This window comes from Pseudomonas sp. NPDC089392 (genome assembly GCF_044749595.1).
Taxonomy (GTDB): Bacteria; Pseudomonadota; Gammaproteobacteria; order Pseudomonadales; family Pseudomonadaceae; genus Aquipseudomonas.
On record NZ_JBIVIF010000003.1, the window covers coordinates 114353 to 172023 of the forward strand.

At 59.0% G+C, this 57671-nt stretch carries 46 protein-coding genes and 1 pseudogene (2 of these 47 running past the window's edge); 28 read left to right on the top strand and 19 right to left on the bottom strand.

Annotated features, from left to right (window positions below):
• The 3 genes from ACIP1G_RS04175 to ACIP1G_RS04185 form a co-directional block, all read right to left on the bottom strand.
• Nucleotides 1-1930: the 5' portion of a DUF262 domain-containing protein gene (locus tag ACIP1G_RS04175; RefSeq protein WP_400734077.1), read on the bottom strand. Its footprint begins 35 nt before the window's first position; the window shows 1930 of its 1965 coding nt (coding positions 1-1930); it begins with the start codon at nucleotides 1928-1930; the stop codon falls past the left edge of the window.
• The gene (locus tag ACIP1G_RS04180) at nucleotides 1930-3402 is read right to left on the bottom strand and encodes a DUF262 domain-containing protein (RefSeq protein ID WP_400734079.1); all 1473 of its coding nucleotides are present in this window, start codon (nucleotides 3400-3402) and stop codon (nucleotides 1930-1932) included. The genes ACIP1G_RS04175 and ACIP1G_RS04180 overlap by 1 nt, the downstream gene beginning before the upstream one ends.
• 70 nt (nucleotides 3403-3472) lie before the next feature.
• Complete coding sequence (locus tag ACIP1G_RS04185) at nucleotides 3473-4291, bottom strand: hypothetical protein (protein ID WP_400734080.1); 819 nt, start codon at nucleotides 4289-4291, stop codon at nucleotides 3473-3475.
• Nucleotides 4292-4422: 131 nt separating this feature from the next.
• Here ACIP1G_RS04185 and ACIP1G_RS04190 point away from each other — a divergent pair, with 131 nt between their 5' ends.
• Nucleotides 4423-5319 (top strand): hypothetical protein, encoded by an 897-nt coding sequence (locus ACIP1G_RS04190; protein WP_400734082.1) that lies wholly within the window; start codon nucleotides 4423-4425, stop codon nucleotides 5317-5319.
• 172 nt (nucleotides 5320-5491) lie between these two features.
• Nucleotides 5492-6208: a hypothetical protein gene (locus tag ACIP1G_RS04195; RefSeq protein ID WP_400734084.1), complete on the top strand. Its 717-nt coding sequence runs from the start codon at nucleotides 5492-5494 to the stop codon at nucleotides 6206-6208.
• Here the strand turns inward: ACIP1G_RS04195 and ACIP1G_RS04200 are convergent.
• Entirely contained in the window at nucleotides 6151-6600 is a 450-nt protein-coding gene (locus tag ACIP1G_RS04200) for a hypothetical protein (protein ID WP_400734087.1), read from the bottom strand. The two genes, ACIP1G_RS04195 and ACIP1G_RS04200, sit on opposite strands and share 58 nt — an antisense overlap.
• Before the next feature lie 242 nt (nucleotides 6601-6842).
• On the opposite strand from ACIP1G_RS04200, the gene ACIP1G_RS04205 reads away from it, so the two are divergent.
• Together ACIP1G_RS04205 and ACIP1G_RS04210 are read left to right on the top strand one after the other, a co-directional pair.
• Nucleotides 6843-8120 carry a bifunctional O-acetylhomoserine aminocarboxypropyltransferase/cysteine synthase gene (locus ACIP1G_RS04205; RefSeq protein ID WP_400734089.1) on the top strand — a complete coding sequence of 426 codons (1278 nt, stop codon included), beginning with the start codon at nucleotides 6843-6845 and terminating at the stop codon, nucleotides 8118-8120.
• 64 nt (nucleotides 8121-8184) lie between these two features.
• Nucleotides 8185-8949, top strand: coding sequence for a hypothetical protein (locus tag ACIP1G_RS04210; RefSeq protein ID WP_400734090.1), 765 nt, complete (start codon nucleotides 8185-8187; stop codon nucleotides 8947-8949).
• Nucleotides 8950-9105: 156 nt separating this feature from the next.
• Here the strand turns inward: ACIP1G_RS04210 and ACIP1G_RS04215 are convergent, their stop codons facing one another.
• The 3 genes from ACIP1G_RS04215 to ACIP1G_RS04225 are packed head-to-tail and all read right to left on the bottom strand — an operon-like array spanning nucleotide 9106 to nucleotide 13504.
• Nucleotides 9106-10185 (bottom strand): patatin-like phospholipase family protein, encoded by a 1080-nt coding sequence (locus tag ACIP1G_RS04215; protein ID WP_400734092.1) that lies wholly within the window; start codon nucleotides 10183-10185, stop codon nucleotides 9106-9108.
• Entirely contained in the window at nucleotides 10182-11090 is a 909-nt protein-coding gene (locus ACIP1G_RS04220) for a diguanylate cyclase regulator RdcB family protein (RefSeq protein WP_400734094.1), read from the bottom strand. Before ACIP1G_RS04220 ends, ACIP1G_RS04215 begins: the two co-directional genes overlap by 4 nt.
• Nucleotides 11087-13504 carry a dynamin family protein gene (locus tag ACIP1G_RS04225; protein WP_400734096.1) on the bottom strand — a complete coding sequence of 806 codons (2418 nt, stop codon included), beginning with the start codon at nucleotides 13502-13504 and terminating at the stop codon, nucleotides 11087-11089. Before ACIP1G_RS04225 ends, ACIP1G_RS04220 begins: the two co-directional genes overlap by 4 nt.
• Before the next feature lie 432 nt (nucleotides 13505-13936).
• On the opposite strand from ACIP1G_RS04225, the gene ACIP1G_RS04230 reads away from it, so the two are divergent.
• The 5 genes from ACIP1G_RS04230 to ACIP1G_RS04250 all read left to right on the top strand — a co-directional run bounded on the left by ACIP1G_RS04230 (nucleotide 13937) and on the right by ACIP1G_RS04250 (nucleotide 22026).
• Nucleotides 13937-15637, top strand: coding sequence for an FAD-dependent monooxygenase (locus tag ACIP1G_RS04230; RefSeq protein WP_400734099.1), 1701 nt, complete (start codon nucleotides 13937-13939; stop codon nucleotides 15635-15637).
• An 11-nt stretch (nucleotides 15638-15648) separates the two neighbouring features.
• Nucleotides 15649-15831 (top strand): DUF2783 domain-containing protein, encoded by a 183-nt coding sequence (locus tag ACIP1G_RS04235; protein WP_400734102.1) that lies wholly within the window; start codon nucleotides 15649-15651, stop codon nucleotides 15829-15831.
• Nucleotides 15832-15894: 63 nt separating this feature from the next.
• Entirely contained in the window at nucleotides 15895-17244 is a 1350-nt protein-coding gene (locus tag ACIP1G_RS04240; RefSeq protein WP_400734105.1) for an MFS transporter, read from the top strand.
• A gap of 715 nt (nucleotides 17245-17959) precedes the next feature.
• Nucleotides 17960-21211: a T6SS effector BTH_I2691 family protein gene (locus ACIP1G_RS04245; RefSeq protein WP_400734108.1), complete on the top strand. Its 3252-nt coding sequence runs from the start codon at nucleotides 17960-17962 to the stop codon at nucleotides 21209-21211.
• Complete coding sequence (locus tag ACIP1G_RS04250) at nucleotides 21208-22026, top strand: DUF6708 domain-containing protein (protein WP_400734111.1); 819 nt, start codon at nucleotides 21208-21210, stop codon at nucleotides 22024-22026. Before ACIP1G_RS04245 ends, ACIP1G_RS04250 begins: the two co-directional genes overlap by 4 nt.
• Before the next feature lie 399 nt (nucleotides 22027-22425).
• Here the strand turns inward: ACIP1G_RS04250 and ACIP1G_RS04255 are convergent, their stop codons facing one another.
• Both ACIP1G_RS04255 and ACIP1G_RS04260 read right to left on the bottom strand, forming a co-directional pair.
• Complete coding sequence (locus tag ACIP1G_RS04255; RefSeq protein WP_400734114.1) at nucleotides 22426-23817, bottom strand: amino acid permease; 1392 nt, start codon at nucleotides 23815-23817, stop codon at nucleotides 22426-22428.
• An 80-nt stretch (nucleotides 23818-23897) separates the two neighbouring features.
• Entirely contained in the window at nucleotides 23898-24722 is an 825-nt protein-coding gene (locus ACIP1G_RS04260) for a phytanoyl-CoA dioxygenase family protein (protein WP_400734117.1), read from the bottom strand.
• A 256-nt stretch (nucleotides 24723-24978) separates the two neighbouring features.
• On the opposite strand from ACIP1G_RS04260, the gene ACIP1G_RS04265 reads away from it, so the two are divergent.
• Both ACIP1G_RS04265 and ACIP1G_RS04270 read left to right on the top strand, forming a co-directional pair.
• Nucleotides 24979-25902 carry a LysR substrate-binding domain-containing protein gene (locus ACIP1G_RS04265; RefSeq protein ID WP_400734119.1) on the top strand — a complete coding sequence of 308 codons (924 nt, stop codon included), beginning with the start codon at nucleotides 24979-24981 and terminating at the stop codon, nucleotides 25900-25902.
• Between the two features lie 636 nt (nucleotides 25903-26538).
• Entirely contained in the window at nucleotides 26539-27366 is an 828-nt protein-coding gene (locus tag ACIP1G_RS04270; protein ID WP_400734122.1) for a helix-turn-helix transcriptional regulator, read from the top strand.
• Between the two features lie 185 nt (nucleotides 27367-27551).
• Here ACIP1G_RS04270 and ACIP1G_RS04275 read toward each other — a convergent pair whose 3' ends face one another.
• The 3 genes from ACIP1G_RS04275 to ACIP1G_RS04285 all read right to left on the bottom strand — a co-directional run bounded on the left by ACIP1G_RS04275 (nucleotide 27552) and on the right by ACIP1G_RS04285 (nucleotide 31637).
• A complete protein-coding gene (locus ACIP1G_RS04275; protein ID WP_400734125.1) occupies nucleotides 27552-29126 on the bottom strand; it encodes an aldehyde dehydrogenase (NADP(+)) in 1575 nt (524 codons plus the stop codon).
• Nucleotides 29127-29311: 185 nt separating this feature from the next.
• Nucleotides 29312-30301 carry an AraD1 family protein gene (gene araD1 / locus ACIP1G_RS04280; protein ID WP_400734128.1) on the bottom strand — a complete coding sequence of 330 codons (990 nt, stop codon included), beginning with the start codon at nucleotides 30299-30301 and terminating at the stop codon, nucleotides 29312-29314.
• 28 nt (nucleotides 30302-30329) lie between these two features.
• Complete coding sequence (locus ACIP1G_RS04285; protein ID WP_400734130.1) at nucleotides 30330-31637, bottom strand: MFS transporter; 1308 nt, start codon at nucleotides 31635-31637, stop codon at nucleotides 30330-30332.
• 186 nt (nucleotides 31638-31823) lie between these two features.
• On the opposite strand from ACIP1G_RS04285, the gene ACIP1G_RS04290 reads away from it, so the two are divergent.
• Together ACIP1G_RS04290 and ACIP1G_RS04295 are read left to right on the top strand one after the other, a co-directional pair.
• The gene (locus tag ACIP1G_RS04290; RefSeq protein ID WP_400734132.1) at nucleotides 31824-33557 is read left to right on the top strand and encodes an IlvD/Edd family dehydratase; all 1734 of its coding nucleotides are present in this window, start codon (nucleotides 31824-31826) and stop codon (nucleotides 33555-33557) included.
• A 538-nt stretch (nucleotides 33558-34095) separates the two neighbouring features.
• Nucleotides 34096-34818: a FadR/GntR family transcriptional regulator gene (locus ACIP1G_RS04295; RefSeq protein ID WP_400734135.1), complete on the top strand. Its 723-nt coding sequence runs from the start codon at nucleotides 34096-34098 to the stop codon at nucleotides 34816-34818.
• Nucleotides 34819-34821: 3 nt separating this feature from the next.
• On the opposite strand, the gene ACIP1G_RS04300 is transcribed toward ACIP1G_RS04295, so the two are convergent.
• Nucleotides 34822-35163, bottom strand: coding sequence for a hypothetical protein (locus ACIP1G_RS04300; RefSeq protein ID WP_400734138.1), 342 nt, complete (start codon nucleotides 35161-35163; stop codon nucleotides 34822-34824).
• A gap of 208 nt (nucleotides 35164-35371) precedes the next feature.
• Nucleotides 35372-35869: a hypothetical protein gene (locus ACIP1G_RS04305; protein WP_400734141.1), complete on the bottom strand. Its 498-nt coding sequence runs from the start codon at nucleotides 35867-35869 to the stop codon at nucleotides 35372-35374.
• A 205-nt stretch (nucleotides 35870-36074) separates the two neighbouring features.
• Here ACIP1G_RS04305 and ACIP1G_RS04310 point away from each other — a divergent pair, with 205 nt between their 5' ends.
• From ACIP1G_RS04310 to ACIP1G_RS04325, 4 genes and pseudogenes are all read left to right on the top strand, one after another.
• Entirely contained in the window at nucleotides 36075-36239 is a 165-nt protein-coding gene (locus ACIP1G_RS04310; protein ID WP_201204593.1) for a hypothetical protein, read from the top strand.
• A 504-nt stretch (nucleotides 36240-36743) separates the two neighbouring features.
• A complete protein-coding gene (locus tag ACIP1G_RS04315; RefSeq protein ID WP_400734144.1) occupies nucleotides 36744-37490 on the top strand; it encodes a hypothetical protein in 747 nt (248 codons plus the stop codon).
• A gap of 214 nt (nucleotides 37491-37704) precedes the next feature.
• Entirely contained in the window at nucleotides 37705-39753 is a 2049-nt protein-coding gene (locus ACIP1G_RS04320; RefSeq protein WP_400734146.1) for a TonB-dependent receptor domain-containing protein, read from the top strand.
• Between the two features lie 351 nt (nucleotides 39754-40104).
• Nucleotides 40105-40882, top strand: a pseudogene (locus ACIP1G_RS04325) (Fic family protein); the annotation flags it as partial.
• A gap of 87 nt (nucleotides 40883-40969) precedes the next feature.
• On the opposite strand, the gene ACIP1G_RS04330 reads toward ACIP1G_RS04325, so the two are convergent.
• Nucleotides 40970-41686, bottom strand: coding sequence for a hypothetical protein (locus tag ACIP1G_RS04330; RefSeq protein WP_400734149.1), 717 nt, complete (start codon nucleotides 41684-41686; stop codon nucleotides 40970-40972).
• Between the two features lie 482 nt (nucleotides 41687-42168).
• On the opposite strand from ACIP1G_RS04330, the gene ACIP1G_RS04335 reads away from it, so the two are divergent.
• Nucleotides 42169-42411 (top strand): hypothetical protein, encoded by a 243-nt coding sequence (locus ACIP1G_RS04335; RefSeq protein ID WP_110741885.1) that lies wholly within the window; start codon nucleotides 42169-42171, stop codon nucleotides 42409-42411.
• Nucleotides 42412-42574: 163 nt separating this feature from the next.
• A complete protein-coding gene (locus tag ACIP1G_RS04340) occupies nucleotides 42575-42838 on the top strand; it encodes a DUF3077 domain-containing protein (RefSeq protein WP_400622814.1) in 264 nt (87 codons plus the stop codon).
• Between the two features lie 70 nt (nucleotides 42839-42908).
• On the opposite strand, the gene ACIP1G_RS04345 is transcribed toward ACIP1G_RS04340, so the two are convergent.
• The gene (locus tag ACIP1G_RS04345) at nucleotides 42909-43715 is read right to left on the bottom strand and encodes an HNH endonuclease (protein WP_400734152.1); all 807 of its coding nucleotides are present in this window, start codon (nucleotides 43713-43715) and stop codon (nucleotides 42909-42911) included.
• A gap of 545 nt (nucleotides 43716-44260) precedes the next feature.
• Here ACIP1G_RS04345 and ACIP1G_RS04350 point away from each other — a divergent pair.
• On the top strand, nucleotides 44261-45658 hold the full coding sequence (locus ACIP1G_RS04350; protein WP_400734155.1) for a tyrosine-type recombinase/integrase: 1398 nt from the start codon (nucleotides 44261-44263) through the stop codon (nucleotides 45656-45658).
• Nucleotides 45659-46026: 368 nt separating this feature from the next.
• Nucleotides 46027-46449 (top strand): winged helix-turn-helix domain-containing protein, encoded by a 423-nt coding sequence (locus tag ACIP1G_RS04355; RefSeq protein ID WP_400734158.1) that lies wholly within the window; start codon nucleotides 46027-46029, stop codon nucleotides 46447-46449.
• Here ACIP1G_RS04355 and ACIP1G_RS04360 read toward each other — a convergent pair.
• Nucleotides 46446-46676 (bottom strand): hypothetical protein, encoded by a 231-nt coding sequence (locus tag ACIP1G_RS04360; protein ID WP_400734161.1) that lies wholly within the window; start codon nucleotides 46674-46676, stop codon nucleotides 46446-46448. The genes ACIP1G_RS04355 and ACIP1G_RS04360 overlap by 4 nt on opposite strands.
• Before the next feature lie 40 nt (nucleotides 46677-46716).
• Complete coding sequence (locus ACIP1G_RS04365) at nucleotides 46717-47550, bottom strand: transporter substrate-binding domain-containing protein (RefSeq protein WP_400734164.1); 834 nt, start codon at nucleotides 47548-47550, stop codon at nucleotides 46717-46719.
• A gap of 322 nt (nucleotides 47551-47872) precedes the next feature.
• On the opposite strand from ACIP1G_RS04365, the gene ACIP1G_RS04370 reads away from it, so the two are divergent.
• The 3 genes from ACIP1G_RS04370 to ppsA all read left to right on the top strand — a co-directional run bounded on the left by ACIP1G_RS04370 (nucleotide 47873) and on the right by ppsA (nucleotide 52347).
• Nucleotides 47873-48397 (top strand): heme-degrading domain-containing protein, encoded by a 525-nt coding sequence (locus ACIP1G_RS04370; RefSeq protein ID WP_400734166.1) that lies wholly within the window; start codon nucleotides 47873-47875, stop codon nucleotides 48395-48397.
• A gap of 93 nt (nucleotides 48398-48490) precedes the next feature.
• Complete coding sequence (gene gabP / locus ACIP1G_RS04375; RefSeq protein ID WP_400734168.1) at nucleotides 48491-49891, top strand: GABA permease; 1401 nt, start codon at nucleotides 48491-48493, stop codon at nucleotides 49889-49891.
• Nucleotides 49892-49923: 32 nt separating this feature from the next.
• Nucleotides 49924-52347 carry a phosphoenolpyruvate synthase gene (ppsA, locus tag ACIP1G_RS04380; protein WP_400734170.1) on the top strand — a complete coding sequence of 808 codons (2424 nt, stop codon included), beginning with the start codon at nucleotides 49924-49926 and terminating at the stop codon, nucleotides 52345-52347.
• Between the two features lie 67 nt (nucleotides 52348-52414).
• Here ppsA and ACIP1G_RS04385 read toward each other — a convergent pair whose 3' ends face one another.
• Entirely contained in the window at nucleotides 52415-52885 is a 471-nt protein-coding gene (locus tag ACIP1G_RS04385; RefSeq protein WP_400734173.1) for an Lrp/AsnC family transcriptional regulator, read from the bottom strand.
• A 169-nt stretch (nucleotides 52886-53054) separates the two neighbouring features.
• Here ACIP1G_RS04385 and ACIP1G_RS04390 point away from each other — a divergent pair, with 169 nt between their 5' ends.
• From ACIP1G_RS04390 to ACIP1G_RS04405, 4 genes are all read left to right on the top strand, one after another.
• A complete protein-coding gene (locus tag ACIP1G_RS04390; RefSeq protein ID WP_400734174.1) occupies nucleotides 53055-54308 on the top strand; it encodes a Zn-dependent hydrolase in 1254 nt (417 codons plus the stop codon).
• Between the two features lie 75 nt (nucleotides 54309-54383).
• Nucleotides 54384-55610, top strand: a complete 1227-nt coding sequence (locus ACIP1G_RS04395; protein WP_400734177.1) for a diaminopropionate ammonia-lyase — start codon at nucleotides 54384-54386, stop codon at nucleotides 55608-55610.
• Nucleotides 55611-55697: 87 nt separating this feature from the next.
• A complete protein-coding gene (locus tag ACIP1G_RS04400; protein WP_400734180.1) occupies nucleotides 55698-57341 on the top strand; it encodes an APC family permease in 1644 nt (547 codons plus the stop codon).
• A 15-nt stretch (nucleotides 57342-57356) separates the two neighbouring features.
• Nucleotides 57357-57671, top strand: the beginning of a protein-coding gene (locus ACIP1G_RS04405) for a M20 aminoacylase family protein (protein WP_400734182.1). It continues 852 nt past the right edge of the window; only the first 315 of its 1167 coding nucleotides appear in the window; its start codon is at nucleotides 57357-57359; the stop codon falls past the right edge of the window.

Genomic DNA, 57671 nt, shown 5'->3' on the forward strand with positions numbered 1-57671 from the left:
TCGCTTGCGAGTGGATTTCGATCTGTTCCCTCCCCCACTCCTCTCCCTTACCCAACACATGGAACATATGCGCAAGTTTCAAGGAGTCGTACTTGAGCTTGGCGCGGAAAGCCGCCTGCTTCTTGAGCACGGCCTGATTGCTGTACGAGGAGTTTTCCCCTGGGCTGAGCAACACCAGATTGCCAAAGCCATGCAGCAAATCATCCGGCAACGCCCGGTTGAACTCTTCGTTCTGCGGATGAACATGCTCGACCGAATTCTTTGAAGTGACGCGATAAACATTCAACTTGCCAGCGTCGAGCCATTTGCACGCGTGCCGTTCACGCCAGAGGATGTACTCCAGTTTCTGGAACCAATAGTGCTCGAACCCGGTTCCATGCGCCTGCTTGAGATAACTCAGCAAACTCGTCAACGGGGCCGAGGCTACGATGTCGCTAGACAACAATTGGTAGCTGGCCTCCTTTTGGGTCAGCTCAGTCAGCGACAGTTGGTTGTCGATCTGCTCGAGCAAAGCAAGCACCTGCGGCTCGGTCAACCCTGGCTCTTCAACCAACCGGCCCAGGAACGGCGTGAGCCAGTACTGCGCACTGCGCTCGCCGGTGAAGTAGCGCACGCTTTGCAATTGACCAAGGTTGGATACTTCTTGGTTGACCGCACGCCAGTCCGGGCCATTGCCCTTGCTGCGGTTGTTGAACGAACACAAACGCAGCATGCGCTCGTCTTCTTCGCCCAGGCGCACCCACTTGACCACCCAGCGATCGAACTGGAAGCGCACTTGCCACAGACACTCCATGAACGCCTTGGCTTCAGCTGCACTGGCTTGATTGACGAACACGGCAAAGCTGGCATTCAGGTTGCTGTCGTTGAGCCGTGATTCGATATCATGCAGGCCGGCCCTGTGCCGGTAGATGCGATACGCATGCATCAGCAGCAAGCCAAAGCTGATAATGGACTGGTAGCGAGCCCCCTCATCCTCTTCAGCATGGGGGGTCGATTCAGCCAGGTTTTTCATCGCAGAAATCTGGCTGATCGTCCGGCCAGGTTGAGTACCTGCAACTGAACGGTCGATGGAAAAATCATCACGCGAGTACCTGGCAAGGTCGATGAACTTCAGGCCGCCCCACCTGGTACCCTTGAAGACATCGCGCAGGTTCTTCTCAAAGTAGTTCCCCATGTTCTCACAGGCCTGCCAGATGCCTTCGTAGCTGGCGCGATGATGCACAATGCGCTCCATCAGGCGCGCCTTGAGGATGTCGGTCTGCTCCAGCTGTACACCGCTGGTGTTAAGGGTGGCGAACAATTTGTTCAAGTCCATGCCGGCAGGCATGACGTTGTTGACCCAGGTCACCTGGTTGAACAGGTAATGGCCGACGCGCTCGACGGCCTCGCTCCCACCCGCAGCCTGCAGTGTCTTCAACCTGTCGGAGGCAGTTTTGCGAGCTGCGTACAAATGAGTGAGATAAGGGTTCGCCGCGTCCTTCTCATCCAGCTGTGCGTCATCGACCAGCCCCGCCCAGGCACTCAAGCGTGCCTGCACTTCCTCGCGGATGTTAAAGGTGAGGCGTGGCGAGTCACCCAGCACTACCAGCGAGCGCAAAGGCGAATCAGGCACCAGCGCGCAGAATGCCAACGCCAGCACCATCAGGGTGGTCATGCGCTGCTGGCCATCGATCAACTCATAGGTCACGGTCGCAGCCGAAGACGCGCCAGTCGGCACCTGGCTGGTCAGCACGGTACCAATGAAGTAGTGCGATTGCGCAGGCTGGCCGTAGTCGTCGACGGCGCTTGCCTGAATGATTTGCTCCAGCAGATCTTTCACATCCTCACTGGGCCAGACATAAGGCCGTTGGTAGGACGGAATGGTCAGCGCGATGCCTTGCTCACACAGCAATGCCGCGCTCTGTACATGGGTTTGCACCTGGGCGTTCATCATTTGCCTCCTTGGCGGGCAGCGTCAGCGAGACAGATTCGGTCGATGGCGGCACAAAGCTCAACATCGTAAGAAGCTGCGATCTGGTCGGCATCTGGCCATGGCAACTCGAAGCCGAGCGTGCCGGAGACTGATCGAACGAAGCGTTGTTTGATGCTGTTCACATCGAGGTTCTCGGCACTGGCCGGGTACTTGTATGCGCGCAGATAATCCAGAAGTTCATCGTGGGTATGACTTGTGGAAATCCAGTCCAGCAAGGGCTTGTTTCGAATGTGAGTTTGTACACCGTCCTCACGCACGCTGACATCGTTGATCAGACGCAGTGCAAAGACCATACGGAAAATCCAGAGGCTGGCCTCGAGCAGGCGCGCACTGCCAAACTGGCTGGCGTACATGAGCAAGGCGCAATCGTAGGCCCTGGTCAGGAACACACTACCGCGCGCATCAATGGCCAAGCGCTTGTAGTAGTAACCGAATGAACCAACGGCCGGATGCTCACTGACGGCGAGCAACGATTTCCGCAGGCCATGAAAATATTCGACATAGCGCATGGTATTCACGCCTGCCCCAAGCGGCTGGCGCATGGCGTAGCCCACCTGGGCAATATGCGCTTCCTTACCCCAAGGGTCACGATGCACCTGCAGCCGCCTATAGGCGATGTCCCCACCAGCCGACAGCGTATGCTCCGCCAGTTCGGATACGATCTGCTTTCGTTCGAGCACAGGGTCGCGGTCACTGGCTACATTTCGCCAGCGCAGCGTTTGCCAGTGCCGGGCCTTCATGAAGTTGGCCACGAGGGGTTTGATATCCCCCATGCGCTCCCAGGCACGAGCGAAATCATCTTGTGCCGTGTTGGGCACACTGCGCAGGTGGTAAGCCTTGATAATGTCCGCACCCGCCAGACGAACACCCGATGTGTTCTGGGTTTCGAAGAAGCGGTAGGCATCATCTTCGTGTCGCGTGACCACCAACGTCACATTGATACGCGAAAAGTCCACCTTGGGCAGTTGTTGCTGCTCGAGCCAGCGTAGATTGCGCTGGATGCACATGTGGCTTTCCGGTGAGCTATACGTCAACTCAGGTGCGCCCTTGTCACCATGCTGCAGGTAATGAAGCAGCGCCAGGCTGGTGATGCGCTGTTGGCCGTCGATGATGTTCAGCCGGCCGCGCTCGCGCGCGTTGCCACCTTCCTGATGAAGGATGATGCTGCCCAGGTAGAAATCATGGGGGGGCGTATCGTTGCTGAAGAACGCCCTCAGGTCCCCCAGCAACCGTGCCAGTTGCTCTTCGCCCCAGCGGTAAGGCCGCTGATATTCGGGCAGTTGCAGATGGCCAAAAATCAAGCGGCCGTGCTTGCATGGAATTTTTGCGGCCTTGAACACATTGGCCAAGGTTGTAGAGGCAACAGCGATACCATCTACCTCGAGCGGTAGCGATGGCGCAAGTTGCCGTGGACTCACGGCTTGATTCATGGGGCGGTCCTTGAACGGGGCGACGTACTGCCAATACTTGGAAAAATGGGACTTGCGGGACGACAAGCCGTCAGCTTGCAGCCGTGTCGCGCTCCTGCAGCAGCCTGCGCGCTTCGCGGGCCAGCCTGTCGAGGCGGTCGACCAACTCGACCATCACATCCAGCGTGTCGGCCTCATCGTCTCGCTCGTGATCCTTCCGGACTGCAGCAATGCATTCACGCATGGCGGGCGACCAGCGCTCCTCTGCCTCTTCAGCCAGGGCTATAAGGGTGTTGATGCCACGCCGCGCGCCCGAAGTAATGTCCTGGGCCTCGGCGGCGAGAGCCTTGGGTGCTGCTGACCGCGCTTCAGGCTCATAGGCACTGTCTTCGACAGCGGCTTCCACCTCGGCCTCATCAGCCGGGCATGCCGCTTTGACCAACGAATCGGTCAGCTCGCGAATGTCATCACTGAGGAACTGCACGGTAGCCAAGTGCGTATTGCGGCGCGGCGCCTGCGGCAGGAAGAACTGCACCTGTTCACCCTCCCCCAGCACCGCATCACTCCATTCACGCAACGTCTGCCCGTAGCTGAAGCGCGGGTAGTTGACCCGCGGATAGAGGCGTTCGATGACTTCATCGCTGAGCGAGCTTGGGTCAACCATTACCCCGTACTTGTGCAACAGGTCGAGGGTGACTTTGTAGCGCGGGGCTAACAGCTTGCGGTTGATCCCCTGGTGGAACGGCGCGGACAGCTTGCGCATGGCGTCATTCAGGGTGCGGTTATCCAGCACCCCGATGAGCTCGCCCAATGTATCAGCGTCACTGGCCCCGTCTGGTTCGACCCAATCGGCCATCAAGGCGCGTGCTTCATCCAGCGCCTGGGTGATCGTTTTCACAGCGTGCGGCATGGGAAATCCCTTTTAGCGAAGCGTCCATGCACAGGGCCTGGAGCACTGCATGATATCTTTTTGATATTGCGGCGCAGATTGCCAATTTATGCCGGCTTCGGCAAGCGTGCGCGAGCGCTGCGATAGCAGCATTGCCAACGCTGAAGGGCTTTCCTGCCTCGGTCGGCTCGGTGATAGTATTTCGCCGCACGACCAACTCTGGCACCTTCGGAAACCGAGGCAATGGAATGAAATATGGCGCCGATTATGGCCTGGACGAGTATCAGATCGCCGAACGCGACCAACTGATCGAGGACATCAAACAAGGGCTGCGCAATTTCGAGGAAGCCTATGGCCTTGACTTGCCGCTGGCTCGCTTCGAGCGGCCGCTTGAGCCTGGCATTCCAAGCAACGTCGTGTATGACGGTCGCCAGCCTGTTTATGATGAGGCTTGGGTCAGAAAAAAGCGGGACTATATCTTCAAAGAACTGCTCGACTACCTTGCCAAGCTTATCGTGCGAAATGTTGCCACCATGGGGAGAAATGATGATCGCTTGATCGGTAGTTCCTATGCAGTGGCGCTCAAGCTATGCACCTCGCACCCCGTGAAGAATGAAGTCGGGTTTACACAAGAAGAGGATGGCTTCCGCCTGCGATGCGATACAGGCAAGCTGGGGCTGACGTTCCAGGATATCGTCGGTCGTGTTTGTGATGAGTATGAACAAAAGTACAAAACCTACCGCCTGTGGGATGACCACGCGTTGAAACTGCTGGCGCAGTATCTGTTCAGGGGAGCGTGGGATAGCACTGTCTTTCAACAGGGCGCTTTGTGGACTGAACTGAGCAGTGAAGGCGAGCCCGTCACCCTTGAGCAGTTCATCGAGGCCGTCGATGAGGCGCTACTCAACTTGTCCATGAAGCGATTGACGGAAGCCAGCTTCCCTGACTATTCCGGGGTCATGTTCAGCGCGTACATTCCAGCGGAGAACATGTCGCCGGCGCAGAAGGAGGCGCTTTATCGTCAGTATGTCGACATACTGGCTGGGTGATCACGTGCTCCACCGGCAAGATCACCTGGTCTGCCCGTTGGGCAAGTTCCTCTTGGCGTCTGGTTGAGCCGCACCCGAAGCCGAAGTGTTTCGCGACCAAGGTTATCGACATGGCACCCAAGTAGCCCACCTCAAACTTGCGTCGCAACCACGATCAAGGATGCAACACACCATGAGCACTCTATTCAAAGGTCCGCTCTTCGACTACGTTCTGGTCAATGAGCCGTTGAAGTCAGCCAGTTACTTCACGCACGGATCGAGTACCATGCTCTATCAGGCTGAGAACCGGCTGTATCGTTTGACCCGCGAAGGATGCGGGCACAATTTCATAGCAGAGCAATCAGCAAAACTTAACCCACACGTTACGAACATTCTGCATGACTACGGCCCAGTCGCACCATCGGACGAAGACGACGATTGCTTCTATTGGCTGGCTGAGGTTGAGGTCCTGCAACCTATCCCTCTTGCCAGCAAGCTCGCAGCAGACATCAGCTTGATCCTGGCGCAACTGATTGAAGACGAAGAGAGCCAACTGCATGGCGAAGCTTTGGTTGAGTTTGGAGAGCGCTGCTCCCAGCTCGCTGATCACCATGACGAGTACTCAGGCATGTTAAAAGCGTGGGAAACGGCCGCACATTTTGCTGATCAACACGAAGCAGCACTTGACGTAAGACTCGACAACATGATGGTCAGGCCATCAACGGGGGAGTTGGTCTTGACTGATCCAATGTGCGATACCTATTTCCCAGTTACGGAAGCCCAAAAACAGAAAATGGCCCATGTTTACAGCAGGACTTTAGCAATAGCGGCCAGCAACGAGGCATGCGCAACTCAAAGCTGTTTCTGGGCTAGCCTGAGCTTTTCGGTAATATCGATCGCCTGCGGATGAGCCAGCCCAGTCGCAAATGGAATACGTTTGAATTGCTGCAGCCGAGATAGACTTATGGCAGCATGATGAGGAAGCAGGAAGCCGCCAACAACCTCAATATCCGGGTCGAACAGGATACCCAGCAGGTAGTCGAAGCCACCCTCCTTCTTGTCAGGGAGCTCAATGCGAGTCTCATGTCTACCGCTCCGCGGCAAGCATCTGGATCTCACTTCAATCCTACCCAGTTGCGGACACAGGATGTCAAAACCCTTCTCAACACTACTTTTGTTGCGACTTGCACAGAGCGCCCTGGCCGCTAGCAATTCAGCGTAACCGCCAGTATCTCGGATGCCATGGACCTCGAGAGCTTCCCTGTAGCGCAGCATAGTCTTGAGCAGCTGAGTGATTTCCATGAATTGCAGTACCCGTCCCGTCTTCTCAAATGGCATTCAACGTTGATGCTGATGGGGTTGCCTAACTTCGGTCTTTTTACCCTCTCCTCTGCTCATTGGGCCAGTGATTTCGAGTATCCAATCGGTTTCAACCAGCCGGTGTGCGACGCCACTCAATGGCACACCACCACGACATCCTTGACCCACGCCCTTGCGCCACCGCATGCTCGAACGCTTCCACCCCACGCTCAAGGAACGACTGCATGAAGCTGGAAACCCTCGCCATCCACGCGGGCTTCAGCCCCGACCCGACCACCAGGGCGGTGGCCGTACCCATCTACCAGACCACCTCCTTCGCCTTCGACGACACCCAGCACGGCGCCGATCTGTTCGACCTGAAAGTGGCGGGCAATATCTACTCGCGCATCATGAACCCCACCAACGACGTGCTCGAGCAGCGCATGGCCGCCCTCGAGGGCGGGGTCGGCGCGCTGGCGGTGGCTTCGGGCATGGCGGCCATCACCTACGCCCTCCAGACCGTCGCCGAGGCCGGCGACAACATCGTCTCGGTGGCCAAGCTGTACGGCGGCACCTACAACCTGCTGGCCCACACCCTGCCGCGCATGGGTATCCATACCCGTTTCGCCGCCCATGACGACATCGCTGCTCTCGAAGCGCTGATTGATGAACGCACCAAGGCAGTGTTCTGCGAGTCCATCGGCAACCCCGCCGGCAATATTGTCGATATCGCCGCACTGGCCGAGGCCGCCCACCGCCACGGTGTGCCGCTGATCGTCGACAACACCGTGGCCACCCCAGTGCTGTGCCGGCCGTTCGAGCACGGCGCCGATATCGTCGTGCACTCGCTGACCAAGTACATCGGCGGCCACGGCACCAGCATCGGCGGCATCGTCATCGACTCCGGCAAGTTCCCCTGGGCCGGCAACAAAGAGCGCTTCGCCCTGCTCAACACCCCCGACCCGTCTTACCACGGCGTTACCTATACCGAAGCCTTCGGGCCCGCCGCCTTCATCGGCCGCTGCCGCGTGGTGCCGTTGCGCAACACCGGCGCTGCGCTGTCGCCGTTCAACGCCTTCCTGATCCTGCAAGGCCTGGAAACGTTGGCCCTGCGCATGGAGCGCCACACCGAGAACGCGCTGAAGGTCGCTTACTACCTGCAAGCCCACGAACAAGTGGCCTGGGTGAAGTACGCTGGCCTGCCCGACCACCCCGAGCATGAACTGGCGCAGCGCTACACCGGCGGCAAGCCGGCGTCGATCCTGTCGTTCGGCATCAAGGGCGGCCAGGCGGCCGGCGCACGCTTCATCGATGCGTTGCAGCTGGTGGTGCGCCTGGTGAACATCGGCGACGCCAAGTCGCTGGCCTGCCACCCCGCCTCCACCACCCACCGCCAGCTCAACGACGAGGAACTGGAGAAGGCCGGCGTGCCACGGGACATGGTGCGCCTGTCTATCGGCATCGAGCACAGCGACGACATCATCGCCGACCTGGCCCAGGCCCTGGAGGCCAGCCGCGGTTGATACACCCGCGCCCCACCCAATGCCGACGGCGGGCGCACCTTCTGCAAACCTGGATAGCCCCGCAATGACCCTGTTCTACCTGAAACTCATCGTCACCCCCCTGCTGATGTGGGCCATCTCCCTCGCCTCACGGCGCTGGGGCGGCCTGCTGGGTGGGCTGCTGTCCGGCCTGCCGATTACCTCGGCGCTGGTGATGTCTTTCCTGTGCCTGGAACAGGGCACGGCCTTTGCGCTAGGCGCGGTGCCCGGCGCGCTGGGCGGCCTGGCAGCAGTGCAGGCCACCTACACCTTCTACCTGTTCGCCACGCGCAGGTTGGGCATCGGTCCGGCCGTACTGTTGGCGATATTGTTCTATGGCCTGGCCGCCTACGCATTTACCCACTGGGGCAGCCTGTACCTGTCGATTGCCGTGGCGCTGGTTTTGATCGGCGTGCTGATACGCGCCAGCGGCCGCGAGCCCAGGCCCGACACCCTGGCCCGGCCCCGGCACCGGTACTGGGAGATCCCCCTGCGCATGGTGTCTGCCACTTCCCTGCTGATGATCACCACCAGCCTGGCCAGTTGGCTTGGCCCAGCAACCAGCGGGATGCTGGCGCCGATACCGGTGATTGCCTGGCCGCTGGCATTGTTCGCCCATGTGCAAGACGGGCGGGCCGGGATGGCGGCGATGGTGCGGGGCAATGCGATTGGCGCGGTGGGGGTGATTGCTTTTTACCTGGTGTTGGCGGGGTTGCTTGAGGCTTGGGGTGTTGGCGTTACCATTGGGGTGGCCATGCTATGCGCGGTGGGGCTGACTGTTGGGCTGGCCGCTGTGTTGCGGCGGCGTTGATACGTTAGTGGGGCTGCTGCGCAGCCGTTCGCGGGCAAGCCCGCTCCTACAGGCCGGCGCTCGCCCCGGCCTCGTCAGGCAAGGCGAGCACCTTCATGGGTTTAAAGCCTTACACGTGATGAGAGACGAGCAGAACCCGCCCGTCTCTCGCCTAGATCACTTCAAGCGAGACATCGCATCGGCTAGCACCTGGTCAGTGCGAGCGGATTCGTGATCAATACGCGTCAAGGCCACTTCAGATGCTCGCAGCTCATTGCGTGCACCCTGTGCCTTCATCACTCTCCCTACACAGTGAAGCGTGTCCTGGTAGCCCTGCTCAATCCACGATGGAATTTTTTCGCAATCGAAACCGAGCAAATCACGGGCACCCGACATGACCCCAGTAGCACGCGCCAAGCTCTTTGTCGGACGAATCTCCAATACGGTAGCATCAGGGAAACGCTGACGGCTCCAGACAGACCCATCGCTAAGGTGGGTGACGATGAGCAAATTGCAGCCCGCCTCCAGCAATGGGGTAATCGGCGTATTACCTTGCATGGTTTGCCACCCCCCCTGCCCTCCGTCCGACCAGCTTCGCCCGGCGTGACGACGTGATTTGAAGAGCAGCGGCAATGCCGCCGAGGCCAGCAAGATGCGCTTCTGCTCGGCCTCGTCAGCAATCGACTGGACATGGAAAAACTGCGATTGAGGCGTATCTCCAAAGCCAAGTTCAGCGCACACGGCACGGGTAATGTCCTCGACCCCTCCCAGGCTCTCGTAAAGGGAGACGTACAACGGCAAGCCACGTGCCAGATCTTTACTGACCAGGAACTCATCCATCAATTGCTGCAACGGCTGGTCGTCCAGAAAGCCGTCTTCCCAGCCATCCAGCCATTCAGGGAGCTCGACATCAAAGCGTTGGGCCAGGCGTTTGGCACCATGAGCTGCCGCAAGAATGGCAGGTGCGCCGTTCAGGCGTAAGCCTGCCGCCACCAGCAAAGACACATAGCCTGGCATTTTCACGCTCAAGGGAGAGTGCTTGCTCAACCGTCCCCACAACTGCTCCAGACGCTCGATGGCAACATCCAGTGACGGTGCAGACGCGAGAATACCCCCGTTGAGTGCACCGATACTGGCACCCGAAACCGCATCGATGCGAGTACCCAGCTCACGCAAGGCTTTCAGTACGCCAACCTGGTAAGCGCCTTTCGCTCCTCCACCCGACAGCACCAAGCCCACTTTCATGGATGTATTCATACACAAGCCTCCAGGAACAATTCGCTGACCAGGCCTTCAGTCATACGCCGCGCTGAGCCCAGAAGGGGGACCTGGAGTGGTAACTCATCAGGCATCTGCGAAATGGCATAGGTCATCGGCGAGCGATCCGGGCACGACCAATCCCCCAGATAAGCAAGCGTCTCTTCGCCCGCGAGCCATGGCCCATCAAGCGATGGCCGCGCCAGCCAGCGGTTGCGGGTAGCGATGCGCTCCCCTTGCCCCACCCCAGCTTCAAGGCTCAACTGTATGATTACCCGGTTAGCCAAGTCCTCCAGCAACTGCTGACGCTCAGTTCCAGAAATCATCAGGCAGTGATCGCCGAATGCCCCCCAGCGCAATTCCTCGAGCACCGCATAGCACCGCCCAGTGAGGCTGAGTCCTGCGAACCGACCCGCCCCCCACTTGCCCATCATACTGTCGAGGTGCAATTGCGCACGTTGCGTACTGTCTATGTGCGCAACCTTCTGCTCCAGAGCGCTGCAGCGATCACCCAAATTCTGCGAAAGCTGCTCCAGCGCGTAGCGAGTATCGGCCGCATAGTTGGCGACCGTAGCCAGGTCCTGCTTCAGACCATTGACCCGCATCTGCACCTGATAGATTGCGCGGTTGCTCTTGGCCGACGATTGAGTCAATTCGCCCAGCCACTCCAGCGCCCCCTCGACGCCGTCGGTGAGGCTGGCATTGATTTCTGCCTGGTCCCGGGCGGCCTTGCCAGTAAAACCGTCGTAAAAACGAGCAAACATACCCGTCCGTGTCGACATATGTCTCTGGCGCTCCCGCACCACATCAATGCCGTTGGCAAAATCCACCACAAACTTTTCTGGCAGGCAGGTAAACAGGCGACTCATTTCGACAACAAGTTCATCGCTATGGGCTTCGCTCATGCTGCTACCCCGGCAGGGCTAACATCGCGCAGCAGCTCTTCACTGTCGCGCTTGATGGGCATGACCTCACGCTTGTAACTGGAAAGCAAACCAGCCAATGCAGCCTGCTCGTCCTGGCTACGCTCCTGATCGCGGATGCTTTGTTGCAAGTCGCTTCGAATACTTTCGATGCTGCCCTTAAGTTGCTCGAAGAAGCTGTGAAGACCTTCATTCAGCGGTTGAGCGATGGTCTCCGCTGCAGAGGCCTCCAGGTCCTTGAACAGCTGCTCGATCGATGTGTCGATGGCTTTGCGGACCTTGTTGATATCGACGGCGTAATACCCCTGCTTGACGGTGTACTCCTCCCAGCCCCAGTCAGAGGTGCCGAACCAGCTGCAGAGTTTGCCCCACGCCCCTTTGCTACGGCGCGAGCGCGTGACGCTACGGTGCTTGCTGTCCACCGAGTCATGCAGAATATCGCTGGCGGTATATTTGAGGGTCAGCGGGCTCGTGTCCGGGATTTTCACATCAATGGCAAAGCCGCTGCGATTGAGGCGCTCATTCAGGCCGGCGATCAACTTGTTGGCTTCGGCTTCGATATCGTCTGCGAAGGTGGTGCGAAAGTCCTTGAGGATCTCACCCATGCGCTTCACCAACTCGACTTCACCTTCGCTGATGATGACTTGCACACCGCTTTCGATTTTTTTCAGCAGCGCTTCGGCCTGGGACTGTTTATCGAAATTGATCACCGGGCTTGCTTCGTCGAATTCAAAGTCGAAACCCGTGCGTGCAGGTCGAGCCCGTTCGCCACCGAACCAGCCGTTAAACGCTCCGAGTAGCCCTGCCATGGTTGTTGGGTGCGGTGCCTGCATTCGAGCGGCGACTTGTTGCTGCTCTTGTTGCTTTCCCGCTTTGAACCCTTCGCCGACCTCACGCTTGATAGCCTCCGCCAGGCTGGTGAAGGTCATGCTCATCTCACACTTGATTTCTGCCAGCGCGTCCTGCGAAGACGCTTCACTGTCTTGTTCCAGGCGATCAATCATGACAATGTCATCGCGCAGCGTGCGGATCTGGTCCTGGAGTTCTTCGGCGCCCTTGGCGAGCGCGGTATCACGTACTTCCAGGAAGCGTGCCAGGCGAGTCGCCGTGTCGACCAGCTTCGACGCAGCAGACGACAATGCCATAACCGCTGCTTGCCGGTGGGCCTTGAAGATCACTTTCTCCAGGGGTTCGGCGAAGTTCGATTTTTTCCAAAGGAGGCTAGCACCGCGCTGGACGTTGGCAGAGTCGTTTAGTGCCTCCTCCCAGTCCATGCCTAGCACCAACTGACCAAAGTCTTCGACCCAGGCGTTGTTGGCCTCGTTGAAGTCGGGCAGTTTGCCGTGGTTGCCTATTTCTTGCTGGGCACGGCTGGCCAGGTAGCCCCAGCGTGATGAAACAGGATAGACATCAGCCGCATCAATTTTGCGGTTCATCAGCGACTCGGCCACGAAAGCACGGGTTTGCTCGGCGTTGTCACTGTTGCGGTCTTTTTGGTCGAATTTATTTACCAGAGCAAACAGCCGACCTTCGGCGATATCGGCAATTTCATCCAACTCCTTGCGCACCTGCTCATCGGCGTCAGATTTGAGCTGTGTGAAGTCCATGACAGCCAGGACTGCCGAAGCCTTCTTCAACTGCTCTTTGAGCATTTTGCGAAGATGCTGCTGGCCCGCCTCATTGGGGCCGGGAGTATCTAGCAGTGCCAGCTTACCCTGACCTGCTGCCTGGCCTAGATGAGCGAACTCGATGCGGATGACAGGGTAGTCTTCGATGCTGGAATAGCTGCCAAACGGGAATTCAACTTCCAGAAACGCCGCAAGCCGAACCAGGTCGTTCAAGCTTTTGAGGAACCAGAAAATGTTCTCCGACCCTTCATAAAGGTCTTTGAAACTGCCGCGCTGGTCGATCAACCGCAGCAGGTCGAGCATGTCATCGGTACGCTCCAGGTTCTGCAGCGCAGCGTCACCTCGGTCAGACGAAATTACTTTGCCAAGCTGCGCAATGAGATCGTTGATCGGCTTGCAGTTTTTCAGCTCCAATACTGGCTCGGCCTGGCCAGGGGTGTGCTCGATCAACGTCGGCAGCGCAGTCATTGGCCTGTTTCTGTTAGGCAGTACTTCATGGCCGACGATGGCATTGATCGTGGTCGACTTACCGGCTTTCATAGTGCCAACGACGGCCAGGACCATCTTCAATTCGCCGACCTTGACCAGCTCACCTTCAAGGTAACCAATCTCTTTGACCACATTCGCCTTGCTGAAAGTCTGATGCTCATCGCCCTGATCGTCAGACAGCACACCCTCGCCTTCCTGCACATGGTGCAACAGGCCTAGCTCCAGACTGAGCAGCCTGCGAGCCTCATCACGTAACAGTTCTATCGATTGCTCTTGCATCAAAATCTCCTTCAGAGAGGCGTCAATGCCTCTAAAAACGTCCAGTCGGCGTCCACTACGAGTGCACGAACTTATCTTGATTTTTCCTGACGCGGCCATGCATTCATGCATGCATGGCGGGCGACCAGCACTCCTCGGTTTCTTCGCCTAAGGCAGCAAGTCAGGGCTTGGAGCACCGAATGATATCTTTTTGATATTGCAGGTGAGATTGCCAATTTATGCCGGCTTCGGCAAGCGTTGGCGAGGGCTGCGATAGCAGCATTGCCAAGGGGCAACGGCTATCCCCCCGTGGTCGGCTCGGTGAGAGTATTTTTGCCGCACGACAAACCAAGGCCCCTTCGCTTGTCCCCTCCAGGGGACATCGCTCGCTGCCGCCTCAAGTACAGTCATTCGCACACCTGAATACCTACAAAAATAAGGATGTGCATAGCTATGCATCAGCCCCACAGCGAGCCGCGCCGCTCCCTCTATTTCAACTATCAGGTCTTCCCTGCCCACACCGCCAGCGTTGGCGCCGCCCAACCTGAACGCAAGCCTGTGGTGGTGGTTGGCGCCGGCCCAATCGGCCTGACCACCGCCCTGGACCTCGCCCGCCATGGCATCGCCTGTGTGGTGCTGGCGGCAGAGCGGCAAGTGAGCGAAGGCAGCCGGGCGATCGTGTTCACCCGGCGTTCGATGGAAATCTTGCAGCAGGTGGGTGTCGCCGAGCGGGTCTGCGCGCTTGGCTTGCCATGGAGCTGTGGCAACTCGTACTACCGCAACCAGCGGGTGTTTCGTATGGAAAACCCGCACGCCCCAGACGACCGCTACGCCCCCATGACCAACCTGCAACAACCCTACCTGGAGCAGTTTCTGGCGGACGCCGCCGAGGCCAACCCGTTGGTGGAGCTGCGCTGGGGCAACCGCGTTACCGGTTTGGCGCAACATGACGACTTCGCCCGGTTAAGCATCGATACCCCTGCCGGTAGCTATGAGCTGGATGCTGACTGGGTAGTAGCGGCTGACGGCGCCCGCTCGACACTGCGCACGCTGCTGGACCTGAAGCTTGAGGGCACCGCCTACGAAGGCCGCTTCGTGATCGCCGACATCAAGATTGACCTGGGCTTGCCCACCGAGCGCCTGGCCTACTTCGACCCGGCCTGGAACCCGGGCAACACCGTACTGATGCACCGCGAACCGGGTGATATCTGGCGCATTGACTACCAACTGCCACCAGACGAAACCCCGGAACAGGCGCTGCAGCCCGAATCCTTGCGCGAACGCATCAATGCCCAGTTGAATATGCTCGGCGTGGAAGACCCGCAATGGGAAATGGACTGGAGCTCGGTCTATTCGGCCCGCGCCCTGACCCTGCCGGACTACATTCACCAGCGCGTGATATTCGCCGGGGACGCAGCGCACCTGTTGCCGATTTTCGGCGTGCGTGGCGCCAACACCGGGTTCCAGGATTGCCATGGCCTGGTGTGGAAACTGGCCCTGACCCTCAAGGGCCTGGCCGGCCCCAAGCTGCTGCCGTCCTATTCCAGCGAACGCGTGAGTGCCGCGCGGGAAATTATCAGCGAGGCCGGCAAGAGTACCCGCTTCATGGCGCCACCCACGGCGGGTTACCGCCTGGTGCGTGATGCGGTGTTGTCGCTGTCGCTGAGCCAGGCGTTCGTGCGCCCGCTGTACCACTGGCGCACCTCGCGGCCACACGACTACGCCGACTCGCTGCTCAACTGTGCGGCTGACGACAACCAGCGTTTTACGGCTGGGCCGCGTAACGGCGCACCGCTGCTGAACATTCGGCTGGGCGAAGACGACTACCTGTTCGACCGCCTGGGTGCCAGCTTCTACCTGCTCTACTTCACCGACAGTGACTGCATCCCAAGCGACGTGGTCGAGCAGGCGAATGTCATTCGCAGCAGCGGCGTGCCCTTGCAGATCATCGCGATCGCGCAAAGCGCCCAGGCCGCCGTCCGCGGTGCCGACCAGCTGATCGACGACGCCAGCGGCCATATCGCTGCCAAGTACGGCATCACCCGCAACGGCGCCTACTTGGTACGCCCGGACCAGCACATCTGCGCCCGCTGGCTGCAGGTATCGGCTGCACAACTGCACACCGCCATCGACACCGCCCTGGGCAAGCACTGAGAGGAACCGCCATGCACACCCTGACCGCAGCAGACCTGGAAGTGGTTTACGACGTACTGGCAGATGCCCTGGACCAGGCCACACCGGCCAAGGCCGAGCTGTTCCTGACCAAGCTGGCACTGCTCAGCGCCCAAGCACTTGGCGATGCCCAAGCCTTTACCGAGCTGACCCAGGCGGCGCTACAAGACCTGTAGAACCTGCAGTTGCCATAGCACCGGAGCCGGTGCCGCTGAAACCAATAATAACCAGGCGCCCACATGCACCAGAACACTGCCCCCACTACAACGATAAAAACCGCCAGCAGCCCCCAGCAAGCCGTGATACGCAAAGTCTCCAGGCGCCTGCTGGGCTTTCTGTTCCTGTGCTTTGTGCTGTCGTTTCTCGACCGCATCAACATCGGCTTTGCCGGCCTGACCATGATGGGCGACCTGGGGCTGAGCAGCACCCAGTTCGGCATGGCCACCACGCTGTTCTACATCGCCTATATCGCCTGTGGTATCCCCAGCAACATGGCCTTGGCCAGGGTTGGCGCACGCAAATGGATTGGCAGCCTGATGATCGCCTGGGGGCTGGCCTCGACCGCGACCCTGTTCGCCACCGATGCCAGCAGCCTGTACCTGCTGCGGATACTGGTCGGGATTACCGAAGCCGGTTTTCTGCCCGGTGTGCTGTTGTACCTGACGTTCTGGTTCCCTGCGGCGTACCGGGCACGCGCCAATGCGCTGTTCATGATCGCCATGCCGTTTACCGCGGGCTTCGGCTCGGCGCTCTCGGGGCTGATACTGAGCTTGGACGGGGTGTGGGGCTTGCACGGCTGGCAGTGGCTGTTCCTGCTTGAAGGCATGCCTTCCGTGGTGATGGGCTTCGTGGTTTTCGGCTACCTGAACGACACGCCAAGCCAGGCCCACTGGCTGAGCGCGGAAGACAAGCAACAACTGCAGCAGGCCCTGGCTGCAGATAAACCGCTTGCAACCCGTACTGAAGACGATGAACCCGGCAGCCTGTTACGTGAAATGCTCTCGCCTACCGTGCTGCTGTTCAGCCTGGTGTACTTCTGCCTGGTGAACACGTTGGCAATGATTGCCGTGTGGACGCCGCTGATCATCAAGAGCATCAGTGCAGCCGACGGCAGTAACAGCACTATCGGCTTTCTGGCGATGATCCCGCAGGTGTGCACGATCATCGGCATGGTGGTTTGGGGGCTGCATTCTGACCGTAGCCAGGAACGTAGATGGCACCTGGTGCTGCCCATGCTGGTGGCTGCCGCCGGCTGGCTGTTTGCTGCGTATGCCGGTAACCCGTTGGTGCAGCTGTGCGGTATCTGCATGGCTGCCACAGGGTCGTATACCGCCATGTCGATTTTCTGGACTACACCGGACCAGGCGCTGTCGTTCGCGGCGCGGGCGATGGGTATTGCGGTGATCAATGCGTTCGGCAATATCGGCTCGGCGCTGAACCCGCTGGTGGTTGGCTGGTTGAAGGACCTGACCCAGAGTTTTACTGCAGGGATTGTCTATGCCACGGTGTTGCTGGTGGTGGGGGCGCTGTTGAGTTTTCTGTTGCCCCTGCCTCCGTCTACCTCAAGGAAGACACTGCACCGGTCTTAAAGACTGCGGTGATCCTGTGGGAGATCACCCAGCCCTTCCGGGCTGCTATCGCGCAGCAAACAGGATGCGCATGACTTTAGATCTGCACTGACATAGAGATCTAGAAAAGCATTCGATGACTGATCCGGGTAGGTCAGCCGCCGAATGCTTTGCTATGGTTCCCAATGCGCGGGAAAGAGGCCGTAGACCGCACTGGTGTGCAGATTTGCTCCCGAATGAGAGAGTGGCCCAAATGGCATCGGCGTTAGTCCCTGTCGGCACAGCTTGCTGTGACCACGTATAGAAGAGTGAACACTTCGCCGCCATTGACCCCGCGCACCTGTTTTTTCGCTTGAAAGAACAGTGAGTTATCTTTTGTTTGATAGAAGCGGGCGTGTCCCGCGAACACCGGCATAACCGGTGCCATGCACCGCGCTGGATGCTTCGCGGGCTTGCCCGCTCCCACAGGTACTGCCTCTACCTTGAGGGCTGTGGTGATCCGTGTAGGAGCGGGTTTACCCGCGAACACCGGCGCAGCCGGTGCCATGCACCGCGCTGGATTATTCGCGGGCTCGCCCGCTCCCACAAAGTCCCCGCTGGCCAACAGCTGCGATCATCCAACGCCTGATTTAGAGACGTTTCCTACAAGCATTTCGGAAGTCCAGTGAACCTCCGGCAAGCGATTCCTCGTTAGTGTTTTAGGACCATCACGGTCCCTATGAATGCGAGGTCGCTTTTGACAATCAGCCAACGTATTGCCCTTGCCGTTGCGGAGGCCGGGCTCCCGCACGACCAGTGTATGTCCTGCCAGCGCCAGGGCCTGCCGATCCTGCCTCTGCGCCGCGCCCTGGTCCCGGATACCCGACCGGAGTGCGTCACCACCGTGGCCGGCAGCCTGCATATCTCGGCGAAGATGGGGGTGCGCACGTTGCGCATGGGTTACCTGTACGTACTGCTCGACCAGCAGGTCTGGCATGCCTATGCCGTCAGTGAACAGGGCCACCTGCGCCGCTTCAACCCCTACGAGCCCCCAGGCGGCCCACCAAGGCCACTGCCGGAAAAGTGCGTGCATGAAGACCACGACATTCCTTCGGCCTTTCTCAACATCGATACCAATAAATACGGCAGTGCTTGGCTGGCCTTCTCCAGCGATGCCTGGCCGGTCAGTGTGCTGAACGCCTACAAAAGGGGCGAGGCGCCGGCGCATCGGTTTGAAGGCCTGGACCTGATCCAGGCGCGCAACAATCCTGAACTGCAGGGGCTCGCCATGACGCCCGACAGTTTGCAGGTCGACAAGGAAGTGTTCGAGTACACCCAACATGCTTGTTCACCCTTCGACAGTGCGCATGGCTTTCACAGCCGCTGGCTGCGCAGGTTCGCCCTGCGTGGTTATGTGATCAATGCGATGAACCGGCACAAGCTGGAGAACGGCGTGCTGGCGGTGGTGCTCGACGATACGGTCGGCTTGATTCAGGAGTACAACCACCAACGGCTGAACTGGGTGGTGAAGCGTCAGGTCTGGCGTGAAGAGCCCATGCGGACGTATCAGTTGCAGACCTCGCAGATCTTGCAGGTGATTCGTGCCACGCATAGGGAATGGGCGGCGCATAAGGTACCGTCACTGGAGCCGATGACGGGGGACGGGCCGCCGGTGTTCGTGGACCCTGCAGTAGAACGTCAGCGCCTGGTCGAGCGTGCGCAACAGGAAAGTGATGAGCGACTTGAAGAGCGTTACCACGAACCGCAACGTGCCGCGTTTCAGTCGGAATACGAGCAGCAAGAAAGCGAATTTCAGCGCTACATCGACAAGGATGCACAGTCCTACGTTGCTTTGTTCGACACCCCCTTGTTCAAGGTGGCCGAACAGTACGATTACGACGGCAACAATCGCGAATCCGGCATAGCGTATGCCAAGACCATGGCGCTGTGCCTGGGTGGTGGCGTCACGGAGGCTGTGGTACCCAGCGTTGAACCACGCAACCCCGCTGCCGGAACCAGCGAAATACTCTGGTTGAAATGGCTACAGGATCCTGAAAGTCCTCCCTACCGCGCCTTGTTGATGCGTGACCGTTCACTGCTGGCCGGGCTACTTCCCAGTTTTTCGGCCACAGAAGCCATCAACTGGAACGACAGCGACAAACTCTACAGCATGCTGAGCAAGGTAATTGCTAGCGACGATGCTGGGTTGCGCATGCGCAATACCCTAAAACAGGCCATCGCTGAAACCCAGGGTGCTGTGAACGCGGCTAGCCAGCGTTTGGCGTCCAGCTTGCCACCTGGTGTGCAAAACGCCGTGCGGCACCTGAACAGCGCTACCCAGTTTCTCTATAACGGCGTGCACCTGATCGAGCTGGAAGTGAAGATGAAGCTGGGCGAGTACTACGCCTTGCAGAGTGCCCATCTGAGGGAGTTGCAGCACAAGGCCAATGCTTCCATCGCCGAGGCGCGGGACCGGATGCATCGCAGCATTGATGACTACGAATCTGGTTCGTGGAAGGCCATGCGCAAGGTGCGGCCGATCATCCAGCACGGGCTGATGAGCCTGGCGGTGCTCGACCCACGCTTTACCAACAACATGATCAGTGTGACGGTGTGGGTCGAAGGTACGGCGGCGGAAGTGCATGGCCGGTTGTTTGAGGAAGCCAACATGAAGGTGACCCAAGCGAGCAGCGCGGCACAGTTTGCCTTGGTGGATATTTCGGTGGCGGCTGGGACGTTGGAGACCAATGCGCGCAAGGCATTGCAGGGAATGCGGGTCACTTCGCAACGGGTGGCGCAGCTGGTGCGGACTGGTTTTAACGGGTTGCGGGGTGTGGCAGGTAGCTGGGAAGTGCTGCTGGCTATAGGTGGGCTTTATTTGCAAAGTGATAGTTTAAACAAGAATCAGGTGAAGGCTGAAGTGGAAGTCGGCCCAAAGGCTAAGGAAGCCATGATGGCCTTGAATGGTGTAAGGCTAGGCATTCTAGGTGGTGGCATTGAACTACTTGGACTGACTTTGCGTACCGGCGCCACCGGTATCCAAAGTATGCGAATGATGTCACTTTCTTTCGGAAGTAAAGTAGCAAATATCGCCAACATCGGGCACGTAGTCGTTCGTGTCGGCGCAGTTATTAGTGCGGGGGCCGGAATTTTCGATGCGATACAAGCGAAACTTGCCTCAAGCAGAGCATCCGCAGCGGGTGACGAAACAGCATCTGAGATTCATGTCTATGCTGGTTCGTTTGCCATCTTGGGTGTCGTGGCGGCTGTCGCTGCTGTCTTCAAGCCGTTGGTTTTAGGGGCGATTGGATTAGCCATCGTATTCGGTCTAAGTTCTTATGCTCTAGCGCAGCAGGCGGAAACTAACGAGTCTACGCCATTGGAACGTTGGGCAAGGCGCTGTTACTTCGGAAAAGCCAATGAGGTGCCAGTGGCTCACTGGAGTGCCCCTGAGCATGCTGACATGGCACTTGCTGAACTCAATGCCGCCGTGCTGGGTATGAGCGCTGACGTAAGCATTGAAACCGAAAATCTGCCTAGCTCTAGAATGCTAGGCTTCATTGGACTCCCTATCAAACAACGTGTCAGATATCAAATTGTTATTCCCGGGTTTATAGAGGGCGTTTCGGGGTATCAATGGGAATTGAAGGGCCATCGCCATGAAGGTAAACAGGTTTCTGACGATGAAAGTGGGCAAGTATTCGTAGGCGGCGCGTCAAACTCGCCGTATGCATTAAAATCAGTTTCGCCAAGACTATACCCAGAGGGCTACACGCCTCCGAGAAACGCTGACGTAGATACAAGCAGTATCGTGCAAAATGAAACCAATCACGAAATCGCCACAAATGACGGCATTGTAAAAACAAAGAAAATCTTCGGCGAATTTGATTTTACTCCTCGCACTGGGCGCCCTACGATTCTGGCGATGACAATAACTTTAACATTCTGGCCCGATCAAAATCTTACCAATGCGTATGCACAAGTGACTTCAAAGGAGTTCAACGAATGAGCGAGAGGAAAAAAATTTACGCTCATCGGAACTCTGGCTGGAAATACGATCTCCCCGATTGCAATGAAAGGCCTGACAAACGGGAATTTACTGCAACTTGGAAAGCACTACCGAACAGCATAGGCCGAACATATTTCGAAATCGCCAGAAGATCGATCAAAGTGCGAGGTATATCGGTAATTGGCGGCACATTAGTATTCGTCCATCTTGCGACAGAGGTTTTACCTGCCATCCTAAACTCCCTGGCACGCGGATGGCATGCCGGGATTGATACAACAATCTTTGGAATCATGATTATTAGCGCAGCAGTGTGGGCCTTTTTCCCACTCTTTCGAATGGATTTACGGCTCCCCCGCGAAGAGCCCATACGCTTCAATAGAGCACGCCAAAAAGTCTATTTCTATGAGTACAGGTATGATCGCCTATACCCCTTCGGCAGCAAGGGCTGGGGTGTAAAGCCCGTGGTCTATGACTGGGCCGACCTCACAGCCGAGGTCTACAGGGTATATGCCCCCATGGGGGGCGGCGGCCTCATTGAGAATGTGATGATATCAGTCTGCAAACCAGGTACTGAGGAAGTCATCGATCGCCTGTTTTTGTGTGACAACATAGAGCAAGGCAAGCAGTATTGGGCGCTGGCACGTTTGTACATGCAAAGTGGCTATGATGCGCTACCTGACTCGGTACGGCCTGTTCAGGGTCAGAAGGTTGGCACTAACCTGAACCCGGTGCGATATTTCGCACCCAAGGTCCAGTGGCCAGCGGAAATCGACTTTGAGTCTCGCAGTGCACCGGCAACGGATGAGTACATCTAATGCGGTAGCGCGTTAGGTGGTGAAGATTCGGTAAGCACCCTGGCTAAAAAACCATACACCCCGTTGGATTCTTCGCGGGCGTGCCCGCGAACACCGGCGTAGCCGGTGCCATACACCGCGTTGGATTCTTCGCGGGTAAACCCGCTCCCACAAATACTGCATCTGCCTTGAAAACTGTGGTGATCCTGTGGGAGCGGGCGTGCCCGCGAACACCGGCGTAGCCGGTGCCATACACAGTGTTGGATTCTTCGCGGGCTTGCCCGCTCCCACAAGTACTGTATCTGCCTTGAAGGCTGCGGTGGACCTGTGGGAGCGGGTTTACCCGCGAACACCGGCGCAGCCGGTGCCAGCCACTGCATTGGATTCTTCGCGGGCAAGCCCCGTACACAGCCCTATGGCTTAAGCACTGGCAGACACTTGCCGTGGCGCACGCACACCCCACAACCAGTAACCCACAGACAGCAGTACCAACCAGCCAACCCCGACATACATGGCTGTGCGGCTAGCCGGGAACCAACCGAGCACACCAAAAATGAACACCATGAAAGCAATCGCGCAAGCCGGCCCTACCGGCCACAGTGGCACGCGATAATCCAGTGCCGCCACCTCCTCCTTGCTCATACCCCGCCGCATGGCCACTTGCGACAGCAGGATCATCAACCAAACCCAGACAATGGAGAACGTGACCACCGCGGCGAGAACCAGGAACAAGTCTTCCGGCACCAGGTAATTCAATACCACGCCCAACAGCAGCGCCACGCCCATCACCGCAACTGTCATCCACGGCACACCGAAACGCGACAGTGATGCAAAGCCAGCCGGCGCCTGGCCGTTCTGCGCCATGCCGTACATCATCCGCCCAGCGCTGAAGATATCGCTATTGATCGCCGAAACAGCTGCAGAAATCACCACAATGTTCAACACGGTTGCCGCTGAACTGATGCCAAGGCCACTGAAGATCTGCACGAACGGGCTACCGTGGCTACCAATACTGGTCCACGGGTAAATGGCCATAAGCACGAACAAGGTAAGGATGTAGAACAACAGAATGCGCAGAGGCACTGAGTTGATAGCCTTCGGCAGCACACGCTTTGGGTCCCTCGCCTCGCCTGCAGTGATACCGATCATCTCGACCCCACCAAAGGCGAACATCACAACGGTGAAGGAAGCAATCATCCCGCCGATGCCATTAGGGAAGAACCCGCCGTGGCTCCAGAGATTCGAAATTCCGGCAACAGTGCCTGCACCACTATCCAACTGGATACCCAGTAACAGCACAGACCCGCCAGCCACGATCATGGCAACGATAGCGGTCACCTTCAGCAACGAAAGCCAGAACTCCATTTCCCCGAATACTTTCACGCTACACAGGTTCAGCGCCCCGATAAACAACACGATGCCAAGCACCCAGATCCACGAAGGTGTGTCGGGGAACCACAGCCCCATATAAACGCCAAACGCCGTCACGTCTGCCAGGCACACCACCAACATCGAGAACGCGTAGCTCCAACCTGTCAAAAAGCCGAAATAACGCCCCAGGTACTGGCTGGCATAGTGGCCGAACGACCCTGACACCGGGTTATGTACCGCCATTTCGCCAAGGGCGCGCATCATCATGTAAATGGCCGCGCCCCCTATCAGGTAGGCAAGCAACACCGAAGGCCCTGCCAGTTTTATCGCCGATGCCGAGCCATAAAACAGCCCCGTACCGATAGCAGAACCTAACGCCATGAAACGAATATGCCGGGTAGTGAGACCCCGCTTGAGCCGGTGTGAGGATTGAGCGTTCATAGATACCTTCTTGATTTTATTATCAGGTCCGCACAACGCAGATGCCGTGCGGTTTCATCAGGCACGCACTCTTTCAATCATCAAGCCCTGGGCCACAGCACCGGGAACAGTTCATGGTTCATTGGGGCACCGCTGGCCAGTTGGGTTTCGAGCCCGGGAAACTGTGGCGAGGTTTGCCACTGGCGGGGTGCGTGAGTAATGTCGTCGCCCAGGAAACGCACCGAGAAGGCACGGCGCCGGCGCTTGCCGCCAACGCCACCAGAGGCGTGCAAGGTCAGCATGTGGAAGAACACCGCGTCGCCTGGGGAGAGTTCCCAGCCAAGAATGTTCCAGGCGCTGCGGTCGGCCTCGATATCCGGCAAGTCCGCCAGGCTGCCTTCGGGGAACCATTTGGCTTGGCTATCAAGGAAACTGCGTGGCATCAGCCACGGCCCAAGGTGTGAGCCGCCGACAAATTCAAGGGTGGACTCCCGCGCGACGGGGTCGATGGGCATCCACATGCTGCAGTTCTGGCACCCGTCGATGTTGTAATAGGGCTGGTCCTGGTGCCAAGGCGTGCGCTGGCGGGTGTTGGGCTCCTTGACCAGCAGGTGATCGTGATAGAGCCGGGCGGTTTCGCTGTTCATCAGTTGAGCTGCAACGCTACCCACCCGGCTTTCGAAGATGAACTGGCGGTAGGCCGAAATATCGCCCCAGTTGCAGAAGTCTTCGAAGAACCAACCCGGGTCGTCTGGCCGGCTGGCCACTTTGGCCCGTTCGCTGGGGGTTTTCAGGTTCTGTTCGATGCCGGTTTCGAGCAGTGCGACCTCTTCTGGCGTGAACAAATTACGAACGCAGACGGCACCATCACGCTGGAACGCCTTGATGGTTTCATCGCTTAGTTGAAATTCGACGGACTGTTTCATAAAGCACCCTTTAGTCTTTTTATTGGGGCCGGCGCGCACACACTTTTATGCTTTTTCCTGCGCCATAAAGCTGCGTCGCGATACAAAAGCTATCGCTGTCTCTACAAGTAAAATCGCGTCAATAAACTGAGTACCCGGCCTATAACACTTCACGGACGACGAGGTTTTAAGCGAAATAAGCAAGGTGCAAGGCGAGTATTGCTTTTTGGCACCAATAGGAAAAGAATATATTTCCTAATTTTGAGTATAGGAAAAAATGATAGGATTCTCCTTCAGGCAGCTCGAGTACTTCGTCGCCGTGGCCGAGCATGGCAGCATCAGCGCTGCAGCGAGGGCCCGGCACGTTTCACAGCCATCGGTTTCGGTTGCGATTGCCCAGCTGGAAGAGGCGCTGAACGAGCGGCTTTTCCAGCGCCAGGTCAGCCGAGGGCTAGAGCTGACGTCAGCAGGCACGCGGTTACTGGCCCAGGCACGCGACATCATTGGCATGGCCATCGCCATGAATCAAAAGACCGATACCACGCAAGGCTCGCTGCGCGGCAACCTGTCGCTTATCTGCTTTCAAGACCTGGGCCCTTATTACGCGCCACGGCTGCTATCGACCTTTCGCAAGCAGTATCCCGAGGTGGAGGTAACGCTGTTCGAGACTGACCTGGCAGGCGTACACCGCCACCTGAGCGCCGGTAAAGCCGAGCTGGCGCTGACTTACGACATAGGCCTTGACCCCTCGCTGCCGCGCCAGGTGCTTGCCGAGTTGAAACCGTACGCGCTCATCGCCACCGACCATCGGTTGGCCCAGCTGCCAGCGATACCGCTGCATGAACTGGCGCAAGAGTGTTTGATTCTTGAGGACATTGCACAAACGCGTGAGTATTTTCTCTCACTGTTCTGGGCGCATAACCTGCAGCCGCGTACTCAGCAATTTACCCAGACCTTCGAGATGCAAAGGGGGCTGGTCGCCAATGGCTACGGGGTTGCCCTGTCATGCACCCGGCCTGCCGGGGACCACTGCTATGACGGTACCCCGCTGTTGTGCCGGCCATTGTTGGAAGAGGTGTCGCCGCAGAAGGTGGTACTGGCCCAGTCAGGTGCGATGCACCCATCGCCAGTAGCGGAGGCGTTCAAGAGTTGGGTTGCCCGGGAGATTTCTGGCGAGCCCAAGTTGAACTGGCCTACATAGCCACAGGCTTTCACGATCACTGTGGGAGCGGGCATGCCCGCGAAGAACTCAACACGGTGCATGGCACCGGCTCCGCCGGTGTTCGCGGCTAAAGCCGCTCCCACAGGTACAGCGTGCTCCCGAAAGCTGCGCGAAACCTGTGGGAGCGGGTTCACCCGCGAAGAACCCAACACAGTGTATGGCACCGGCTCCGCCGGTGTTCACGCCAAAATCCTCTCCCACAGGTACATCGCGCCCCCGAAACCGCCGCAATACCTGTGGGAGCGGCGGTGCGGCGATCCGATTCACCCGCGAAGAATCCAACACGGTATATGGCACCGGCTCTGCCGGTGTCCGCAGCCAAATCCCAATGCCAGCCCACTCCCACAGGCACAGCGCATGGCTTGAATTCGGCGCGATCGAGGTAGGAGCTGGCTAGCCGGCGATGGGCCGCAACGCGGCCCTAAACCACCTAGCGGACTGCCCCCAGTCCAAGCCCGCCCCTCACAAGGATCGCGCCCGCCCTCCAAAAATGCGCAAGCCAGTCATTCCCCCAAGCTACGCCCCCACCCACAAATTGGTTATCCTGCCCAACAGCCCACCCCCCAGTGGCCACCTAAAACAATAAATCCTGCCTTGCCCCCAGGGAGTAACAGCATGGAATTCTGGCCATTACGCCCCTCCACCACCGACTTGCGCCTGCCCATCGAGCAAACCGCCGCCCTGCTCTCCCGCACCCGCGAAAGCCACGGCAAGATGCTGGCCGCCGACATGCTGAAACTGGTCAGCGCCCAGGTCCCGTTGGCCCAATGCACCATCTTCGCCTACAGCCCCAATCGCAGCCCGCAAGTCATTTCCTTCGCCGACCGCGCCCGCATGCTTGAGCTACCCAGAATCTCCAGCAACTACGCCGAACGCTTCTACAGCATGGACGGCAACCAACAGGCGATGACTAAACACCCTACCCTGCCGACCACCGACCGCATCATGGTGCAACGCCAAGCCATCGAAGACATCGCCCACCGCGACTACCGCCGCATCTGCTACGAGCTGCCGCAAATCTCCGAACGCGTCGCCCTGCTTACCCACTGCGAAGGCAACCGCTGGCTCTCGGTAAACTTCTACCGCGGCCGAGAACACGGCCGCTTCACCCCCAACGAGATCAATGTGATCGAAACAGCCGCCCCGCTGATCGTACAAATCTCCCGCCTGCACTACCGCGCCTACCTCGAAGCCAATGAAATGCCGGCCCTGCTCAGTGAACGGGTTGTCAGCCTGTACCCGGAACTGACCCGGCGTGACCAGGAGCTGCTGCAACTGATGCTGGCCGGCTGTGAGGTCGAGGCCATCAGCGCGAGCATGGGCATTCAGCTGTCGAGTGCGGCTACGTACATCAAGCGGCTGTATCGCAAGCTGGGTATTTCTGGGCAACGGGAATTGTTGGCGCTGGCTACCCAGCGCAAGTGGTCGGGTCAGGTTCACTGAGGTACGCGACCGGCCACGGCCACGGCCGCCCTCAAGAAGTAGCCTAAGGGGTAATGCCAGTCAGTTAAAAAAAACCAAGGTGTTCGGCGTGATTCTCGCAGCGCCTATGCGATCGAGCGCCGCCCGCGCGGCGCTCGATCGCATAGGCACCCAAATCTCGAGGCAAACACCACTCAGCCCTTACCTCAGCCCAGCGCCTCACGGCTGTGCTGGCCGTCGACCAGGCGTTGCACGCCCAGCGGGTTGGTGTTTTTCAGGGCATCGGGCAGCAACGCGTCCGGGTAGTCCTGGAAGCACACCGGGCGCAGGAAGCGGTCGATGGCCAGCGTGCCGACCGAGGTGCCACGGGCATCGGAAGTGGCCGGGTATGGCCCGCCATGCACCATCGCGTCGCACACTTCGACGCCGGTCGGGTAGCCGTTGACCAACAGGCGCCCGGCCTTGCGCTGCAGCACCGGCACCAGCGCGGCGAAGCGCTGGAAGTCTTCCGGCTCGGCAATCAGGGTGGCGGTCAGTTGGCCGTGCAGGGCTTGCAAGGCGCGGTGCAGTTCGGCTTCGTCGGCCACTTCGACCACCACCGTGGCAGGCCCGAAAACCTCCTCCTGCAGCAACTCGTCGCCGTTAAGCAGCAGGCTTACGTCGGCCCGGAACAGCTGTGCCCGGGCCTGGTCGCCGGCTTGCTCGGCACCGGCCAGATGGCGCACGCCCGGGTGCTGGCGCAGGCGCTGCACGCCGCTAGCATAGCTGCGCAAGGTGCCGGTATTGAGCATGGTCTGCGCAGGCTGGTCCGCCAGTTGCGCAGCCAGTGCCGCGACGAAGGCGCTGAACGCTTCACCGGCAATGCCGATGACCAACCCGGGGTTGGTGCAGAACTGCCCGCAGCCCAGCACCACCGAAGCGGCCAGTTCCTTGGCCACCTGCTCGCCGCGGGCCTGCAACGCCGCAGGCAACACCAGCACCGGATTGATGCTGCTCATTTCGGCGAACACCGGGATCGGCTGCGGGCGTGATGCGGCCAGGTCACACAGGGCACGGCCGCCCTTGAGCGAACCGGTGAAGCCCACGGCCTGGATCGCCGGGTGACGTACCAGCGCTTCACCGACACCGGCACCGTAGATCATGTTGAACACACCCGCGGGCATGCCGGTGGCGACCGCCGCGCGCTCGATGGCTTCGGCCACCTGCTCGGCCGTGGCCATGTGGCCGCTGTGCGCCTTGACCACCACCGGGCAGCCAGCCGCCAGCGCTGCGGCAGTGTCGCCGCCGGCGGTGGAGAAGGCCAACGGGAAGTTGCTGGCGCCGAACACGGCCACCGGGCCTACGCCGGTACGGTACTGGCGCAGGTCCGGGCGTGGCAGCGGCTGGCGCTGTGGCTGCGCGCGGTCGATGCGCGCCCCCAGGTAGTCGCCCCGGCGCAGTACCTTGGCGAACAGGCGCATCTGATTGCTGGTACGGCCACGCTCGCCCTGGATGCGTCCAGCTGGCAGCGCGGTCTCGCGGCACACGGTGGCGACGAAGGTATCGTCCAGCGCGTCCAGCTGGTCGGCAATGGCATCCAGAAACTGCGCACGGCGCTCGGGCGCCATGGCGCTGTATTCGGCAAATGCCGACTCGGCGGCCTGGGCGGCGGCGGCCACTTCGTCAGGGGTGGCCTGGGTAAAGGCTACCGGCAAGGCTTCGCCGGTACGTGCGTCTAGGCTGTGCAGGCGTACGCTGCCGGCAGCGCTGCGCTGGCCGCCAATGAAGTTGCTTCCAGACATGGTTGACTCCTGTAATAAAGAAAAAGGCACTGCATGCAGGCCCCTTGTAGGAGCGGGTTCACCCGCGAATGCGATGCTGGCTTTACCGCCGCATTCGCGGGTGAACCCGCTCCTACAAGGTCCGCGACACACTTGCGGGCTCTGTTCTATGCATGACAGCGCAGCCTGAATGGCTGGGTGATCGCCTATAGGCTTTTCACCAACCCTGGGCGAACCTGCCCGGACCCGGCGGCAATGCCGTTGCGCAGCGGCTGGCCAAAGGCGTCGAGGCTGACCTCGAAGGTATCCCCAGGGCGTGCCTGGATGCCGTCGGCAAACGACAGCGTGGCGGTGCCGAAGTAATGCACATGGATATCGCCAGCCCGCAGGAACTGGTCGTACTTGAAGTGGTGGAATTCAAGGTTCTCGAAGCTGTGGCACATGTTCTGCTCACCCGACAGGAACGGCTTGCTCCACAGCACCTGGCCATCGCGCAGGATGCGACTGGTGCCCTCCAGATGGGCCGGCAATGCACCCAGGCGCAGCTCCGGGCCGAAGCTGCAGGCGCGCAGTTTGGAATGCGCCAGGTACAGATAGTTGCGCCGCTCCATCACATGGTCGGAGAACTCGTTGCCCAGCGCGTAACCCAGGCGGTACGGGGTGCCGTCGTCGCCGATCAGGTACAGCCCGACCAGCTCGGGCTCCTCGCCCGCATCTTCGGCAAAGGCCGGCAGCGGCAGGTCGGCGCCGGGGCGTACGACGATGCCGCCGTCGCCCTTGTAGAACCACTCCGGCTGCGCGCCCTCCTCGCCCGCTGGCGGTCGCCCGCCCTCCAGGCCCCACTGGAACATGCGCATGCTGTCGGTCACGGCGCCTTCGGCCTGCTGCTGGTGCATCTTGTCGCGGGTGGCGGCGCTGCCCAGGTGGGTCAGCCCGGTACCGGTCACCAGGCAATGCGCCGGGTCCGGATGGTCCAGCGGCGGCAGCACGCGGCCTTCGGCCAGCAGTGCCAGGTAGTCGTGGCGCTCGCCCAGCCCCGCGGCCTGCACTTCGCTGGCCAGGTCACGGCCGGCGGCGATGGCCTGCAGGGCCAGCTGACGGGTGCTGCCGGCGCCGATGACTTCAAGGGCGTACTCGCCTTCCACCACGCCCACGCGGCGCTCGCCGCCGGCGGTTTCGAATTGGATCAATCGCATGCTTGTGCTCGCTTGTCGGTTGCAAAGATTAGCGGGAGGCTTCGGCCGCCCGTGAGGAAGCCAGGCGCTGGCGGCGCTCCAGGCGGTTGTAGACCACGCCCGTTAGCAGCACCCCGCACAGCATCACCAGCGCCAGGAAATACAGGCCCGACGACAACTGCCCGGTGTGCTCCTTGAGCGCGCCGATACCAAAGGGGCCCAGGTAGCCGCCAAGGTTGCCGATCGAGTTGATCAAAGCGATGCCCGCCGCAGCGCTGGCACCGGAGAAGAACCGCCCCGGCAGCGTCCAGAAGATGGCCGTGCAGGAGAACAGCGCGAACGCCACCAGGCACAGCGCGGCCAACTGCAGCACCGGCACTGTCAGCCAGGCGCTGAAGAACAGGCCTATGGCACCCAACGCGTACAGCAGGCCCAGGTGGCCGTAGCGGTCGTTCAGGCGGTCGGAGCTGCGCGGCACGATCAGCAGGCCGATGATGCCGAACAGGTAAGGCACGGCCGAGACAAACCCGGTGACCAGGTCACTGCCGCCAAACTGGTGGATCAGCGTCGGCAGCCACAGGCCCAGGCCATAGATGCTCAGGGTCATCGGCAAGTAGAACAGCGCCAGCAACAGCACCCGGCCATCTTTCAACGCATGCAGCGGGTTGCCATGGCGGGTCTGGCCGAACTCGCGCAGGTCGTTGGCCAACTGCTCCTGCAGCCAGTTGCGTTGCTCGTCGCTGAGCCAGCGCACCTTGGCAGGCCCGTCCGGCAGCAGGCGCAGGGTGGGCCAGGCCAGCAGCACCGCCGGCGTGCCGATGCAGATGAACAGCCACTGCCAGCCATGCAGGCCGTAAATGCCTTCCAGCCCCAGCAACGCGCCGGACAGCGGCCCGGTAATCAGCATGGCCAGCGGTTGCGAGAGGATGAAAAAGCCGAGGATCTTGCCGCGATGGCGCACCGGGTACCACTGGGTGATGTAGTACAGCACCCCCGGGAAAAAGCCCGCCTCGGCAGCTCCCAGCAAAAAGCGCATCACGTAGAAGCCGTTGGGCCCGGTGACAAACGCCATGCCAACGGTAATCGCGCCCCAGGTCAGCAAAATGCGGGCGAACCAGCGACGTGCGCCGAAGCGGTCGAGCAACAGGTTGCTCGGCACCTCGAACAGGAAATAACCGATGAAGAACAGCCCTGCGCCAAGGCCATAGGCCGCGTCACCCAGGCCGATGTCGGCGCCCATGTGCAGCTTGGCAAAGCCCACCGCCGAACGATCGACGTAGGCCACCAGGTAAAGCAGAACCAGAAAAGGGATGAGTTTCAGTGTGATCAGGCGGACGAGCCGCTGCTCCTGAATCATGGCGATGTCTCCAATTGTTCTTGTAATGGGCACAGCACCTGGCCGGGGCTTTTTGGCAGACCGCTAACCTGGCGAATCGATCATATAGTATTACTATTTAAAACAACAACCCTTCACAGATGCCTTTTTAGCCGGTAGAGTCAGCCACATAACGACAAATAGTAATACTAATTAGGTGTCCCGCTCATGTCTGATAACAAACGCCCCCTGCGCTCCGCCCAATGGTTTGGTACCGCCGACAAGAACGGCTTCATGTACCGCAGCTGGATGAAGAACCAGGGCATCCCGGACCACGAATTCCAGGGCAAGCCGATCATCGGCATCTGCAACACCTGGTCGGAGCTGACCCCGTGCAACGCCCACTTCCGCAAGATTGCCGAGCACGTGAAAAAGGGCGTGCTGGAGGCTGGCGGCTTCCCGGTGGAGTTCCCGGTGTTCTCCAGCGGCGAGTCCAACCTGCGCCCTACCGCCATGCTCACCCGCAATCTGGCGAGCATGGATGTGGAAGAAGCCATCCGTGGCAACCCGGTGGACGCCGTAGTGCTGCTGACCGGCTGCGACAAGACCACCCCCGCGCTGCTGATGGGCGCTGCCAGCTGCGACGTGCCCGCGATCGTGGTTACCGGCGGGCCGATGCTGAACGGCAAGCACAAAGGCAAGGACATTGGCGCCGGCACCATCGTCTGGCAGATGCACGAGGCCTATAAAGCCGGCCAGATCGACCTCAACGAGTTCCTTTCGGCCGAGGCCGGCATGTCACGCTCGGCGGGCACCTGCAACACCATGGGCACCGCGTCGACCATGGCCTGCATGGCCGAAGCACTGGGCACCTCGCTGCCGCACAACGCCGCCATCCCGGCCGTGGATGCGCGCCGCTACGTACTCGCCCACCTGTCGGGCATGCGCATTGTCGACATGGTGCGCGAAGACCTGCGCCTGTCGAAAATCCTCACCCGCGAAGCCTTCGAAAACGCCATCCGCGTCAACGCCGCCATCGGTGGCTCGACCAACGCCGTGATCCACCTCAAGGCGATTGCCGGGCGCATTGGCGTAGACCTGCAACTGGAAGACTGGACCCGCGTCGGCCGCGGCACACCGACCTTGGTCGACTTGCAGCCATCGGGGCGCTTCCTGATGGAAGAGTTCTACTACGCCGGCGGCCTGCCAGCGGTCATCCGCCGCTTGGGCGAGCACGGCCTGTTGCCCAACCCCGGCGCGCTGACCGCCAACGGCAAAAGCCTGTGGGACAACTGCCAGGCGGCGCCGCTGTATGACGAAGAGGTCATTCGCCCGCTCGACAAACCCCTGGTGGCCGACGGCGGCATCTGCATCTTGCGCGGCAACCTGGCGCCCAAGGGCGCGGTGCTTAAGCCCTCTGCAGCCACCCCCGCGCTGATGCAGCACCGCGGCCGCGCCGTGGTGTTTGAAAACTTCGAGGACTACAAAGCGCGCATCAACGACCCCGAGCTGGACGTGGACGCCAATTCGGTGCTGGTAATGAAGTACTGCGGGCCCAAGGGTTACCCGGGCATGGCCGAGGTCGGCAACATGGGCCTGCCCGCCAAGCTGCTGGCCCAGGGCGTGACCGACATGGTGCGCATTTCCGATGCCCGCATGAGCGGCACGGCCTACGGCACCGTGGTGCTGCACGTAGCGCCCGAGGCTGCGGCGGGCGGGCCACTGGCGGCGGTACGCGAAGGCGACTGGATCGAGCTGGACTGCAAGGAAGGCCGCCTGCACCTGGACATTAGCGCCGAGGAACTGGCCGGCCGCCTGGCCGACCTGCAAGCCCCGCCGCAGTTGATCAGCGGGGGTTATGCCAAGCTGTATCTGGACCATGTGATGCAGGCAGATGAAGGATGTGACTTCGACTTCCTGGTGGGTTGCCGGGGGGCGGCGGTGCCCAAGCATTCGCACTAACAAAGTGATGAAGTGTTCACCAAGGCTACTGTGTCGCCTATGAGACTGAGCGCCGCCCGCGCGGCGCTTCGCGGCACAAGGCTTTACCTGGCCTACATCTCCTTCAAGGCAGGCACAGAACCTGTAGGAGCGGCCTTGCGTCGCGATGGGCTGCAAAGCAGCCCCAGCAATTTTTGCATCAGCGCTGAAACCCGGGGGCTGCTGCGCAGCCCATCGCGACACAAGGCCGCTCCTACAGTTTCGGGCCAGTTAATCCTGTGACATTGGCGCGCGCACCCTGGGTGCATGGCTTGAAATCGATGGAATGCAGAGACACCTTCAATATCGAATGGAACAAACAAGGCAGACAGAGGTGATCTCAAAGGAATAATTGGCCCAAACAGATGTGGGAGCGGCCTTGTGCCGCGAAGCGCCGCGCGGGCGGCGCTCGATCTCACAGCCCCTGCAAATACCAAGGCGAACCTCTGGCAGCCCAGAGCCCCCCTCACCCACTAATGCTATGATGCCCACCCCGCCTGAAGGACCACCCGCGCCCCCCATGAACTACCGCCAGCCCACCACGCGCAAAAGCATGCACGCCACCCTGGTCCAGGACCTCGGCCTGCAAATCGTTTCCGGCCAACTCGCACCCGGGCAAAAGCTGCCCTCCGAGGCCAGCCTGTGCGAAGGCTACGCGATCAGCCGGCCGGTGTTCCGCGAAGCGATGCGCGCCCTTACCGCCAAGGGCCTGGTCGAAGCCCGCCCACGGGTCGGCACCCTGGTGCGCCCCCGCCATGACTGGCACATGCTCGACCCCGACGTGCTGCACTGGCTGATGCAGGCCACCCCGCAAAAAGATTTCTTCAACACCCTGTCCAGCGTACGCTGGGTCATCGAACCCGCCGCCGCCGCACTGGCCGCCACCAACGCCACCGCCGAAGATGTCGAGTCGATCGGCGAGGCCTACCAGCGCATGGAAACCGCGCGCACCCATGAAGAGCGCCTGCAACCCGACCTGGACTTCCACGCCCGCATCGCCGACGCCACCCACAACGACCTCTTGGCCTACCTGTGCAACATGCTGTCGATGGCCCTGCGCGAATCGGTGCGCTACTCCAACCAGCGGCCAAACTTCGACCAGCTCGCCCTGCCCCGGCACAAGGCGATTCTCACGGCGATCCAGAACGGCGATGCGCTCGGGGCACGGCATGCATCGCTGGTACAGCTTGAAGACGCACGTGTGGCGTTGAGCAAAGTGTTGGGGCAAGACCCGACGAGCTGACGGTTACCCGGCACAAGTGGCGGAACCCGGCTGACTGCCCTGCGCCCCACTCCACGTAACAGTGGAACTAACGGCAGGCAAGCCCGCCCCGGCTATCTGACGCGCCCGTATAACACCCCAGGCCAGCGTCCGCACCAGCGACTGCTTTGGGTAGGCGTAGAAGGCCTCCTCGTGCAACGCCATGCCGGAACGCGCATACACGCCTACGAACATCTGCGCGATACCACGGCGCGAAAGCCTTACTTGCACATCGATACACACACCACCGTGCAACGTTTCTTCATGGCTGCGGTGGTGAAGTGTCGGGTCGACCCACGTCCAGTACACGTTACCCCTCATTCGCATAGAGCCTCCAAGCAACCGGAATTGGCAGTGTCCAGAGCCACGCGGATTAAGCCATTACTTTCGGATTAACCCGATACAACTGGATCGACCGCTGGTTGCGGGAATTTGCTCCATTTATTTTTCAGCTGTGGTTTTTTCCCGATACGGCGGATTCTGCATCGTGCCCACAGCAGACAAAGGCTGGGGAAATGGGTGTGATTTAAGTTGATCAGTTAAGCGGAACAAGGCGCTCGCGCTGAGCAGCAGTCAAATCGTCGATTACGCCAACTTTCAGGGGCTGCGCGCCAGTGTCAGCCAACGGCTTACCCATATCTGCAGAGGCGAATTCCGGCAGCTTGTACATGGCGCCGGTGAGAGGGTCGACGATCAGCATGCCGATAATTCCCCCGATCAGGATGTTGCCCCAGTACCAACCGCTAAGGCTCGAATCCAATTCCACGGTTTTGTCCGGGTAGCCTTCCTTCTTGAACCGCAGCGTATAGGTCTGCCCCGAAAAATAACCTTTGCCCGACTTCAGGGTAACGGTACTTGGGGTATTGCCTGTGTGTACGACGGTGCCGTTCTTGTCGGTGATTTCAAATGACGCCCCCATCGGCGCGCTGGATACCGCTACCGGGTATCGCGACTCTCCAACGATGCTCGCGCAACCCTGAGTACCCAGCATTGCTACGGCTACTGCTGCTCCAATCAACTTCCGAACCATCATCAGGAGTGCTCCACTGCGCCTTCATTGGCAAGGCCGGTCATCGGCCGGGCGCAACTATATCCAAAGTGATATCACTTTGATACTATTGATAATGCCAGGCACGCGACGTATGCCCTACGCGGAAAAGGGTTTGCTATGATCCGCGCTCATTTCTGCCGGGTACGCTGCGCGCTACCCAGGCCATTGCAGCCTGCTGGAAGCCCCGATGAACAAATTGATCCTGCCTTTCGCCATCTTCTTCACCGTCCTGATCGTCGGCACGATAGCCGATAATTTTGGGCTGCAGGGCAGCTGGAAGATCGGCCTGCTTTGCCTGGTGGCAGCCACCGTGCAGATCGTAGTCAGCAGGTTTCAGCGCTCAAAGCGATAGTGAAGTGACGCGAATTGACGGACACCGGCATTGCTTGAAGCGCGGATACCCGTATTTGCGAACAGCGTGATCACAACCTGAAGACTTTTCTTTCACCTGTTTTTCACAAGTCTTCAACGACAATCGCGCCATCCCTACGTGATAGACCTTGCCCGCTTCGGCGGGCTTTCTTTTGCCTGCGATTTCTCTTTCGGCCTGTAGGGAATGGCCCGACTGAAGAACCAGTAGTCTCTCCCTCGCGGCTTACCTCTCAGACACCGGCCATGAAGCATGCACGCACCAGTGTAGGAGCGGCCTTGCGTCGCGAACGGACCGCAAAGCGGTCCCCTGCTTTCCAGCCCCTGCTCAGTGAAGAAAATCTCTACGCCTGTAGGGAAATTCAAAGAAAAGCACTCATGTGCTGCAGACCGCGCGATGCGCGACATCAAATTGACACTACCCCACCAATTTGCAAACCTTCCGTCCACAGCATTCACGCATTGATGCGGCCCTGGAAAGCAAGCGATGGAAAGCAAACAGCAACAATTGCAGGTGGCGTACCGCCAAGCATTATCAGACCTCCCGCTGCACTGGCTTGACCGTAGCCGCGAGCACGAAGCCGATTTCAAGCACCTTTCAGGTTTGTTTCTTCCTGGTACCTCGCCGGAATTCGAGCAGGCTACAACCCGCATCATGGTCGTGGGCCGCGAAACGCGCCGTTGGGATGTGTTGTCCCCAGAAAAACCCTTCGTAGACCTGGGCGACTACATCCAGCGCGCCATGGCGATCCAGCAAAGCCATTTTGCAAAATATCTACAGGAAAAAACCGACCGCGGAGCCAGCTTCTTCAACTTTCTTCGCGAAATACGCCAGGCGGATCAAACCCTGGGCATCGCCTGGGCCAACCTTTTCAGCTTCGCCTGGCAGCGCGGCTCGCCAATGCGTTGGCAGCATTTCAGGCAACTCATGCAGGGATCCAAGCGCCTGCTCGAAGCGCAAATTGCCATTCTTCGCCCCGACATCATCGTGTTCGCCAATGGCGCGAGCAGCGCCCGCATAAGGCAGCAGTTCTTCCCGCACAAAGGTGAGCACAGTGTTTGCAGCGAGCTGGGTGATTACCGTATGCAAGGCATACCGGTTAACCAACTGTGGCGCTTCCGCCTGCATGACTCGGTGCAGTGCTACCGCATACAGCACCCGAGCAGCGTCAGTGCCAAATCACGGGCAGCACGCCGCTTCCTGATCGACCAGATCCTCCTTCGCAACCTGTAGGTGATCATCTGCACGCACGCTTCTGGTTTCACCTGGCCGTTGAGCCGGCGAACGTTAAGCCCTCGCCCCCCGGAAGAGCGCCTACCTGTCCACTGTGTAAAGTTTTTGTCAGTTTTATGTAAATTATTTTACACATTTTATTCCAAATCATTCTCATTTGCGTTAACGTCCCGCCTCGATTTCAACCCTATCGATCGACAAGGACTGTTACGCAATGCTGCCATGCCCTCCCTTCTCCCGTGCCCTGCTCACCGTCGGATTGCTTGCCGCGGCCGCTGCCCAAGCCGATGAATCCCTCGAGCTCGAGCCGCTTCCCGCCACCGAACTGCAAGCCTCATTCGTCACCGCCACAGGGGGCGGTACGGATGTACGAGATGCGCCAGCCAGTGTCAGTGTCATCACGCGGGAAGAAATCGAACGCCAGCCTGTCTACGACCTCAACACCCTCCTACGCCGCATCCCTGGGGTGACAGGCGGTTACGGGCCGGTGGGCGAGCAGTCGAAGATCAAGCTACGAGGCCTTGACGACAAATACACCTTGATACTGGTGGACGGGAAACGCATCGGTAGCTCCGCCGACACCAATTACCGCCGTGACCTGGGTCGCCAGGACATCAACTGGATCTCGCCGAACATGATTGAGCGCATCGAGATCGTGCGCGGGCCGATGTCTTCGCTGTATGGCTCAGACGCCATGGGTGGCGTCATCAACATCATCACCCGCAAGGTATCCCGTGAGTGGAGTGGGTCGCTCAACGTAAACACCACCATGCCGGAAGACGCCGACCGTGGGCAGACCAACCAAACCAGCGTCAACTTGTCTGGCCCTGTCACAAACGCCATCGGCCTGCGCCTGGGCGCCAATGTCACCCGACGCGCTGCCGACGAGGCCACCCCTCGCCTCGACGCAACGGGTGACTTCGTTTACAACGACGGCGCCGGCGGCGCCAAAGACCACAGCGTCAACGCTTTGCTCAACTGGCAAGTCAATGACAACCATGAGTTATCCGTCGAGGCCATCCACGGCGTAGAGCGTTCGTGGTCGTCAAAGAAAACGTTCGGTGACTGGGGGGATACCGTAGGTGAAGCGTTCGGCGCCGGGCGCCTGACGCGCGACAGTTTCGTGGTCTCTCACCATGGCGACTGGGGCTTTGGCACCTCGCGCATCGACGCTTACTTGAATAAATTCGACAATGACATCGGCGAGGGCAAAGCCAACTCGGAAGAAAAAATTGTCGAGGGCAGCCTTAATATCCCGTTCGAACTGTTGATCAACCAGCGCCTGACCGTAGGCGGCCAGTGGAAACGAGAACAGCTGACCAACACTGACACGCTGGGCACGGTGCCCGTGGATTACCAAGGTGCGGCAGTGGGAGGGTCGGACCTTGAAGGTGACTATTCCGCGCTGTTCGTCGAGGATGAATTGTTCCTGCTCGATAACCTGTCGCTGACACTGGGCAACCGCTTCGACCACAGCGATGAATACGGCAACCACAATAGCCCACGCGCTTATGTGGTCTATCACCCTCACCCTGACTGGACAGTGCGCGGTGGGGTGTCGCGCGGGTTCCGTGCCCCCAGCTTGAAAGAAGGCAGTGCGGGCGCAGCGACCAACTCTGGCGGTCGCGGCTGTACCTCTCTACGCCCGCTTGGCTACGTTACCGGTAGTTGCTGGATGGCAGGCAACCCGAACCTGCGCCCGGAAATCAGTACCAACAAGGAAATCGGCGTTTCATACGACCACGACGGCTGGGAGGCCAGCCTCACGTACTTCCATACCGACTTCAAAGACAAAATTGAATATGCACCGCTGGGGTACTTCCAGGGCCGCTGGTGGACCATGCTGGAGAATGCGGACAAAGCCCGTACCCGTGGCTGGGAAGGCAGCACCAAGGTGCCGTTGTGGGAAAATGCCAGCTGGCGCACCAACGCAACCTACATGCTCGAAAGCCGCAACCTGTCGACCGGTGAAGACCTGATCAGCTCGCCGAAGCTCTCGTTGTTCAGCGCCATCGATTGGCAGATCAGCGACCGGATCGGTACCGAGCTTTCGGCTCAGCATGTGGGCAAGCAACGTGGACTGGGCTCAGATTTCGTCAAGTCTTACACCACCTATGATCTGACCGGAAACTGGGCGGCCACCAACTGGTTAACCGTGAACGCCGGCGTGCAGAACTTGCTGGATGAAGACCCACGTGATGACTCGACTAGCTTTTACGTGCCCGGTCGGGCGTACTTTGTCGGGGTAACCACCTACTTTTAAGTTGAGCGAACCGCGACTGCGCTCACCTGAATGTACAGATGAGCGCGCATGCTCATGAAGAAAGCTCGTGTCGCCGGAGGGCGCCTAAGTAAGGCGCCCTTTTCGGGCGAGCGCTGAAGGTTCTGGATGAAGAGAGCGCTCTGCGGTTTCAGGTCGGTTCCGTGACGATCTGGCTCAAAGCCCATGTGTAGGCAGCGAAGGGCTTCATTCACGGTCACCATAGAGTCTGCCTTGCGGCGGACACGTCGCTAAAAACCCATTTCAAGAACACGTCGTGCACACATGTCGTCGCCGGCGACACAAGAACAAAACGTGTCGCTGAAAACAAAAAGTAGCGACACGTCATGCACACATGAGGCCCTGGCTGAGCGCCCACTCTCCACCGGCACGGCGGTCGAGATCTGTCGTACGCTCAAGCGCGTAAATATGGATATACGCCGGGTGCCGGGTACACAGTTGGCCAACGACCGCACCGGAGAGACCCACCCGAGGGTGAAGGCTATTTGCGCAATCTGCTCGCCAACTGGGAGCGCTTTCTGCACAACGAAACGGAGCTGGACCCTCTGGTACGTATGGCTGTGGGGCACTACCAGTTTGAGGCCATCCACCCATTCACCGATGGTAACGGCCGTACCGGGCGCGTACTCAACACCCTGTATCTAATCCACGAAGGCCTGCTTAACCTGCCGATTCTCTACCTCAGCCGGTACATCATCGCCCACCGAGCCGATTACTACCGTCTGCTGCTAAATGTCACCCGCGAACAGGCCTGGGAGCCCTGGCTGCTGTACATGCTCAGTGCGGTGGAAGAAACCGCTCGTTGGACCACTGCCAAAATTGCCGGCATCCGCAGCCTGTCGGAGCACACCACCCAGTTTGTACGCGAACAGCTGCCGAAATCTATTCCCGCGAGCTAGTAGACGTGATTTTCGAGCAACCGTACTGCCGCATCAGCAACGTCGTCGACAAACAGATTGCCCAGCGTCAAGCCGCCTCCCGCTACCTCAAGGAGTTGGTCGCCATCGGCGTCCTGCAAGAGGTGCAGGTCGGCAAGGAAAAGCTCTTTATCCACCCAAAGCTGATGCAGTTACTGATTCGCGACAACAATGTGTTCAAGCCCTACGCCTGATCCATTTTTAAGAAGTCCTCATGAGCAAGCAAAAAGACCAATTTATCGCCCACCACGAAAGGCACTCGCCACCTTCAACCGCTGTTATCAGGGCTTCATGAGCGGCTCGATGCCGATCCATTTCTTCAACGGGTGATAACACAGCTGCAGGGGCGGAATTTCCACCTTTCGCCCCTGCACCTGCAGGCTACCCAGGTTAATCGTCCATTTGGAATCGGCGTTCAGTTTGTTCGTCTGGAAGATCACATACGCCGAGCCATAGCGCTTGTTGTTGGTGAGCTTGGGGATCATCCGGTGTACTTCATCGCTGTTGATGTCGTACGGCGATGGCCTTGCAGCGCGCTCAGTCACAGACGGATAGTCGTAGATATCGTTGAGGCCAACGTACACCTCGGGCCGTGCATGCAGGCGCGAGCCGTCTTCGAAGGTGATGTAGGCCTGGCGGCTGTCGTACAGCACCGGGATCGGCGGCTGGCCACGTTTGGAGTCGGTCGAAGGGCGCTGGCGGTCCTTGTTGTAGGCGATCATCTGCACGAAGAATTCCGGCCGCGGGTACTGCTCGCCCGGGTACTGCACATGCAGGCCTTGCTCGTAGCGCTTTTCACCCCATTGAGCCGCGTGGTCGTAGAGGTAGGTTTCAAGGTAGAGGGTGGTTTCGCCCTGCGGGCCTGGGACTTTGAACTGGAACTCGGATTCGCAGAGGTCCGCGTAGGCGGCGCGTTCGCGTTTCCAGGGGAGGCACGCGGTGAGTGAGGCTGTGGTTAGCAACAGCAGGAGGGAGGTGGTGCGTTTGAGGTTGGTCATGACCTGCCTTGGTCTGGATGCGATGGGGCAGTTTCGGGGGATTCGAGGGCGGAAGTCCATGGTGACCGTTTGACATCATCGGGACATGGCTGGATACAGGGATGGGTGGGTGGTTTGCTTTTTGAGAGGTTTGAAGGGTTGGCCGAGCAATGAACGCTGCAGAATTTGACGGCAAACGCGGGGAAAGAATCAGAAAAAAGAACTTCCTTGTAGGGCATTTCCCAAAGATACTCCCTGCGCCTGATTTCCGTTGCACATGGTCAACGTGGGTTCTAGTCTCGGCTGGTCGCTGCCAATTCAGCGACCGGTTTTGACGGACCGATGACGCTGTCCTCATGTGCACCCTTTTATGGTGGCTGTACGTGCGGGCACCCTGTGTGCGCCGAGTGCCAACGTCTCGGTCCGTCAACCCGCGTACAGCTGCCACCCCATTGCTTGACGGCATGGAGTGGTAGTTCCTCCTCTGACGTTGGAGCTTTACCATGCTCAAGATCGTTCCAGATCCACCCCACAAAACTCTCTGCCTTGAAGACACCTTGATCCAGGCAACGGAATACGCACTATGCGCTGCGACCGTTGTGCATCAGGCCATATTGCTGCAGCCCAAGTCGCCTGTGTCGATTCTGATGATGACCTCGATGCATGAACTGGAGACGCTGCGGGCTTTGCTTGAGTCCGCACTGGTTCAGCTACAGGTGCCCACTGAGCCCAGGACTTCGCACTGAGGCCTTACTGATTGTGTCGCTTGGGCATGGCCCATCACCGGCAAGCCAGGCCCCCCGACAGTGAACTGACCTATATCACAGGCCCTGACGCTTGTGAGCGGCCGTGGGGGATTGCTGGCTTTGACGCCAGCCCAGGTATTTGAGATTTCGGGGAGATTGAACAATGTCTACAGAAGAAACCAAATTCACCGTTGGCAAAACTACTTTTTACCAAGGGGCAAACCAGACCCATCCCCTCTTCCGCATCGAAGCTGGCATCCCGTGCCAAAGTGCGCGTGAGCAAGCTTCGGAGCTGATGGGCTATGCACGAGATATGACCTTGGACGGTTTGATGGACGACAAACCGCAACTGATATGGGCATCGCACTACCTCTGCGCCATGGCGAAAGCGCTTATGGATGATGCCGAGCTGGGAATGATGCGCTGACTCCAATTCCTCCACGAATGTCTTCGAGACCAAAATTAAATCCTGGTCTCGGAGGCCGCTGCTTTCGTCCCTACACCAAATCGTTGACCCATCGCCCTCGTAACATACCTTTCAACTCGTCAAAGCTCAGAGTCATGTCTCGCTTGCGGTGCACCACCGCATGACAGTTTGCGCACAACGTCACCAGATCTGTCTCAGGATTCACGGTCTGCTCCCCACCATATTCCGAAATCGGTACTACGTGGTGAACGTGAATGAAGCCCTTCGCATGCTCACCGTAAGCCTGTTCGAAATCAAACCCACATGCCTTGCAGTCAAGCCCGTGGAAAGCGATGGCCTTTATCCTGAGGTCTTTCCGGCGCTCGTAGCGGGTGCCGAAGTAGCTTGTCTTGCTGCCCTCGCTGAACGATTCGAAGATGTACCCTTCATCGTCCGTGCTCGGCACGACCGCTTCACCCTGCGAAGGCGAGAATTGCGCAGAACTTAAGATGGCATCGTAATCGGCCTGGGAGATGGGCCGAACGCCAGCACGCCAGTAGTTTTTCGGGCGAGCAGCGGGAGTAGTCTCCAGGTACACCCCGTTGTTTTTGGAAAGGACAGCGCTTTCAAACGGCGTAAAGCTTTCAATGAACGCGTAGAGATCACCCTTATCACTCTTTGAGTCCGCGTAGACCTTGCCGATGCGTGCCTTGCCAAAATAATGCGGCGCGCCGCTAAGGCGCGCGGCTGCATAGGCTTTGTCCTTGATACGGCCTTTGTAGTAGATCACCTCCGTTCCCTGAGCGAGCAACGTTTTGTAGCGTTTGGGGAAGTGATACACAGCGCCTGTCTCGTCTTCCCACTGGGATATGTCATTCTCAACGATGATGACGGGCATGAAATTTCCTCTCCGTAGGTGACAAGAGCCTACCAAAAAAGAAGAAATTTCCTACGGCGAACTGAAAATGGACTTAATCCTTCATTATTTTGTGAAGGGCCATGGCCTATGTAGAGGATGTCGGTAGCGGTCGATCGTGGGCGAGGCGGATTCCGTCTCCGCGGCTCACACATAGTAATTTAGCCATACCGGAAATATTGCGGACGCGGGTTCAGATCCCCCCGGCTCACGGGACCTCCCTACAGAGCTACATTCTTTTCCACACAAAAAAGCCCAGTCGTAACCGACTGGGCTTTTTCGTTTTCAATAATGGTCGGGACGGAGTGATTCGAACACTCGACCCCTTGCACCCCATGCGCTTATTTAGTGTATTTTCCTGGAGTTACCTGGATTGCCACGGAAAGCCTACAAGCTAGCAAATACGCGGCATACAGACTATATTACGTTCTATCTCTGTCCATCAGCATCCAGTTATAGCCGGTCGATCCGGTGGGGCAAAAGTGGGGCAAAATTCCAAGGTGATCGACCTTGGCTAGGGGTAGACATTGGCAAAGATCACAGTGAAGCAACTCGAAGCACTCACACCCGCCGATGATGGCAAAACGCTCCGTGAAGAGGGTGGCCTGACCGCCAAAGTTCGTGCAGGTGTGCGCGGCGTTACAGCGCTGTTCCGCTACGAGTTCAAAATGGGCGGAGCCAAACGCGATCAGCGCCTAGGTAGCTGGCCCAAAAAATCGCTAGCGCAGATTCGTGCTGAGCGAGACGAAGTGAGAGCAAGCGTTACTAAAGGTATAGAACCCGCCATTGCCCGAAAGGCAGCTAAGATCGAGGCTCAAGCTGCGGTCGCCGCAACCATTGCTGAAGCCGAACGTCAGGCTGCAGAAAACAAGACGGTCACCGACCTTTTTGAAGAGTGGATGCGCGACGGGGTATCTCGCCAGGACGGCAACGCAGAACTGCGCCGCAGCTTTTCCAAAGACGTGCTACCAGCTATTGGCGATAAACCACTGCGAACCATAACTGAAAAAGATCTGCTCGCCCTTCTGCGCTCGATTAAAGCCCGCGGTCTAAACCGTACCGTCGTTATTCGCAGCAAGGACATAGGTCAGATGCTGAGATGGGCCGAGAAACGCAAGCCGTGGCGCACCCTGATGGTAGACGGTAATCCCGCCGACCTGATTGACGTCAATAAGCTACTTGATCATGACTATCAGGAGCAGCGCGATCGTCTTCTATCCACTGACGAAATCCAAGAGCTGCAACAAATTTTCACTCGCTTGGTGTGTGAGTATGATGCCTTGCCCGCCGGTAAGAAATACTCCGGCATCCGACCTGTGAATTCCCGCGTGCAATGCGCAGTCTGGATCTGCCTTAGCACGCTCTGTCGCATTGGAGAGCTCCTAAAATCCGAATGGCGACATGTCGATCTCGAGAACGGCACCTGGTTCATTCCAGCAGAAGCCACCAAAGGTCATAAAGGTAAACGGCAGGATCACCATGTATTCCTATCATCATTCGCGCTGAACCAGTTCAAACGTCTTAGAGAAGAAACAGGCCACACCCAGTTCTGCTTTCCCAGCAAAGACGAAAGCAGTCATGTGGATACCAAAACAGTCAGCAAGCTGATCGGAGACCGGCAATGCTGCTTCAAGAATCGCAGCAAGCCTTTATCTGGCCGGCATCACGACGACTCACTGGTACTAAGCCAAGGTAACAAGGGCGAATGGACTCCGCATGACTTGCGTCGTACAGGAGCGACCATGATGCAGGAGCTCGGTGTGACATTAGAAATCATTGATCGTTGCCAGAATCACCTGCTGCGAGGCTCAAAGGTACGCCGGCATTATCTGCATTATGACTATGCCAAGGAGAAAAATGAGGCATGGAGCATACTAGGGGATCGCCTTGAAACAATCCTTCGAGCTCCAACGGCTGAAATCTAATGAGAAACTAATCGGAGCGGGAAACGAGACTCGCATCGGGCCTGCGAGCCGTTGAAATCTAAGAATTTTCAGCCATACCTGAAACAGGGATAGCCTTGATTCTGGACTCATTTTTCCAAGCTCTCAATTGTTGCTGTCCCCGGCCACGTTTCAGCGCCAGATCACGCTGCAGGATCGATCCGTAGCTGGCTACCGGTTTCAGGTGCCGGCAGCTTGGAAATTTTCCGTGGGGCCAATCTAGGCCAGTCTGGACATCCCGTACGAGCCGCGTCGCCGCTTGCTGATAAATCTAGATCTCGAGGCTTGCCCGAGCCTGGCAGCGCTCGGTTAAGAAACTCACTAAACTGTACAACTGTACTCAGCACTGCATGCATTATAAAATTCACGCCTTCAGCATTGATATCGACGGTTTGAGAGTGAACGGCACACGGCGGGCTTTTGAGCGTTCAGCGCTGGCGGGTTTGGATGAAGCACTGCGGCTTGATCCGTCAAGATTCGAAATATCCTGCTATGGGTTGTCGTATACCCTCAAGCCAACCCCCTGTCGCCTGATGCATCTGCTGATTCAGAACAGCGGCCAAGTAGTCAGCCGAAAAGCAATCTACAAGGAGATATGGGGGTATGACTTCGATCCAGGAACCAAGTTGATCGAAGTGCAGGTTCACTATCTACGAGGCGTATTGTGCAGGCTGAAGTCCGTTTTCGAGATCAAGACATACAGAGGCAAGGGCATTTGCCTTCAGGTAATGGATCAGGAGACCGGCCGAACTGAGGCCCTCGCGCCATCCTAAGATCCCGGCGCGATCGAGCCCTTGCCGCCAATAAGGTCCAATAGCTGCTGAGCACCCTGCCCAATACGGCTGAAGTGAAATTCCGGCCGAGCCCCTTCGGTAGCCAACTGCTCGACGATGGCAGCGCCGATGCCACCCGGTGCTCCGGTTACCAAAACAGGTTGTCCTGCGAGCAGGCGTGTCCGATCACTCATCGTGCCCACCTTCATTTGCTGAAAATCCAACATAGGCCGCTCGCACCCTCGGCGAGCGGCCGTCTTGCTTGAACTACTTGGTTGCATTCGCCTCAACGGAGGCCTTATCTACCAGCTGCTGAATCTCACCGGTGTCTCGACGCTGGCGCAAGTAGATATTCAGCACTTCCAGGTCAGCTGCTGAAATATCTCGGCGCACGCCGAAGGAGACACCCTGCTTGGCCAGCGCTGGCTTGGGCAAGATCTCGCGGGTCCAGTCAGGGTTCGCCAGGGCGAAAAGATGGTTTGTATCACTGGCATCAACCAGCACATCGGCACGCTTGGACATCACCGCCAGGCGAGCCTCATCCATACCAGGCAGACGCATGATCTTGCCGTTGCGAATGACCGAGGAAATAGCCTTGTCCTGTGCGGTACCGGACATTACAGCGAAGGTCACTTCGGGCTTGTCGAGCGCCGAAATATCCTCTTTCACCTCCGCGACCTTGGGGTTTTCCTTGTTCACCAGGAGCGACACCTGATAGTCGGTTGCCGGGACTGTGAAGGCAACGGCCAAGGCCCGCTCGGGGGTCTGGTTCAGTGCCATCGCCAGGTCCCACTTGTTGCTCTGCAGCCCAGCCACCAAGTTGTCCCAGGTGGTGTCGACGAAAGACACCTTGACCTTCAGCACCTTCTCCCCAAAATCGCGGCACAGGTCGACGAAATAGCCACTGTACTGACCCGTCTTGGCGTCGCGCATCACATAGGGCGCGGCCACCGCCGCACCGCAGCGCAACTCGCCCGCCTTTTGAATATCTTTCCAAACAGACGTTTCTGCAGCTTGAGCAGCGGACTGTGCCAGCAATGCGCCGCACAGGCTTGCGCCAACGAAGAGACCTTTCAGATACGACGGGACCGGAAGAACCATTTCACACCTCACTGATTTTCATTGTTTTTTGGCAGGAAGGTACGGCACTTGCTGCATGCGATTTTGTGTGCATGACTGCATTCACAATAAAAACTATGATAGAGACTGTCAACAGCATCGCATGGAGCGATTTGTCCTCCGAAGACTCTCTTGATACCAGAAGTGAAAACGCGAGAGCGCTCGATACCTCGGCCAATCATGGGTGAGGAATTTAATAACATAGCGTTAGAATAAATGGATTTAACTCAACAATGCTTTCGCCCCAAGCTTTCGTGATCTGTAGGGTCCGCGCGAGCGGCGGACCGCTGAATGGAGGTCGACCATGAGCCTGAACGATGAACTGGCACTTTTGATTCACCAGGAAGAAACCCTTCAGTTCCCGAGCTTTAACGAGGAAGCGGCATGGCAACTGGGCAGTCTCCTGTACCAACAGGCAGAGGCCAAGTCTTGGCCGCTGGTGATTGATGTGAGGCGTTTCGACCGCCCCCTGTTCTTCGCAGCAAGGCCGGGCATCACCTCTGACAACCTCGCGTGGGTGGCCCGCAAGAACAACACCGTTCAGCGCTTCCTGCGCAGCTCCTATCGAATCCGCTATCAGCTGGCCTTGGAAGGCTTGGACATTAGCGAGCGCTATTTCCTTTCACCGGTCGACTACGCCAGCGTCGGTGGCGGCTTCCCAATCATCGTACGAGGCTCAGGTGTCATCGGCTCAGTAACGGTTTCCGGCCTACCTGATCGGCAAGATCACCAAATCATCGTCGACGCGCTCTGCGAGCTGCTCGGCCATACCCCAGACACTTTGGCACTGTCACCAGAGTGCCCGTTCCAGAAGGCAAGCCCGCGCTAGCGGTTTTCCCCACCGCACGACGTCACTCAGTGCGTTGGGGCCTTGCCTGTTGTACGGATTAGAACGCTCCAAGAACAAATAATGAGTCTATCCATGTCAAATACATCACTCGCTCCCGGCTTGAAGCAGCGCCACGTCACCATGCTGTCGATTGCCGGCGTCATCGGTGCGGGCCTGTTCGTCTTCTCAGGGCATGCCATTGCCAAGGCCGGTCCGGCCGTTATCCTGGCCTACATCTTTACTGGCGCGCTTGTCGTGTTGGTCATGCGAATGCTGGGCGAAATGGCGGTCGCGTCACCGGATACCGGTTCGTTTTCAACCTATGCCGACCGGGCCATCGGCCCTTGGGCCGGCTTCAGCATCGGCTGGCTGTATTGGTGGTTCTGGGTACTGGCCATTCCATTGGAAGCCATTGCTGCAGCGAACATCGTCCATGCGTGGGTGCCGGCCATCGACACTTGGATCACTGCCATGGCCGTGATCGTGCTTCTGACGTGTTCCAACTTCTTCAGTGTCGCTCGCTACGGTGAGTTCGAGTTCTGGTTTGGCCTGATCAAGATTGTCGCCATCATCTCCTTCATTGCACTATGCGCAGCTGCACTGATGGGGTTGCTGCCCAATCGTGAAGTCAGCGGCATAGGGCAACTGATGGCCCAGCACGGAGGCTTCGCACCGAACGGGCTATCAGCGGTCATCGGTGCCATGCTGACAACCATGTTCAGCTTCATCGGCGCCGAAGTGGTAACCATCGCTGCCGCAGAGTCGAAGAATCCCGCACGTCAGATCACCCGCGCGACCAACTCGGTGGTATGGCGTATCTGCGTCTTCTACCTGCTGTCCATTCTGATGATTTTGTCCGTGGTGCCTTGGGATGATCCACGCCTGGCAGAAGTGGGCTCGTTCCAGCGCGCGCTGGAGATCATGAACATTCCCAACGCCAACCTGGTGATCGACATCGTCGTCTTGCTGGCAGTCGCCAGTTGCATGAACTCCCAGGTTTACACCGCCTCGCGCATGCTCTACTCGCTGGCCAAACGCGGTGATGCGCCACGACTGTACAAGTACACCACCAAAGCGAACGTGCCACTCGCAGCAGTAGCAGGTTCGACGGTGATCGGCATCGTGGCAACCTTCATCAATTACTTCGCCCCCGAAAACGTGTTCAAGTTCCTGCTTTCCACCTCCGGTGCTGTCGCATTGCTCGTCTACCTGGTCATTGCCGTCTCGCAGCTGTGCCTGCGCAAGAAGCTGATGGCCGCAGGCAAGACGCCGGAGTTTCGCATGTGGCTGTTCCCGTGGCTGACCTGGGCAGCGATTCTGTTCATCAGTGGCGCACTGATCGGCATGTTCTTCATCCCGGCCTATCGCTCAGAGATCACAGCCACCGGGCTCTTGGCCGTGATGATCATCTGCCTCGGCCTGATCCACCAAAGAAGGACTCATGTCACAGGCGCCCAGAATCACGAACAACGTGCCGCGCTGTCTGAGCGATGAGCATGTCTGCAATGTCTACCGGAGATTCAAACGTGGTTGAGTACGTAGTTTCCCTCGATAAGCTCGGCGTCCATGATGTGGAGCATGTGGGGGGCAAGAACGCATCCCTGGGCGAGATGATCAGTAACCTCGCTGGTGCCGGGGTGTCCGTGCCGGGCGGCTTTGCTACCACGGCGCAGGCGTACCGTGACTTTCTCGAGCAGAGTGGCCTGAACGACAAGATTCACGCCGCGCTCAACGCGCTGGACGTGGATGACATCAATGCCCTGACCAAGACCGGCGCGCAGATCCGCCAGTGGGTCATGGAAGCCGAATTCCCGGCACGTCTTGATAGCGAAATCCGTACGGCCTTCGCCGAAATGGCCGCCGGCAACGACAACATGGCCGTTGCCGTGCGCTCCTCGGCTACCGCCGAAGACCTGCCGGACGCCTCGTTCGCCGGCCAGCAGGAAACCTTCCTCAACATCCGTGGCGTCGACAACGTGATCCGCGCGGCCAAGGAAGTGTTCGCCTCGCTGTTCAACGACCGCGCCATCGCCTACCGCGTGCACCAGGGCTTCGACCACAAGCTGGTTGCCCTGTCCGCTGGCGTGCAGCGCATGGTCCGCTCGGAAACCGGCACTGCCGGCGTGATGTTCACCCTCGACACCGAGTCAGGCTTCCGTGACGTGGTGTTCATCACCGGCGCCTACGGCCTGGGTGAAACCGTGGTGCAGGGTGCGGTCAACCCTGACGAATTCTATGTGCACAAGCAGACCCTGGAGGCTGGCCGCCCGGCCATCCTGCGCCGCAACCTGGGCAGCAAGGCGATCAAGATGGTCTATGGCGACGAAGCCAAGGCCGGCCGTTCGGTCAAGACCGTTGAAGTCGACCGCGCCGAGCGCGCGCGCTTCTGCCTGACCGATGCCGAGGTCAGCGAGCTGGCCAAGCAGGCGATGATCATCGAGCAGCACTACCAGCGCCCGATGGACATCGAATGGGCCAAGGACGGTGACGACGGCAAGCTGTACATCGTCCAGGCCCGCCCTGAGACCGTGAAAAGCCGTTCCAGCGCCAATGTCATGGAACGCTACCTGCTGAAGGAAAAGGGTACCGTGCTGGTCGAAGGCCGTGCCATCGGCCAGCGCATCGGCGCCGGCAAGGTCCGCGTGATCAACGACGTATCGGAAATGGACAAGGTCCAGCCGGGCGACGTGCTGGTATCCGACATGACCGACCCGGACTGGGAGCCGGTCATGAAGCGCGCCAGCGCCATCGTCACCAACCGCGGCGGGCGTACCTGCCACGCGGCGATCATCGCCCGTGAGCTGGGCATCCCGGCCGTGGTCGGTTGCGGCAACGCCACCCAGGTACTGAAAGACGGCCAGGGCGTGACCGTGTCCTGCGCCGAAGGCGACACCGGTTTCATCTTCGAAGGTGAGCTGGGCTTCGACATCAAGCAGAACTCGGTCGATGCCATGCCCGAGCTGCCGTTCAAGATCATGATGAACGTCGGCAACCCGGACCGCGCCTTCGACTTCGCCCAGCTGCCGAACGCCGGCGTAGGCCTGGCGCGCCTGGAATTCATCATCAACCGCATGATCGGCGTGCACCCCAAGGCGCTGCTGAACTACGCCGGCCTGCCAGCCGACCTGAAAGACAGCGTCGACAAGCGCATTGCCGGCTACAACGACCCGGTCGGCTTCTACGTCGAGAAGCTGGTCGAAGGCATCAGCACCCTGGCGGCGGCCTTCTACCCGAAAAAGGTCATCGTGCGCCTGTCGGACTTCAAGTCCAACGAGTACGCCAACCTGATCGGCGGCAAGCTGTACGAGCCGGAAGAAGAGAACCCGATGCTGGGCTTCCGTGGCGCCTCGCGCTACATCAGCGAGTCGTTCCGTGACTGCTTCGAGCTCGAGTGCCGTGCGCTGAAGCGCGTGCGCAACGAGATGAGCCTGACCAACGTCGAGATCATGGTGCCGTTCGTTCGCACCCTGGGCGAGGCCAGCCAGGTCGTCGACCTGCTCGCGGAAAACGGCCTGGCCCGTGGCGACAACGGCCTGCGCGTGATCATGATGTGCGAGCTGCCGTCCAACGCGATCCTCGCCGAAGAGTTCCTCGAGTACTTCGACGGCTTCTCGATCGGTTCCAACGACCTGACCCAGCTGACCCTGGGCCTGGACCGCGACTCGGGCATCATTGCCCACCTGTTCGACGAGCGTAACCCGGCGGTGAAAAAGCTGCTGGCCAACGCCATCGCCGCGTGCAACAAGGCCGGCAAGTACATCGGCATCTGCGGCCAGGGCCCATCGGACCACCCGGACTTGGCCAAGTGGCTGATGGAGCAGGGTATAGACAGCGTGTCCTTGAACCCGGACTCTGTGATCGAGACCTGGCTCTTCCTGGCGGAGAATGAAGAACAGGAAACCATTGAGTTCCCAGCACTCGAAGCCCTGGTGGCCTTCGCCCAACGATAACGGGTAGCAGGCAGTTTCAGCAGCGCCGGGCAGGGGCAACGACAGTTGCCCCTGCCTCATTCCAGTCTTAGCCTTCCAGGTCGGTCGGCACCGCGAGCCCGGTTTTTACATTGCTCATTGAAACCAGTGTCTTGAAGCGCTTGACGTTGTTGCTTTGGAAAAAGAGCGCCCTGGTCAATTGCGTGTATTGCTCCATGTTCCTGACCAGCATGATCAGCACGAAGTCACACTCCCCTGCCACGTAGTAGCACTGTTGAACCTGCGGGCACGCCATGAAAGTCCTTTTCATTTCGTCCAGCAGCTCCAACCGCTCACTTTCTACCTCGACCTCGGTGATGACGGTCAGCATGTAACCCAGGCTCGCAGGGTTCACCTGCGCCACCGTGCGCTGAATGACCCCTTCGCTGCCCAATTTCTTCAAGCGCCGATTGACCGCAGCCGAGGACAGGTTCACCTGCTCGCCAAGATCTATCTGGGACATTGTTGCATCGCGCTGGACCACTTCCAGTAACGCACGGTCAAACGAATCAAGGCTCATGGTCAACCCGTAATGAATCCATCGGTTCAAGCGCTCAACCGCAATAAAACTACGCAAACGGACCCAAAATCAAGCTTTCATACACACTGAAAGGAATATCATTTCTAAGGTAACCACAGAACAACAACGCGAGGTGGCGGCATTCGCCCTTCGCACTGCGGAGATAGAGATGAGCAATGTGCCTGGTTTGCAATTGAATGGTGCGAAGCTTCTTCAGCAGATCAAGACCTTGGGCGATATTGGTGTTGACCTGGCCCAAGGTGGCAGGACGCGCATCGCGCTCAGCGATGCGGAAAAAGCGGGCCGTGATCAGGTGGTGGCCTGGATGCGTGAGCTTGAACTGGACATTCAGGTTGATCGTATCGGCAATATTTTTGGTTCACTCCGCTGCGCAAGCGACACCGGACAAGAACGCCCCTTCATGATGGGATCGCATATCGACACGGTCACCAATGCCGGGGCCCTGGACGGCTGCTACGGTGTGCTGGCTGGGCTGGCCGTACAGCGCGCATACCGTGAGGCAGGCGTGTTACCACCGCGCACCATCACCGTGGGCGCCTTTACCAACGAGGAAGGCGTGCGCTACCAACCGGACATGATGGGCTCGCTGGTCTATGCCGGTGGCATGAGCGTTGAAGACGCTCTGAACACTGTAGGCACCGACGGCAGCCGCCTGGGTGATGAGCTTGCCCGCATCGGCTATGCCGGCGAGCTGGAGCCAGGCGCCATGGTGCCCCACGAATACCTGGAGCTGCACATCGAACAAGGCCCCATTCTGGAGGCGGAAAACACCTTGATCGGCGTTGTGGAAAATCTGCAGGGCATTTCCTGGCAACAGGTGACCGTAAAAGGCAATGCCAACCACGCGGGTACTACCCCTACGCGCCTGCGTCACGATGCTGGCTATGTGGCCTGCGCCATCACCACTGAGTTGCGGCACCTCGCCAAAAGCAGCGGCACCACGCTTGCGACTATCGGCTGCATGACCTTCGAGCCTAATGTGATCAACGTTATCCCGCGTCGCGCCAGCTTCACTGTCGACCTCAGGGACCCAGACGAAAGCAAACTGCTGAAAGCGGAACAACAGCTCGCCGCACGACTTGCAGAAATCTCCGAAGATGAAGGCGTGTCGATTGAAACCGAGCAACTGGTGCGATTCCAGCCTGTGACCTTTGACCCCTCCCTGGCAAATGCTATCGAAGACTCTGCCCAACGCCTGGGTCTCAGTCACCGCCGCATGACCTCAGGCGCAGGCCACGATGCGCAGATGATCGCCCGCATTGCACCCGCCGCAATGATCTTCGTGCCCAGCCGTGGCGGCATCAGCCACAACCCCCGCGAACATACTGACGACGAGCAACTGCTCAACGGTGCGCACTTGCTGCTGGATGTCGTCCAGCGGCGCCTGAACACGCCCCACTGATCACCCCTGCCCACTTGTGCCCGCAGGTTATTACCGGCGGCAGTGGCCCCACTTTGCCTGCTATTGGAGTCCGAAATGCTGTTAGCGAACCCGAACGTAACCCGCCAACCCTACCCTGATGATCTCAAGCGGATCATGAGCATCGCCAGTGCGAACGAAAGTCGCCAGTGGCTTGGCCAGTGGCCGAGCATCAATGCCAATGGCACGCCGCTGTATAACCTGCCAAATCTTGCCAGTGAACTGGGCGTAGCCCAGGTATGGGTCAAAGATGAATCGGTGCGTTCGCAACTGGGTAGTTTCAAGGCACTCGGTGCTCCGATCGCCTTGGTGCGCCTGATCATGCGTACCTTTGCCGAGCGCCAGTTCAGCGCTGCAGACCTGTTTGCCGGCAAGCATGCAGCCGAACTGGCCAACTTCACTGTCATCAGTGCTACCGACGGCAACCACGGACGTGCATTGGCTGCCGCTGCCCAAAGTATCGGCTGCCGCTGCGTGATCCTGCTGCATGCCAACGTCAGCGTCGAGCGAGAGACTGCCATCGCTGCCTATGGCGCACAAATCGTGCGCATCACCGGCAACTATGACGAATCTGTCGAGGAAGCGGCCAGCCTGGCAGAACGCAACAGCTGGCTGGTCGTATCTGACACCTCGTACGAGGGCTATCAGGATATCCCAAGGGATGTAATGCAAGGCTACGGCACCATTCCCGCTGAGATTATTGAAGACCTGCAAGCACAGAGCACCCCGCGGCCGCCGTTTACCCACGTATTCCTGCAAGGCGGCGTGGGCGGCCTGGCAGCGGGTATTGCCAGCTACCTGTGGGAGCACTTTGCTGAGCAACGCCCTATCTTCATCGTGGTTGAGCCTGCGCAAGCGGACTGCCTCTATCAAAGCGCAAAGTCCGGCAAAGCAGCCAAGGCAACCGGCTCGGTAGATTCCGTCATGGCGGGCCTGGCCTGCGGTGAAACCTCTCCTCTGGCCTGGCAGTTCCTGCAGCCGTGCGTCGACTTCTTCATGACCATCGAGGATGACGAAGCCGTGGCATCGATGAAGCGTTTGGCTCAAGGCAGCCAGCAAGACATTCCGCTGGTTGCGGGTGAGTCCGCGGTAGCAGGCCTCTCTGCTCTGACCCGCCTGATGCACGCCCCCAGCTTGGCTGCGGACGTCGGGCTCGATGGGCAATCGCGCGTGTTGTTGATCAGTACCGAGGGGGCAACGGCCCCGGGCGTATACGAAGAACTGGTGGGCGAGTCGAGCGACTCGGTACTCAAGCGTCAAGTGGATTGGCAATCGCGCACCTGATGGCCGCCCTGTCCTGATCCCCCCTGAGGTGTGCGCCTGCACACCTTAGAGGGGCTGCTCCAAACAAAAATAACAGTGGAGTTCCTCATGCAAAAAACCGCTCGCAACATCGGGCCATGGTCACTCATGCTTACAGGCCTGGGTTCTATCATCGGCTCCGGCTGGTTATTCGGTGCCTGGCATGCCTCAGCAATCGCAGGGCCTGCCGCCATCCTGGCTTGGGTTATTGGTGCAGTGGTCGTACTGGCTATCGCCTTGACCTATGCCGAGATGGGCGCCATGTTCCCCGAGTCGGGCGGCATGGTGCGCTATGCCCGCTACTCCCATGGCTCATTGACCGGCTTCCTGGCAGCCTGGGCAAACTGGATTTCCATCGTTTCCGTCATTCCCATCGAGGCCATCGCCTCAGTTCAGTACATGGCCTCATGGCCCTACCCGTGGGCGCAAGCCATGGTCGCCAACGGTGAACTGACCACCCACGGCCTGTGGGCGAGTGCCGCACTCGTGCTGGTCTACTTTGCCCTCAATTACTGGGGGGTGAAGCTGTTCGTCAAGACCAATACCGCTATCACCACTTTCAAGTTGGTAGTACCGGCTGTGACTGGTGTGGCGCTGATCTGGGCGAGCTTTAATACCGAGAATTTTGGCGACGGTACTGCTTCAAGCTTCGCCCCCTATGGTTGGTCGGCAGTCTTCACCGCCGTTGCAGCCAGCGGCATCGTCTTCAGCTTCAACGGTTTCCAGAGCCCAGTGAGCTTAGCCGGTGAGGCTCGCAACCCTGGCAAAAGCATCCCCTTCGCGTTGATTGGCTCAGTACTCATTGCCTTGGTGGTCTATGTGTTGCTCCAGGTAGCGTTCATTGGCGCAGTCAGCCCCCAAAGCATCGCCACAGGCTGGCATAGCCTGAGCTTTGACTCGCCACTGGCACAGCTCGCACTGGCATTGAACTTGAACTGGCTGGCCATACTGCTGTACCTAGACGCCTTCGTCAGCCCTTCCGGAACAGGGTCGATCTATACCGCCACCACGGCGCGGATGATCTACGCCATGGAGCGCAACAACACCATGCCCAAGGTGTTCGGCAGCCTGCACCCGATCTATGGGGTCCCTCGCCCAGCTATGTGGTTCAACCTGGCTGTCTCTTTCGTCTTCCTGTTCTTCTTCCGCGGCTGGGGAACCCTGGCTGCCGTGATTTCGGTTGCCGTTATCATCTCCTTCCTGACGGGCCCTGTGAGCCTTATGTCGCTGCGCCTCACTGCCCCTGATGTACCGCGGCCATTGCGCCTCAAGGGCATGCGATTCATTGCACCGTTCGCATTCATGTGTGCTTCGCTGGTGTTGTACTGGGCCCGCTGGCCGCTGACGGGCCAGGTGATCTTGCTGGTTGTAGGCGCCCTGCCGCTCTTCTTCTATTACCAGGCCAGGCAAGGCTGGAAGGGCTTTGCCAGGGAGTTGGCCGCCGCAGCGTGGTTGATCGGATACCTACCTAGCATGGCGGTTGTTTCCTACATCGGTAGCGAGGCGTTCGGGGGCATCGGGCTGCTCGCAGAAGGGTGGGACATGCTGGTTGTTGCTGGCGTAGCGCTCGCCTTCTACCTGCTGGGTGTACGCAGCGGCTATCGCACACCTTACCTTGCAGAGAGCGTGGTGTGGCATCAGACAGATAATCCTGCCTGCACCGGCGAGCCCCTCCCCGCTTCGACAGCAGCTCAACCTCCACTCTCTCACTGATCAGGATTTGTCACGATGATCTCTGACCTTACCTTTGAGCAACGCGTCAAAGGCTGGCGCCACGCATTCCACCGCCACCCGGAAACCGGCTTCGAAGAGTTCAATACCGCAGCCCAGGTCGCAAACATCCTTGAGAGCCTTGGCCTGCAAGTCCACCAAGAAATTGGCGGTACCGGGCTTGTCGCCAGCTTGCGCGTCGGCGATGGTGACGGCTGCATCGGCCTGCGAGCCGACATGGACGCCCTGAACATCACCGAACAAGCACAGCATCACGATCATGTCTCGTGCATCAGCGGAAAGATGCATGCTTGCGGCCATGACGGGCACATG

What these genes read in the sequence shown, in the direction of transcription:
- ACIP1G_RS04180 (WP_400734079.1), bottom strand. Translation starts at nt 3,402, where the DNA reads ATGAATCAAGCCGTGAGTCCACGGCAACTTGCGCCATCGCTACCGCTC.
- ACIP1G_RS04185 (WP_400734080.1), bottom strand. Translation starts at nt 4,291, where the DNA reads ATGCCGCACGCTGTGAAAACGATCACCCAGGCGCTGGATGAAGCACGC.
- ACIP1G_RS04195 (WP_400734084.1), top strand. Translation starts at nt 5,492, where the DNA reads ATGAGCACTCTATTCAAAGGTCCGCTCTTCGACTACGTTCTGGTCAAT.
- ACIP1G_RS04200 (WP_400734087.1), bottom strand. Translation starts at nt 6,600, where the DNA reads ATGGAAATCACTCAGCTGCTCAAGACTATGCTGCGCTACAGGGAAGCT.
- ACIP1G_RS04205 (WP_400734089.1), top strand. Translation starts at nt 6,843, where the DNA reads ATGAAGCTGGAAACCCTCGCCATCCACGCGGGCTTCAGCCCCGACCCG.
- ACIP1G_RS04210 (WP_400734090.1), top strand. Translation starts at nt 8,185, where the DNA reads ATGACCCTGTTCTACCTGAAACTCATCGTCACCCCCCTGCTGATGTGG.
- ACIP1G_RS04215 (WP_400734092.1), bottom strand. Translation starts at nt 10,185, where the DNA reads ATGAATACATCCATGAAAGTGGGCTTGGTGCTGTCGGGTGGAGGAGCG.
- ACIP1G_RS04220 (WP_400734094.1), bottom strand. Translation starts at nt 11,090, where the DNA reads ATGAGCGAAGCCCATAGCGATGAACTTGTTGTCGAAATGAGTCGCCTG.
- ACIP1G_RS04225 (WP_400734096.1), bottom strand. Translation starts at nt 13,504, where the DNA reads ATGCAAGAGCAATCGATAGAACTGTTACGTGATGAGGCTCGCAGGCTG.
- ACIP1G_RS04230 (WP_400734099.1), top strand. Translation starts at nt 13,937, where the DNA reads ATGCATCAGCCCCACAGCGAGCCGCGCCGCTCCCTCTATTTCAACTAT.
- ACIP1G_RS04235 (WP_400734102.1), top strand. Translation starts at nt 15,649, where the DNA reads ATGCACACCCTGACCGCAGCAGACCTGGAAGTGGTTTACGACGTACTG.
- ACIP1G_RS04240 (WP_400734105.1), top strand. Translation starts at nt 15,895, where the DNA reads ATGCACCAGAACACTGCCCCCACTACAACGATAAAAACCGCCAGCAGC.
- ACIP1G_RS04250 (WP_400734111.1), top strand. Translation starts at nt 21,208, where the DNA reads ATGAGCGAGAGGAAAAAAATTTACGCTCATCGGAACTCTGGCTGGAAA.
- ACIP1G_RS04255 (WP_400734114.1), bottom strand. Translation starts at nt 23,817, where the DNA reads ATGAACGCTCAATCCTCACACCGGCTCAAGCGGGGTCTCACTACCCGG.
- ACIP1G_RS04260 (WP_400734117.1), bottom strand. Translation starts at nt 24,722, where the DNA reads ATGAAACAGTCCGTCGAATTTCAACTAAGCGATGAAACCATCAAGGCG.
- ACIP1G_RS04265 (WP_400734119.1), top strand. Translation starts at nt 24,979, where the DNA reads ATGATAGGATTCTCCTTCAGGCAGCTCGAGTACTTCGTCGCCGTGGCC.
- ACIP1G_RS04270 (WP_400734122.1), top strand. Translation starts at nt 26,539, where the DNA reads ATGGAATTCTGGCCATTACGCCCCTCCACCACCGACTTGCGCCTGCCC.
- ACIP1G_RS04275 (WP_400734125.1), bottom strand. Translation starts at nt 29,126, where the DNA reads ATGTCTGGAAGCAACTTCATTGGCGGCCAGCGCAGCGCTGCCGGCAGC.
- araD1 (WP_400734128.1), bottom strand. Translation starts at nt 30,301, where the DNA reads ATGCGATTGATCCAATTCGAAACCGCCGGCGGCGAGCGCCGCGTGGGC.
- ACIP1G_RS04285 (WP_400734130.1), bottom strand. Translation starts at nt 31,637, where the DNA reads ATGATTCAGGAGCAGCGGCTCGTCCGCCTGATCACACTGAAACTCATC.
- ACIP1G_RS04290 (WP_400734132.1), top strand. Translation starts at nt 31,824, where the DNA reads ATGTCTGATAACAAACGCCCCCTGCGCTCCGCCCAATGGTTTGGTACC.
- ACIP1G_RS04295 (WP_400734135.1), top strand. Translation starts at nt 34,096, where the DNA reads ATGAACTACCGCCAGCCCACCACGCGCAAAAGCATGCACGCCACCCTG.
- ACIP1G_RS04300 (WP_400734138.1), bottom strand. Translation starts at nt 35,163, where the DNA reads ATGCGAATGAGGGGTAACGTGTACTGGACGTGGGTCGACCCGACACTT.
- ACIP1G_RS04305 (WP_400734141.1), bottom strand. Translation starts at nt 35,869, where the DNA reads ATGATGGTTCGGAAGTTGATTGGAGCAGCAGTAGCCGTAGCAATGCTG.
- ACIP1G_RS04310 (WP_201204593.1), top strand. Translation starts at nt 36,075, where the DNA reads ATGAACAAATTGATCCTGCCTTTCGCCATCTTCTTCACCGTCCTGATC.
- ACIP1G_RS04315 (WP_400734144.1), top strand. Translation starts at nt 36,744, where the DNA reads ATGGAAAGCAAACAGCAACAATTGCAGGTGGCGTACCGCCAAGCATTA.
- ACIP1G_RS04320 (WP_400734146.1), top strand. Translation starts at nt 37,705, where the DNA reads ATGCTGCCATGCCCTCCCTTCTCCCGTGCCCTGCTCACCGTCGGATTG.
- ACIP1G_RS04330 (WP_400734149.1), bottom strand. Translation starts at nt 41,686, where the DNA reads ATGACCAACCTCAAACGCACCACCTCCCTCCTGCTGTTGCTAACCACA.
- ACIP1G_RS04335 (WP_110741885.1), top strand. Translation starts at nt 42,169, where the DNA reads ATGCTCAAGATCGTTCCAGATCCACCCCACAAAACTCTCTGCCTTGAA.
- ACIP1G_RS04340 (WP_400622814.1), top strand. Translation starts at nt 42,575, where the DNA reads ATGTCTACAGAAGAAACCAAATTCACCGTTGGCAAAACTACTTTTTAC.
- ACIP1G_RS04345 (WP_400734152.1), bottom strand. Translation starts at nt 43,715, where the DNA reads ATGCCCGTCATCATCGTTGAGAATGACATATCCCAGTGGGAAGACGAG.
- ACIP1G_RS04355 (WP_400734158.1), top strand. Translation starts at nt 46,027, where the DNA reads ATGCATTATAAAATTCACGCCTTCAGCATTGATATCGACGGTTTGAGA.
- ACIP1G_RS04360 (WP_400734161.1), bottom strand. Translation starts at nt 46,676, where the DNA reads ATGTTGGATTTTCAGCAAATGAAGGTGGGCACGATGAGTGATCGGACA.
- ACIP1G_RS04365 (WP_400734164.1), bottom strand. Translation starts at nt 47,550, where the DNA reads ATGGTTCTTCCGGTCCCGTCGTATCTGAAAGGTCTCTTCGTTGGCGCA.
- ACIP1G_RS04370 (WP_400734166.1), top strand. Translation starts at nt 47,873, where the DNA reads ATGAGCCTGAACGATGAACTGGCACTTTTGATTCACCAGGAAGAAACC.
- gabP (WP_400734168.1), top strand. Translation starts at nt 48,491, where the DNA reads ATGTCAAATACATCACTCGCTCCCGGCTTGAAGCAGCGCCACGTCACC.
- ACIP1G_RS04385 (WP_400734173.1), bottom strand. Translation starts at nt 52,885, where the DNA reads ATGAGCCTTGATTCGTTTGACCGTGCGTTACTGGAAGTGGTCCAGCGC.
- ACIP1G_RS04390 (WP_400734174.1), top strand. Translation starts at nt 53,055, where the DNA reads ATGAGCAATGTGCCTGGTTTGCAATTGAATGGTGCGAAGCTTCTTCAG.
- ACIP1G_RS04395 (WP_400734177.1), top strand. Translation starts at nt 54,384, where the DNA reads ATGCTGTTAGCGAACCCGAACGTAACCCGCCAACCCTACCCTGATGAT.
- ACIP1G_RS04400 (WP_400734180.1), top strand. Translation starts at nt 55,698, where the DNA reads ATGCAAAAAACCGCTCGCAACATCGGGCCATGGTCACTCATGCTTACA.